The organism is Streptomyces sp. E11-3, assembly GCF_046540415.1.
GTDB lineage: Bacteria > Actinomycetota > Actinomycetes > Streptomycetales > Streptomycetaceae > Streptomyces.
Map to the genome: position 1 here is coordinate 674,459 of NZ_JAZGRL010000003.1, position 54,412 is coordinate 728,870.

Annotated in this window: 59 protein-coding genes, 1 tRNA gene, 1 pseudogene and 1 riboswitch (1 of these 62 only partly in view); of the genes and pseudogenes, 33 read left to right on the top strand and 28 right to left on the bottom strand. The window is 70.3% G+C overall.

Annotation, left to right across the window (positions count from 1 at the left end; genetic code table 11):
• The 8 genes from U9R90_RS32535 to U9R90_RS32570 form a co-directional block, all read left to right on the top strand.
• Positions 1-634 (top strand): hypothetical protein (locus U9R90_RS32535; RefSeq protein ID WP_411060648.1); only part of this gene is annotated, 634 nt, incomplete at its 5' end.
• A gap of 95 nt (positions 635-729) precedes the next feature.
• Positions 730-1,194, top strand: a complete 465-nt coding sequence (locus U9R90_RS32540; RefSeq protein WP_411060649.1) for a VOC family protein — start codon at positions 730-732, stop codon at positions 1,192-1,194.
• A 58-nt stretch (positions 1,195-1,252) separates the two neighbouring features.
• Entirely contained in the window at positions 1,253-1,450 is a 198-nt protein-coding gene (locus tag U9R90_RS32545; RefSeq protein ID WP_411061006.1) for an Arc family DNA-binding protein, read from the top strand.
• Positions 1,451-1,834: a type II toxin-antitoxin system death-on-curing family toxin gene (locus tag U9R90_RS32550; RefSeq protein ID WP_411060651.1), complete on the top strand. Its 384-nt coding sequence runs from the start codon at positions 1,451-1,453 to the stop codon at positions 1,832-1,834.
• Between the two features lie 111 nt (positions 1,835-1,945).
• A complete protein-coding gene (locus tag U9R90_RS32555) occupies positions 1,946-3,748 on the top strand; it encodes a DEAD/DEAH box helicase (protein ID WP_411060653.1) in 1,803 nt (600 codons plus the stop codon).
• A 361-nt stretch (positions 3,749-4,109) separates the two neighbouring features.
• Positions 4,110-4,751 carry an IclR family transcriptional regulator gene (locus tag U9R90_RS32560; protein ID WP_411060655.1) on the top strand — a complete coding sequence of 214 codons (642 nt, stop codon included), beginning with the start codon at positions 4,110-4,112 and terminating at the stop codon, positions 4,749-4,751.
• Between the two features lie 163 nt (positions 4,752-4,914).
• Positions 4,915-5,712: a PDZ domain-containing protein gene (locus U9R90_RS32565; RefSeq protein ID WP_411060656.1), complete on the top strand. Its 798-nt coding sequence runs from the start codon at positions 4,915-4,917 to the stop codon at positions 5,710-5,712.
• 61 nt (positions 5,713-5,773) lie between these two features.
• Positions 5,774-6,397: an RDD family protein gene (locus tag U9R90_RS32570; RefSeq protein ID WP_411060658.1), complete on the top strand. Its 624-nt coding sequence runs from the start codon at positions 5,774-5,776 to the stop codon at positions 6,395-6,397.
• On the opposite strand, the gene U9R90_RS32575 is transcribed toward U9R90_RS32570, so the two are convergent.
• The 3 genes from U9R90_RS32575 to U9R90_RS32585 all read right to left on the bottom strand — a co-directional run bounded on the left by U9R90_RS32575 (position 6,384) and on the right by U9R90_RS32585 (position 7,731).
• Entirely contained in the window at positions 6,384-6,566 is a 183-nt protein-coding gene (locus U9R90_RS32575; protein ID WP_411060659.1) for a hypothetical protein, read from the bottom strand. The genes U9R90_RS32570 and U9R90_RS32575 overlap by 14 nt on opposite strands.
• Complete coding sequence (locus tag U9R90_RS32580) at positions 6,563-7,168, bottom strand: ArsR/SmtB family transcription factor (protein WP_411060660.1); 606 nt, start codon at positions 7,166-7,168, stop codon at positions 6,563-6,565. The genes U9R90_RS32575 and U9R90_RS32580 overlap by 4 nt, the downstream gene beginning before the upstream one ends.
• A gap of 89 nt (positions 7,169-7,257) precedes the next feature.
• Positions 7,258-7,731 carry an Lrp/AsnC family transcriptional regulator gene (locus U9R90_RS32585; RefSeq protein ID WP_411061008.1) on the bottom strand — a complete coding sequence of 158 codons (474 nt, stop codon included), beginning with the start codon at positions 7,729-7,731 and terminating at the stop codon, positions 7,258-7,260.
• Between the two features lie 128 nt (positions 7,732-7,859).
• Between U9R90_RS32585 and hppD the strand changes: the two genes are divergently transcribed.
• Positions 7,860-9,005 carry a 4-hydroxyphenylpyruvate dioxygenase gene (hppD, locus tag U9R90_RS32590; protein ID WP_411060662.1) on the top strand — a complete coding sequence of 382 codons (1,146 nt, stop codon included), beginning with the start codon at positions 7,860-7,862 and terminating at the stop codon, positions 9,003-9,005.
• Between the two features lie 197 nt (positions 9,006-9,202).
• Here hppD and U9R90_RS32595 read toward each other — a convergent pair whose 3' ends face one another.
• Positions 9,203-10,747 carry a tetratricopeptide repeat protein gene (locus tag U9R90_RS32595; RefSeq protein ID WP_411060664.1) on the bottom strand — a complete coding sequence of 515 codons (1,545 nt, stop codon included), beginning with the start codon at positions 10,745-10,747 and terminating at the stop codon, positions 9,203-9,205.
• Positions 10,748-10,856: 109 nt separating this feature from the next.
• On the opposite strand from U9R90_RS32595, the gene U9R90_RS32600 reads away from it, so the two are divergent.
• The gene (locus tag U9R90_RS32600) at positions 10,857-12,254 is read left to right on the top strand and encodes an FAD-binding oxidoreductase (RefSeq protein WP_411060666.1); all 1,398 of its coding nucleotides are present in this window, start codon (positions 10,857-10,859) and stop codon (positions 12,252-12,254) included.
• Between the two features lie 93 nt (positions 12,255-12,347).
• Here U9R90_RS32600 and U9R90_RS32605 read toward each other — a convergent pair whose 3' ends face one another.
• The gene (locus U9R90_RS32605; RefSeq protein WP_411060668.1) at positions 12,348-12,827 is read right to left on the bottom strand and encodes an SsgA family sporulation/cell division regulator; all 480 of its coding nucleotides are present in this window, start codon (positions 12,825-12,827) and stop codon (positions 12,348-12,350) included.
• Between the two features lie 81 nt (positions 12,828-12,908).
• Positions 12,909-13,502: a hypothetical protein gene (locus U9R90_RS32610; protein ID WP_411060670.1), complete on the bottom strand. Its 594-nt coding sequence runs from the start codon at positions 13,500-13,502 to the stop codon at positions 12,909-12,911.
• A gap of 237 nt (positions 13,503-13,739) precedes the next feature.
• Here U9R90_RS32610 and U9R90_RS32615 point away from each other — a divergent pair, with 237 nt between their 5' ends.
• Complete coding sequence (locus tag U9R90_RS32615; RefSeq protein WP_411060671.1) at positions 13,740-15,398, top strand: RDD family protein; 1,659 nt, start codon at positions 13,740-13,742, stop codon at positions 15,396-15,398.
• A 69-nt stretch (positions 15,399-15,467) separates the two neighbouring features.
• Positions 15,468-16,165, top strand: a pseudogene (locus tag U9R90_RS32620) (RDD family protein).
• Between the two features lie 80 nt (positions 16,166-16,245).
• Here U9R90_RS32620 and U9R90_RS32625 read toward each other — a convergent pair.
• Entirely contained in the window at positions 16,246-16,518 is a 273-nt protein-coding gene (locus U9R90_RS32625; protein ID WP_411060673.1) for a hypothetical protein, read from the bottom strand.
• Positions 16,519-16,987: 469 nt separating this feature from the next.
• Between U9R90_RS32625 and U9R90_RS32630 the strand changes: the two genes are divergently transcribed.
• The gene (locus U9R90_RS32630) at positions 16,988-17,302 is read left to right on the top strand and encodes a hypothetical protein (RefSeq protein ID WP_411060675.1); all 315 of its coding nucleotides are present in this window, start codon (positions 16,988-16,990) and stop codon (positions 17,300-17,302) included.
• Positions 17,303-17,362: 60 nt separating this feature from the next.
• Here U9R90_RS32630 and U9R90_RS32635 read toward each other — a convergent pair whose 3' ends face one another.
• The 3 genes from U9R90_RS32635 to U9R90_RS32645 form a co-directional block, all read right to left on the bottom strand.
• The gene (locus U9R90_RS32635; RefSeq protein WP_411060676.1) at positions 17,363-17,950 is read right to left on the bottom strand and encodes a nicotinamidase; all 588 of its coding nucleotides are present in this window, start codon (positions 17,948-17,950) and stop codon (positions 17,363-17,365) included.
• 225 nt (positions 17,951-18,175) lie between these two features.
• Positions 18,176-19,504 carry a nicotinate phosphoribosyltransferase gene (locus tag U9R90_RS32640; RefSeq protein WP_411060678.1) on the bottom strand — a complete coding sequence of 443 codons (1,329 nt, stop codon included), beginning with the start codon at positions 19,502-19,504 and terminating at the stop codon, positions 18,176-18,178.
• A 75-nt stretch (positions 19,505-19,579) separates the two neighbouring features.
• Positions 19,580-20,536: an IS481 family transposase gene (locus U9R90_RS32645; protein WP_411060679.1), complete on the bottom strand. Its 957-nt coding sequence runs from the start codon at positions 20,534-20,536 to the stop codon at positions 19,580-19,582.
• Positions 20,537-20,682: 146 nt separating this feature from the next.
• Between U9R90_RS32645 and clpS the strand changes: the two genes are divergently transcribed.
• The 7 genes from clpS (at position 20,683) to U9R90_RS32680 (ending at position 25,628) form a co-directional block, all read left to right on the top strand.
• Positions 20,683-21,009, top strand: a complete 327-nt coding sequence (gene clpS / locus U9R90_RS32650; RefSeq protein WP_411060681.1) for an ATP-dependent Clp protease adapter ClpS — start codon at positions 20,683-20,685, stop codon at positions 21,007-21,009.
• Positions 21,009-21,593 carry a DUF2017 domain-containing protein gene (locus tag U9R90_RS32655; RefSeq protein WP_411060682.1) on the top strand — a complete coding sequence of 195 codons (585 nt, stop codon included), beginning with the start codon at positions 21,009-21,011 and terminating at the stop codon, positions 21,591-21,593. Before clpS ends, U9R90_RS32655 begins: the two co-directional genes overlap by 1 nt.
• A 385-nt stretch (positions 21,594-21,978) precedes the next feature.
• On the top strand, positions 21,979-23,535 hold the full coding sequence (locus U9R90_RS32660; RefSeq protein WP_411060683.1) for an alanine/glycine:cation symporter family protein: 1,557 nt from the start codon (positions 21,979-21,981) through the stop codon (positions 23,533-23,535).
• A 119-nt stretch (positions 23,536-23,654) separates the two neighbouring features.
• Entirely contained in the window at positions 23,655-24,077 is a 423-nt protein-coding gene (locus tag U9R90_RS32665; RefSeq protein ID WP_411060685.1) for a Mov34/MPN/PAD-1 family protein, read from the top strand.
• Between the two features lie 100 nt (positions 24,078-24,177).
• Complete coding sequence (locus U9R90_RS32670) at positions 24,178-24,279, top strand: putative leader peptide (RefSeq protein WP_411060687.1); 102 nt, start codon at positions 24,178-24,180, stop codon at positions 24,277-24,279.
• A gap of 118 nt (positions 24,280-24,397) precedes the next feature.
• Positions 24,398-24,676, top strand: coding sequence for a MoaD/ThiS family protein (locus U9R90_RS32675; protein WP_411060689.1), 279 nt, complete (start codon positions 24,398-24,400; stop codon positions 24,674-24,676).
• Position 24,677: 1 nt separating this feature from the next.
• The gene (locus tag U9R90_RS32680) at positions 24,678-25,628 is read left to right on the top strand and encodes a PLP-dependent cysteine synthase family protein (RefSeq protein ID WP_411060691.1); all 951 of its coding nucleotides are present in this window, start codon (positions 24,678-24,680) and stop codon (positions 25,626-25,628) included.
• Between the two features lie 73 nt (positions 25,629-25,701).
• Here the strand turns inward: U9R90_RS32680 and U9R90_RS32685 are convergent, their stop codons facing one another.
• The gene (locus U9R90_RS32685; RefSeq protein WP_411060693.1) at positions 25,702-26,184 is read right to left on the bottom strand and encodes a type II toxin-antitoxin system PemK/MazF family toxin; all 483 of its coding nucleotides are present in this window, start codon (positions 26,182-26,184) and stop codon (positions 25,702-25,704) included.
• Positions 26,185-26,382: 198 nt separating this feature from the next.
• On the opposite strand from U9R90_RS32685, the gene U9R90_RS32690 reads away from it, so the two are divergent.
• Positions 26,383-27,135 (top strand): MBL fold metallo-hydrolase, encoded by a 753-nt coding sequence (locus U9R90_RS32690; protein ID WP_411060695.1) that lies wholly within the window; start codon positions 26,383-26,385, stop codon positions 27,133-27,135.
• 119 nt (positions 27,136-27,254) lie between these two features.
• Here the strand turns inward: U9R90_RS32690 and U9R90_RS32695 are convergent, their stop codons facing one another.
• The gene (locus tag U9R90_RS32695; protein WP_411060697.1) at positions 27,255-28,514 is read right to left on the bottom strand and encodes a PTS transporter subunit EIIC; all 1,260 of its coding nucleotides are present in this window, start codon (positions 28,512-28,514) and stop codon (positions 27,255-27,257) included.
• Positions 28,515-28,787: 273 nt separating this feature from the next.
• The gene (locus U9R90_RS32700; protein ID WP_411060699.1) at positions 28,788-30,086 is read right to left on the bottom strand and encodes a PTS transporter subunit EIIC; all 1,299 of its coding nucleotides are present in this window, start codon (positions 30,084-30,086) and stop codon (positions 28,788-28,790) included.
• Between the two features lie 230 nt (positions 30,087-30,316).
• On the opposite strand from U9R90_RS32700, the gene U9R90_RS32705 reads away from it, so the two are divergent.
• Positions 30,317-30,550 (top strand): glucose PTS transporter subunit EIIB, encoded by a 234-nt coding sequence (locus U9R90_RS32705; protein ID WP_411060701.1) that lies wholly within the window; start codon positions 30,317-30,319, stop codon positions 30,548-30,550.
• A gap of 123 nt (positions 30,551-30,673) precedes the next feature.
• Here the strand turns inward: U9R90_RS32705 and U9R90_RS32710 are convergent, their stop codons facing one another.
• Both U9R90_RS32710 and U9R90_RS32715 read right to left on the bottom strand, forming a co-directional pair.
• The gene (locus U9R90_RS32710) at positions 30,674-31,126 is read right to left on the bottom strand and encodes a pyridoxamine 5'-phosphate oxidase family protein (protein ID WP_411060703.1); all 453 of its coding nucleotides are present in this window, start codon (positions 31,124-31,126) and stop codon (positions 30,674-30,676) included.
• Complete coding sequence (locus U9R90_RS32715) at positions 31,123-31,479, bottom strand: VOC family protein (protein WP_411060705.1); 357 nt, start codon at positions 31,477-31,479, stop codon at positions 31,123-31,125. Before U9R90_RS32715 ends, U9R90_RS32710 begins: the two co-directional genes overlap by 4 nt.
• Positions 31,480-31,613: 134 nt before the next feature.
• On the opposite strand from U9R90_RS32715, the gene U9R90_RS32720 reads away from it, so the two are divergent.
• Positions 31,614-34,448, top strand: coding sequence for an ATP-binding protein (locus tag U9R90_RS32720; RefSeq protein ID WP_411060707.1), 2,835 nt, complete (start codon positions 31,614-31,616; stop codon positions 34,446-34,448).
• A gap of 70 nt (positions 34,449-34,518) precedes the next feature.
• On the opposite strand, the gene U9R90_RS32725 is transcribed toward U9R90_RS32720, so the two are convergent.
• Positions 34,519-34,971 (bottom strand): iron chaperone, encoded by a 453-nt coding sequence (locus tag U9R90_RS32725; protein ID WP_411060709.1) that lies wholly within the window; start codon positions 34,969-34,971, stop codon positions 34,519-34,521.
• A 229-nt stretch (positions 34,972-35,200) separates the two neighbouring features.
• On the opposite strand from U9R90_RS32725, the gene rph reads away from it, so the two are divergent.
• The 3 genes from rph to rdgB all read left to right on the top strand — a co-directional run bounded on the left by rph (position 35,201) and on the right by rdgB (position 37,120).
• Positions 35,201-35,935 carry a ribonuclease PH gene (rph, locus tag U9R90_RS32730; RefSeq protein WP_411060711.1) on the top strand — a complete coding sequence of 245 codons (735 nt, stop codon included), beginning with the start codon at positions 35,201-35,203 and terminating at the stop codon, positions 35,933-35,935.
• Between the two features lie 135 nt (positions 35,936-36,070).
• Positions 36,071-36,475: a hypothetical protein gene (locus tag U9R90_RS32735; protein WP_411060713.1), complete on the top strand. Its 405-nt coding sequence runs from the start codon at positions 36,071-36,073 to the stop codon at positions 36,473-36,475.
• A gap of 42 nt (positions 36,476-36,517) precedes the next feature.
• Positions 36,518-37,120: an RdgB/HAM1 family non-canonical purine NTP pyrophosphatase gene (gene rdgB / locus U9R90_RS32740; RefSeq protein WP_411060714.1), complete on the top strand. Its 603-nt coding sequence runs from the start codon at positions 36,518-36,520 to the stop codon at positions 37,118-37,120.
• A 43-nt stretch (positions 37,121-37,163) separates the two neighbouring features.
• Here rdgB and U9R90_RS32745 read toward each other — a convergent pair.
• The 7 genes from U9R90_RS32745 to U9R90_RS32775 form a co-directional block, all read right to left on the bottom strand.
• Positions 37,164-37,241, bottom strand: a tRNA-Leu gene (locus U9R90_RS32745).
• Complete coding sequence (locus U9R90_RS32750) at positions 37,204-38,109, bottom strand: HNH endonuclease (protein WP_411060716.1); 906 nt, start codon at positions 38,107-38,109, stop codon at positions 37,204-37,206. Before U9R90_RS32750 ends, U9R90_RS32745 begins: the two co-directional genes overlap by 38 nt.
• Positions 38,106-38,735 carry an HNH endonuclease gene (locus U9R90_RS32755; protein WP_411060717.1) on the bottom strand — a complete coding sequence of 210 codons (630 nt, stop codon included), beginning with the start codon at positions 38,733-38,735 and terminating at the stop codon, positions 38,106-38,108. Before U9R90_RS32755 ends, U9R90_RS32750 begins: the two co-directional genes overlap by 4 nt.
• A gap of 140 nt (positions 38,736-38,875) precedes the next feature.
• On the bottom strand, positions 38,876-39,559 hold the full coding sequence (locus U9R90_RS32760; RefSeq protein ID WP_411060719.1) for a DUF1707 domain-containing protein: 684 nt from the start codon (positions 39,557-39,559) through the stop codon (positions 38,876-38,878).
• A 5-nt stretch (positions 39,560-39,564) separates the two neighbouring features.
• Entirely contained in the window at positions 39,565-40,533 is a 969-nt protein-coding gene (locus U9R90_RS32765) for an ATP-binding cassette domain-containing protein (protein WP_411061010.1), read from the bottom strand.
• Positions 40,530-41,333, bottom strand: coding sequence for an ABC transporter permease (locus tag U9R90_RS32770; protein WP_411061012.1), 804 nt, complete (start codon positions 41,331-41,333; stop codon positions 40,530-40,532). Before U9R90_RS32770 ends, U9R90_RS32765 begins: the two co-directional genes overlap by 4 nt.
• 106 nt (positions 41,334-41,439) lie before the next feature.
• Positions 41,440-42,240, bottom strand: coding sequence for an ABC transporter permease (locus U9R90_RS32775; RefSeq protein ID WP_411061014.1), 801 nt, complete (start codon positions 42,238-42,240; stop codon positions 41,440-41,442).
• A gap of 213 nt (positions 42,241-42,453) precedes the next feature.
• Between U9R90_RS32775 and U9R90_RS32780 the strand changes: the two genes are divergently transcribed.
• Positions 42,454-44,973, top strand: coding sequence for a transglycosylase domain-containing protein (locus U9R90_RS32780; protein ID WP_411060720.1), 2,520 nt, complete (start codon positions 42,454-42,456; stop codon positions 44,971-44,973).
• Positions 44,974-45,090: 117 nt separating this feature from the next.
• Here the strand turns inward: U9R90_RS32780 and U9R90_RS32785 are convergent, their stop codons facing one another.
• From U9R90_RS32785 to U9R90_RS32795, 3 genes are all read right to left on the bottom strand, one after another.
• Positions 45,091-45,411 (bottom strand): DMT family transporter, encoded by a 321-nt coding sequence (locus U9R90_RS32785; RefSeq protein ID WP_411060722.1) that lies wholly within the window; start codon positions 45,409-45,411, stop codon positions 45,091-45,093.
• A 29-nt stretch (positions 45,412-45,440) separates the two neighbouring features.
• A riboswitch (guanidine-III (ykkC-III) riboswitch) is annotated at positions 45,441-45,509 on the bottom strand.
• A gap of 73 nt (positions 45,510-45,582) precedes the next feature.
• Positions 45,583-45,882, bottom strand: coding sequence for a GroES family chaperonin (locus tag U9R90_RS32790; protein ID WP_156726742.1), 300 nt, complete (start codon positions 45,880-45,882; stop codon positions 45,583-45,585).
• Positions 45,883-45,995: 113 nt separating this feature from the next.
• Entirely contained in the window at positions 45,996-46,316 is a 321-nt protein-coding gene (locus U9R90_RS32795) for a DUF3618 domain-containing protein (protein ID WP_411060724.1), read from the bottom strand.
• Between the two features lie 156 nt (positions 46,317-46,472).
• On the opposite strand from U9R90_RS32795, the gene bcp reads away from it, so the two are divergent.
• On the top strand, positions 46,473-46,940 hold the full coding sequence (gene bcp, locus U9R90_RS32800) for a thioredoxin-dependent thiol peroxidase (RefSeq protein ID WP_411060726.1): 468 nt from the start codon (positions 46,473-46,475) through the stop codon (positions 46,938-46,940).
• A gap of 48 nt (positions 46,941-46,988) precedes the next feature.
• Here bcp and U9R90_RS32805 read toward each other — a convergent pair whose 3' ends face one another.
• Positions 46,989-48,305 carry an SGNH/GDSL hydrolase family protein gene (locus U9R90_RS32805; RefSeq protein ID WP_411060728.1) on the bottom strand — a complete coding sequence of 439 codons (1,317 nt, stop codon included), beginning with the start codon at positions 48,303-48,305 and terminating at the stop codon, positions 46,989-46,991.
• Between the two features lie 358 nt (positions 48,306-48,663).
• Here U9R90_RS32805 and U9R90_RS32810 point away from each other — a divergent pair, with 358 nt between their 5' ends.
• The 5 genes from U9R90_RS32810 (at position 48,664) to U9R90_RS32830 (ending at position 52,765) form a co-directional block, all read left to right on the top strand.
• Positions 48,664-49,926, top strand: coding sequence for a DUF445 domain-containing protein (locus tag U9R90_RS32810; protein ID WP_411060730.1), 1,263 nt, complete (start codon positions 48,664-48,666; stop codon positions 49,924-49,926).
• 72 nt (positions 49,927-49,998) lie between these two features.
• Positions 49,999-50,934: a GlxA family transcriptional regulator gene (locus tag U9R90_RS32815; protein ID WP_411061016.1), complete on the top strand. Its 936-nt coding sequence runs from the start codon at positions 49,999-50,001 to the stop codon at positions 50,932-50,934.
• Between the two features lie 276 nt (positions 50,935-51,210).
• Entirely contained in the window at positions 51,211-51,750 is a 540-nt protein-coding gene (locus U9R90_RS32820; RefSeq protein WP_411060732.1) for a GNAT family N-acetyltransferase, read from the top strand.
• Between the two features lie 77 nt (positions 51,751-51,827).
• Positions 51,828-52,541, top strand: a complete 714-nt coding sequence (locus U9R90_RS32825; RefSeq protein ID WP_411060733.1) for a DUF2975 domain-containing protein — start codon at positions 51,828-51,830, stop codon at positions 52,539-52,541.
• Positions 52,541-52,765 (top strand): helix-turn-helix domain-containing protein, encoded by a 225-nt coding sequence (locus U9R90_RS32830; protein ID WP_411060735.1) that lies wholly within the window; start codon positions 52,541-52,543, stop codon positions 52,763-52,765. The genes U9R90_RS32825 and U9R90_RS32830 overlap by 1 nt, the downstream gene beginning before the upstream one ends.
• A 51-nt stretch (positions 52,766-52,816) precedes the next feature.
• Here the strand turns inward: U9R90_RS32830 and U9R90_RS32835 are convergent, their stop codons facing one another.
• Positions 52,817-54,412, bottom strand: partial view of a YfbK domain-containing protein gene (locus tag U9R90_RS32835; protein WP_411060736.1) — the 3' portion only. Its footprint extends 15 nt past the window's final position; only the last 1,596 of its 1,611 coding nucleotides appear in the window; its start codon lies beyond the right edge, outside the window; it ends in the stop codon at positions 52,817-52,819.

Here is a 54,412-nt window from a genome sequence, read left to right on the forward strand (position 1 = left end):
CTCGCCTTCGGCCCCGCCCGGCACCAAGCGCAGGACCGGCTTCGTGATCGGAGCCGCTGCACTGGCGATGCTGGTCATCGGCGGCGGGGTCTGGTTCACGGTGGGCCCCGGGGACGACGGCAGCGAGTCGCCCGTAGCCCAGGACAGCCAGAGCCCCAGCCCGAGTACGACCCCCAGCCCCAGCCTGAGCGTCCCGGAGACCGACCCGGAGGACGACGACCCGTACGGCGACGACCCCGACGACGAGCCCAGCGACGGCGCGACCGAGGACGACAAGCCCCGCCCCGGCGTCACCGGCACCACCATCGTCGGATTCTGGCGGTCGGAGACCGGCAGCGGCATCCTCGGGCTGCGCGAGAGCCCCGACTCCAAGACCCCGAAGAAGGTCTCGGTGTCCCTGCTCGCGGACGGGCGGTGCAGCGGACTGCGCAAGGTGGTCGAGCCGGGCCGCAGCTACCGCGTCGGGCTGATCTGCGAGAAGGACAAGAAGGAGATCTTCGGCAACCTCGTCTTCACCGGCGGCGACACGCTCACGATCACCTGGGACAAGGGCAAGACCGGCACGGAGACCTTCAGGCGCTTCCTGGACTACCCCGAGCCGAGCGGCAGCCCCGACACCGGCAGCGACGTGTAGCCCCGCGGCCTGCCCCGTCGCCCACCGATGAGTTCCCGGCGTGCGACCGGTCTACCGTACGGACACAGTGGGTGTCCTGGACGAAGGGAACTCCCATGCAGAAGATCACCACGTTCCTGTGGTTCGACGACCAGGCCGAGGAAGCCGCCGAGTTCTACACGTCGGTCTTCGGCGGCGACTCCCAGGTGCTCGACGTGCAGCGCTACGGAGAGGCCGGACCCGGCGAGCCCGGCTCGGTCATGGTCGTCAGCTTCGAGCTGGCCGGACAGAAGTTCGCCGCGCTCAACGGCGGCCCGCAGTTCAAGTTCACCGAGGCCATCTCGCTCTCCGTGGACTGCGAGGACCAGGCCGAGGTCGACACGCTCTGGGCCAAGCTCACCGAGGGCGGCGAGGAAAGCCAGTGCGGCTGGCTCAAGGACAGGTACGGCCTGTCCTGGCAGATCACCCCGAGGATCCTCCCCGAACTCCTGAGCGACCCGGACCCGGCGAAGGCGGAGCGCGCGATGAAGGCGATGCTCGGCATGCAGAAGATCGACGTCCAGGCCCTCAAGGACGCGTAGGGATAGCGTGCGAGTGGTACCACTGTGGCCCCCTTGGTGGTACCGTCGCGGTATGGCTATGAATCTGCGTCTGCGAGACGAACAGCAAGAGGCGCTCAAGCTCCGGGCCGAGGAGGAAGGCCGGAGCATGCACGCCATAGTGCTCCAGGCGATCGACCGGTATCTGGAGCAGGAGGCGGACCGCGAGTCTGTCCGCCGCCTGGGGGCGAAGTACGCGGTGCGTCACGCGGACCTGTTGAGGCGGCTGGGGGAGTAGATGAAGTACCTGACGGTCCAGGAGGTTCTGGACCTGGCCGAGCTCGCCTGCGGGGGGCAGCAGGTCGCCGTGCGCGACCTCGGCCTGCTCAGCTCGGCAGCTCACCGCCCCCAGTCCCAGATGTTCGGCGTCGAGGCCTATGCGGATCTCTTCGAGAAGGCCGCCGCGCTGCTCCAGTCGCTTGCCGTGAACCACCCGTTGGTGGACGGCAACAAGCGGATGGCGTGGATGTGCACCGTCGTGTTCCTCGACCTCAACGGCACCGACATGGTCGAAGTCGATCAGGACGAGTCGTACAAGCTCGTGATCGAGGTGGCCACGGGCAGCCTGGAGGATGTGGAGCAGATCGCCAGGCGCCTGCGCGCGCTGCACAGCGCGATGTGACCTGTGCCGCACCCTCGACGGTTCCGGCCAAGGCCGCCGGGGGTGGCGGCGGCTCACCGGTAAGGTGGCCCGGTTGTCATACGTAGCCGAGCCAGACCCGAACCGGAGACCGTGACTACCACCGCCACCGCCGCCTCGTCCTCCCATCACCTCTCTCCCGCCTTCCCCGGCCGTGCCCCCTGGGGTACAGCCGGCAAGCTGCGTGCCTGGCAGCAGGGCGCTATGGACCGGTACATCCAGGAGCAGCCGCGCGACTTCCTCGCCGTCGCGACACCCGGTGCCGGGAAGACGACCTTCGCGCTGACCCTCGCGTCCTGGCTGCTGCACCACCACGTCGTGCAGCAGGTGACGGTGGTCGCGCCGACCGAGCACCTGAAGAAGCAGTGGGCGGAGGCGGCCGCCCGGATAGGCATCAAGCTGGACCCGGAGTACAGCGCGGGCCCGCTCAGCAAGGAGTACCAGGGCGTCGCCGTCACCTACGCGGGCGTGGGCGTACGGCCGATGCTGCACCGCAACCGCGTCGAGCAGCGCAAGACCCTGGTGATCCTGGACGAGATCCACCACGCCGGCGACTCGAAGTCGTGGGGCGAGGCCTGTCTGGAGGCCTTCGAACCCGCGACCCGGCGACTCGCGCTGACCGGCACGCCGTTCCGCTCCGACACCAACCCCATCCCGTTCGTCGCGTACGAGGAGGGGAACGACGGAATCCGGCGTTCGTCGGCCGACTACACGTACGGATACGGGAACGCGCTCGGCGACGGCGTCGTGCGCCCCGTCATCTTCCTGTCCTACAGCGGACAGATGCGGTGGCGTACCAAGGCCGGTGACGAGATCGCCGCCCGGCTCGGCGAGCCGATGACCAAGGATGCCGTGTCGCAGGCCTGGCGCACCGCCCTGGACCCGCGCGGCGACTGGATGCCCAACGTGCTGCGCGCCGCCGACCAGCGGCTCACCGAGGTACGCAAGGGCATCCCGGACGCGGGCGGCCTGGTCATCGCCTCCGACCAGGACTCGGCACGCGCGTACGCCAAGCTGATCCGCGAGATCACCGGCACCAAGGCCACCCTGGTGCTGTCGGACGACAACGGCGCGTCCAGCCGGATCGACGAGTTCAGCCAGGGCGACGACCGCTGGATGGTCGCGGTCCGGATGGTGTCCGAGGGCGTGGACGTGCCGCGGCTCGCCGTGGGCGTGTACGCCACGACCATCTCGACCCCGCTGTTCTTCGCCCAGGCCGTCGGGCGCTTCGTACGGTCGCGGCGGCGCGGCGAGACCGCGTCGGTCTTCCTGCCGACCATCCCCGACCTGCTCGGCTTCGCAGGCGAGATGGAGGTCGAGCGCGACCACGTACTCGACAAGCCGAAGAAGGACGGGGACGAGGAAGACCCGTACGCCGAGTCCGAGAAGGAGATGGACGAGGCGAACAAGGAGCAGGACGAGGACACCGGCGAGCAGGACACGCTGCCCTTCGAGGCGCTGGAGTCGGAGGCCGTCTTCGACCGGGTGCTCTACGACGGCGCCGAGTTCGGGATGCAGGCGCACCCCGGCAGCGAGGAGGAGCAGGACTACCTCGGCATTCCGGGGCTGCTCGAACCCGACCAGGTGCAGATGCTGCTGCAGAAGCGGCAGGCCCGGCAGATCGCGCACAGCCGCAAGAAGCCGGACGACGAGGCGGATCTGCTCGAACTGCCCGCCGACCGGCGCCCCGTGGTCAGCCACAAGGAACTGCTCGAACTCCGCAAGCAGCTCAACACGATGGTCAGCGCGTACACCCATCAGTCCGGCAAGCCGCACGGCGTGATCCACACCGAGCTGCGCCGGGTGTGCGGCGGACCGCCGAGCGCGGAGGCGACGGCCGGGCAGATCCGGCAGCGGATCGCGAAGGTCCAGGAGTGGGCGACCCGGATGAAGTGACTCCGGTTCGCTGTCCGATTGATTGGCTGATGCCCGCTATGCGAGTCGCATAGCGGGCATCAGGCGTGCGCTCGCACCGGAAGTTCTTATTTTGTGTGCCCGGATTCTGGACGGAGTCTTCCGCTGAGCGGACTGGCTCGCTACTGTCCCGGCAACGCACACGCCCCGTGGCAGCGCCGCCGCGGAGCGCAGCCGGTGCTCAGCGCTGCCGGTCGGCCCACCGCCGCCCGGAGCCCCGCTTTCGCCCGGCGGCCTCTCGACGCGCGTCACCGTGGGACCGGTGACGGGGTATCCCGCCTCAGGCGGGGGACACCCGACCGTGGAGGGGGCCGTCGCGACTCACCACTAAGGAGAGGGCGTCGTGACCGCGGAGACCTCCCAGACGCTCGACCGGGGACTGCGTGTCCTCAAGCTGCTTGCCGACACCGACCACGGGCTGACCGTGACCGAGCTGTCCAACAAGCTCGGTGTGAACCGCACCGTGGTGTACCGCCTGCTCGCCACGCTCGAACAGCACGCCTTCGTACGACGTGATCTGGGCGGCCGCGCCCGGGTCGGGCTCGGCGTGCTGCGGCTCGGCCGCCAGGTGCACCCGCTGGTACGGGAGGCCGCGCTTCCCGCGCTGCGGTCGCTGGCCGAGGACATCGGGGCCACCGCCCACCTCACGCTGGTCGACGGTACGGAGGCGCTGGCCGTCGCGGTCGTCGAACCCACCTGGACCGACTACCACGTGGCGTACCGCACCGGGTTCCGGCACCCGCTGGACCGGGGCGCCGCGGGCCGCGCGATCCTCTCCGCCCGGCAGGGTGTGCTCAACGACCCCGGCTTCACGCTCACCCACGGCGAACTGGAGGCCGGGGCGAGCGGAGCGGCCGCGCCGCTGATCGGGGTGACCGGGATAGAGGGCAGCGTGGGTGTGGTGATGCTCGCGGACTCGGTGCCGGAGCGGGTCGGCGGGCGCGTGGTGGACGCGGCGCGCGAGGTCGCGGACGCGCTGCGGTAGGGAGTGCGAGCCGCTGGGCTCCGCGACCGGGCCTGCGGGTCTGCGGCCTGTGCGAGCCGCTGGGCCCCGCGACCGGGCCCGCGGGGCCTGCTGGGGCTGGGCCTCCGGGCCCTGCTGGACGGCTCGCTCCCGCCGTGGTGAGCCCTGGTTATAGGTTGATCCCGTGCTCTCTCGTCTCTCGCGTCTCTCACGCCCCAAGGCCCTCGCCGTCTGCGCCGTCCCGTTCGTGGCCCTGCTGGCGACCGCGGGGCTCGCGCCGCTGCCGTTCGCCGTGGCGCAGCCCGGTACGACCGCGGACGTACTCGGCGAGAACAGGGGCGACCCGGTGATCACCATCAGCGGTGCGCCCACCCGTGAGACAAGCGGCCAGCTGCGGATGACCACGATCCTCGCGACCGGCCCGGACGCCTCGGTCGACCTCGGCGACGTGCTCGACGGCTGGTTCCGTACCGACCGTGCCGTGATGCCCCGCGAAGCGGTCTACCCGAGTGGCAAGACCACCAAGGAGATCGAGCAGCACAACATCGGGCAGATGGAGGAGTCCCAGGACACGGCGGTCCAGGCGGCCCTCGGCTACCTCGGCGAGCGGGCCGACGGGGTCGAGGTCGAGCTCGAACTCGCCGATGTCGGCGGGCCCAGCGCTGGATTGCTCTTCGCCCTCGGGATCGTCGACAAGCTGGACGGCGACGGCAGCGGCGGCGACCTCACGGGCGGCCGCACCATCGCCGGTACGGGGACCATCACCGAGGACGGCAAGGTCGGCGCGGTGGGCGGGGTCTCGCTGAAGACGCGGGCCGCCAAGCGGGACGGCGCCACGGTCTTCCTCGTACCGAAGGCGGAGTGCTCGGACGCGAAGGGCGAGCTCCCGGACGGGTTGCGGCTGATCCCGGTGACCACGCTGTCGGGGACGGTGGACGCGCTGCGTGCGCTGGAGAAGGGCGAGCGGGTGCCCAGCTGCTGACCGGGCGGACCGGCGCCAACGGATTTGGCGTTACCGGTGATCAGTTGTTTCCATTCGCCGGGTGACCAACGAACACCAGCAGATACCTCCGCAGGGCCCGTACGGCAACCCCTACGCCGCCGCACCGCCACAGCAGCCGGGGTACCCGCAGTCCCCGCCGCCACCGGGGTACCCGCAGTCCCCGCCGCCCGGGTACGGCTACCCGTACCCGAACGCCTACCCGTACCCCCACCAGCCCTTCACCGCAGGCCCGCCACCGCATCTCCTGGCGAATCAGGGCCTGCGCCTGGTAGCCCGCCTGATCGACGTCGTCATCCTGGTGCTGGCCATCTTCATCACCAGCATGACCACCGCGGCCCTGGTGGACGCCACCCAGAGCCACCCCCTGGCCGTCATCCTGGGCGCATCGCTCAGCCTGGGCACCTTCGCCTTCTACGAGCCGGTCCAGAACTGGAAGTGGGGCGGCACCGTCGGCAAGCGCATCTGCAACCTCCGCGTCGCCCGCCTCGCCGACGGCCAGAACCTGTCCTTCGGCCAGGCCGTAGGCCGCGCCTGGATCGTCCTGCCGATGGGCTTCGTCCCCTTCCTCGGCCTGGCCAACATCCTGTGGTGCACCTGGGACAAGCCCAACCAGCAGTGCCTGCACGACAAGGTCGTCTCCAGCGTGGTGGTCACACGGGGCTGACCGCGGCACGCGGCGCAGCCATCCGCAGCCCCAGGCCGACGAGCGCCCATCCGATACGCCGGCGGACGCGGCCGGGGTGGGCGTGCTGGTGAGTCCATGCCTCGCGCTGGAGCTCGGCGGCGCGCTGATGGTGCAGCTGCAGCAGTAAGTACGGGTGCTCGGGAATCACGGTGCGTCCTCTCCGTCCATCGTGCGGGGAAGGGCGTGCAGGTGGTAGCGGACTTGGGCGAGGCCGGGGGTGCCGGGCTCGGGCGCCTGACGGCGGTAGTCGTCGATGAGCCGCAGGAGCTTCTCTTTGAGCTCCAGGGCGAGCTCGGGTGTCAGGCACAGGGTGTAGTCGCTGACGGTGGCTGCGCCGACCCACTCCTTCGGCCAGTCGTTGCGAGCCCGGGCCCCCAGCCAGGTGGACAGCTCCTGGGTGTGGATGGTCGCCACCTCGTGGAGGAAGAGGTCGGCGGCGCCACGGGTCTCCGCGTCGGGCGCGTCCACCAGGGCGGGTTCGAGGTTCGTCATGGCGTGGGCCGCTTTCCACCAGCGCTCCCGGCCCTTGCCACGCTCAGCGTCGTCCTCGACGAACCCATGCGCGGCGAGTTGCCGCAGGTGGTAGCTGGTGGCACCGCTCGACTCGCCCAGCCGCGTCGCGAGTTGGGAGGCGGTGGCCGGTCCGTCGAGACGCAGCGCGGCCAGGAGACGTATCCGCAGCGGATGGGCGAGCCCGCGCAGCGAGCGCGGGTCGAGGGTTCGCATGTCCGGCTTCTCGTGGTCCGCCATACTGCGCAGCGTAAGGACGCAAAGACTTCGTTGCAACGGGTTCGTTGCAACGAAACCTTTGCTACTTCGGAGCCTCGGTGTCCGCCGTCTCAGCCCTCGTCCGCCGACGCCTGCTCCACCAGGGGAATGATCCGCAGCGGCACCGGATTCTCCATGACGATCGCCGTGGACGCCCGCACGATGCCGTCGAAGCCGACCACGCGGTCGATCACCCGTTGGAGATCGGCGTTGGACCTGGCCACCAGGCGGCAGAGCATGTCGCCATGGCCCGTCGTGGTGTGCAGTTCCAGGACCTCGGGGACTCCGCTCAGATGCGCACGGACGTCGGCTCCCTGGCCCTGCTTGATCTCCAGTGTCGCGAAGGCGGTGACCGGGTAGCCGAGTGCGGCCGGGTCGACGTTCGGGCCGAAGCCGCGGATGACGCCGTTCGACTGGAGCCGGTCCAGGCGTGCCTGGACCGTGCCGCGGGCCACGCCCAGGCGGCGCGACGCCTCCAGTACGCCGATCCGGGGCTCGCGTGCCAGCAGTACGAGCAGTCTGCCGTCCAGTGCGTCGATGGACATGGCCTGGATCACACTCCCAGTGGTCATCCTGTACAGATAGCCCGGTCATACTGACCGCTCACTGGTCAGATTGCCCAGCAGATCTGCTAACTATTGCGCACCTTGTGGAAGCGAGGGACGCTGCCGCCATGAGTGAGACCATCCAGGAAACCCCTGACACCGCACGGCAGGCCGACCCCTTCCCGGTCAAGGGAATGGACGCGGTCGTCTTCGCCGTGGGCAACGCCAAACAGGCCGCGCACTACTACTCGACCGCCTTCGGCATGAAGCTCGTCGCGTACTCGGGACCGGAGAACGGCAGCCGCGAGACCGCCAGCTACGTCCTGGAGAACGGCGCCGCCCGGTTCGTCCTCACCTCCGTCATCAAGGCGAGCACCGACTGGGGCCGCTTCGTCGAGGGCCATGTCGGCGCGCACGGCGACGGCGTCATCGACCTCGCCATCGAGGTCCCGGACGCCCGCGCCGCGTACGCCTACGCCGTCGAGCACGGCGCCCGCTCCGTCGCCGAGCCGTACGAGCTCAAGGACGAGCACGGCACCGTCGTACTCGCTGCCATCGCCACCTACGGCGAAGTCCGCCACACGCTGGTGGACCGCAGTGGCTACGACGGCCCCTACCTGCCCGGCTTCGTCGACGCCGAGCCGCTCGTCGAGCCCCCGGCCAAGCGCACCTTCCAGGCCATCGACCACTGTGTCGGCAATGTCGAGCTCGGCAAGATGAACGAGTGGTGCGCCTTCTACAACAAGGTCATGGGCTTCACGAACATGAAGGAGTTCGTGGGCGACGACATCGCGACCGAGTACTCGGCCCTGATGTCCAAGGTCGTGGCCGACGGCACCAAGAAGGTGAAGTTCCCGATCAACGAACCGGCGATCGCGAAGAAGAAGTCGCAGATCGACGAGTACCTGGAGTTCTACGGCGGCCCCGGCGTCCAGCACATGGCCCTCGCCACCAACGACATCGTCTCGACGGTGCGCACGATGCGGGCCGCGGGCGTCCGGTTCCTGGACGTCCCCGACTCGTACTACGACACCCTCGGCGAGTGGGCGGGCGAGACCCGGGTGCCCGTGGAGACGCTGCGCGAGCTGAAGATCCTGGTCGACCGCGACGAGGACGGCTATCTGCTGCAGATCTTCACCAAGCCGGTCCAGGACCGGCCGACCGTCTTCTTCGAGATGATCGAGCGGCACGGCTCGATGGGCTTCGGCAAGGGCAACTTCAAGGCCCTCTTCGAGGCGATCGAGCGCGAGCAGGCCAAGCGCGGCAACCTCTGAGCGATCGGCCCACCGGTGACCGGTCGGTCCACCGGTGACCGGTCGGCCAACCGGTGACCGATCAGTTCGCCGATGACCGATCGGTCCACCTCTGACCGATCGACCCACCGGTCGCTCCGCCTCCGAGTGACCTGCCCCCATACCCCGCAGCCCCCAAGGGACCTGACCCATGGGGGCTGCGGCGTGCCCCGCGCGGATCAGGCCTTCGTGGGCTCGGCCGCGCGCGGGGCGGCCGAGGCCGCGGGCTCGCTCGGGCGCCGCGGAGCCGGCGTCGGCGTGGGCTCGGCGTGCATCTTCGCCGGGCCGCCCGCCGCGGGCTCACCCAGCGCGTCCAGCGCCTCCCGCGCCAGCGGCGCCAGGAGCGGCGAGAAGTACGGGTTGATGCGCAGGGCCGCGGCCAGATGGCGGCGGGCGGAGCCGTACTGCTTGAGCGAGCGCTCGATCTGGCCCCGGTGGTAGAAGAACAGCGCGCTGCGCGGCCCCTTGTCCATCGCCTTCTTCGCGTACTTGACGGCCTTCTTGTCGTCGCCCGCGCGATGCAGCGCCCAGCCCAGCGCATCGGCCACCTCGCGCCCCGGGTGCCGCTTGTACTCGGCGGTGAGCCGCCTGACCGCCGCGTCCGCGTCGCCGTGGTCCGCCTCGAACCGCCCCAGGACCAGCGCCTCGTTGATCCCCACACCGCTGCCCTGCTTGATCCGGCCGCGCAGGATGTCGTACTGGACCCCCGCCGCCGACTCCGTCCCCAGCGACTCCTGCAACTCGCCCAGCTCCAGGAGGTACTCCGGCAGCGGCTGCTTTGCCAGCGCCGACTCATAGCCGGTCAGCGCGGCCGACGTGCGGCCCAGCGCCGCCAGCGCCCGGGACTTGCCCGCGAGCGAGGGATGGTGGTCGCGGTCGGCGCGCAGCGCCGCCCTGAAGTAGCGCAGCGCCTCGGCCGGTTCGCCCCGCTCCCACGCCAGCTCCCCGACCCGGTGCAGCAGCGCCGCCCGCTCGGCCGGGGTCTCGGCGAGCGCGGCCGCGTCCGACGCCTTCACCGCCGCGTCCTCGCGCCACCCCCGGTCCCGGTACACCCGCGCGGCCGACACCATCACCGCGGGCCCGGACCCGAGCTCCCGCAGCCGCTCCAGGGTCTTGGCGACCGCCTTGTGGTCACCGAGCCCCCGATACGTGTCGAGCAGCACCGGATACAGCGTCCAGCGCTTCGGCGCCTGCTTCACCGCGAGCTCGCCCCACTTCCGGGCGGCCCGGTACTCGTGCCGGGCGTTGGCGAGCGCGGCGAGCCCCGCCAGCGCCTCGACATTGCCCTCCGTGGCGGACCGCACGGCCAGCGACCTGCGCAGCGCACGCTCGGCCTTCGGATAGGCCGCGTAGTCCGCCGTCCGCCGCCCCCGCTCGACATAGGCGGAGCCCAGCACCGCCCAGGACTCCTCGTCCCCGGGGTGCTCCCGCAGATGCGCCTTCCGGTCGCCGATCAGCGCCGCCAGATCGGGCAGCGAGGCCGGCGCGCCCGCCCCGGCCGCCGCCATCGCCCGCCCAGTCGGCCCCAACGCGGGCGGCGGACCGTCGTCCTGCAGTACGGGGACCAGTACCAGCACTCCGGCGAGCAGCGCGGTGCCCGCGACCGAGGTCACCAGGGCGCGCTTGACCGTGGGGGAGAGACGGCGCGGCGGAGCCTGCTGTTGCTGTTCGTCCTCCGAGGCTTCGGTGGCTTCGTTCTTGTTCCCCGTGGCTTCGTTCTGCATGGCGCTCACTGTGCGTCAAGCCGTGCGCCGATACGACGAGCACACCGCGACGCGCGACGGGGTTCGCCCACGGGTTCACACCGATGGCCCCGGGTGCCACGCTGGGATCATGGACGCCGCCCCCGACCGTCTCGCCGCCCCTGACCGTCTCACCGACCGGCTGCGCGCCGGGCTCCCCTCCGACGCGGTCCTCACCGACCCGGACATCACCGCCTCGTACGCCCACGACATGGCCAGCTTCTGCGCCGCGGGCCGCCCCGCCGTCGTCGTACTGCCCCGTACGGTCGAACAGGTGCAGCACGTGATGCGCACCGCCACCGAGCTACGCGTCCCGGTCGTCCCGCAGGGGGCGCGTACGGGCCTGTCCGGTGCCGCCAACGCCTCCGACGGCTGCATCGTGCTCTCGCTGCTCAAGATGGACCGCATCCTGGAGATCAGCCCGGTCGACCGGATCGCCGTCGTCGAACCGGGCGTCGTCAACGCCGCGCTCTCCCGCGCGGTCGCCGCCCACGGCCTCTGCTACCCGCCGGACCCCTCCAGCTGGGAGCAGTGCACCATCGGCGGCAACATCGGCACCGCGTCCGGCGGCCTGTGCTGTGTGAAGTACGGCGTCACCGCCGAGTACGTACTCGGACTCGACGTCGTACTCGCCGACGGCCGCCTGCTGACCACCGGCCGCCGTACGGCGAAGGGCGTCGCCGGATACGACCTCACCCGGCTCTTCGTCGGCTCCGAAGGCAGCCTCGGCATCGTGGTCCGCGCGGTGCTCGCCCTGAAGCCCACGCCGCCCGAGCAGCTGGTGCTCGCCGCCGAGTTCGCCTCGGCCTCGGCCGCGTGCGACGCCGTCTGCGCCATCATGGAAGGCGGCCATGTGCCCTCGCTCCTCGAACTCATGGACCGTACGACCATCCAAGCCGTCAACGCCATGGCGCACATGGGACTCCCGGACACCACCGAGGCCCTGCTGCTCGCCGCTTTCGACACCCCCGACCCCGCCGCCGACCTGGCCGCCGTCGGCGCGCTGTGCACGGCCGCCGGCGCCACCGACGTCGTACCGGCCGACGACCACGCCGAGTCCGAACTCCTCCTCAAGGCCCGGCGCCTGTCGCTCACCGCCCTGGAGGCCGTCAAGGGCACCACGATGATCGACGACGTCTGCGTGCCCCGCTCGCAGCTCGGCGCGATGCTCGACGGCACCGCGCGCATCGCCGAGAAGTACGACCTGACCATCGGGCTCTGCGCGCACGCGGGGGACGGCAACACCCACCCCACGGTCTGCTTCGACGCGGCAGACCCCGACGAGTCCCGGCGGGCCCGCGAGTCCTTCGACGCGATCATGGCCCTCGGCCTGGAACTCGGCGGCACGATCACCGGCGAACACGGCGTGGGCGTACTGAAGAAGGAATGGCTGGCCCGCGAGATCGGCCCGGTCGGAGTCGAGTTGCAGCGGGGCATCAAGCAGACCTTCGACCCGCTGCACCTCCTCAACCCGGGCAAGGTGCTCTGACTCAACCCGGGCAAGGTGCTCTGAGAGCCTGTTTCTGAAGCCCCCTCTAGCCCCCTCTCCTTCCGCGTCCGACACCACCGCCGATTCGCTCACTCACTCACCGTCCTTCGACTCGTCCGATGGCCACGGGTCGCGCAGCCACAGCTCGTCACGGCCCCCCGGCGCCGGTGCGAGCAGCTCGGCCAGGCCGTCGTCGATGCCCAGCTGCTCGGACTCAGACCCCGGGGGCACCGCCCGCAGGGTGCGCTCCAGCCAGGCCGACACGGCGGCGGTCGGCGCCTCCAGCAGCGCCTCGCCGTCCGGCGAGCTGAGCGCCATCAGGACGACGCTGCGTCCGTCGAACTTCGTCGGCCAGACCCGGACATCGCCGTGCCCACACGGCCGGAACACGCCCTCCACCAGCAGCTCACGGGCGAAGGTCCAGTTCACCGGCTGCTCGGAGCCGATGTGGAAGGTGATGTGCACGGCGTACGGGTCGTCGGTGCGGTACGTGAGCCGAGCCGGGACGGGGATGCTGCGCTCGGGCGACAGCACCAGCTTCAGTTCCAGCTCGCGTTCCACCACGGTGTGCATCTCGTACGTTTCCTCTCGCTGGACGGTCTCTGTACGGGCCCTTCCGTGGGCCCGTACGAGGTGAGAGCGCCCAGGAGCGGATCACTTACGCGACTTTCCCCGACTTTCCGAAGTTTTTTTCCCGCGCCGCAGAACCGCGGACAGCAGCTCGGTGGTCTTCACCAGCGCGACCAGCGTGGCGATGCCGCCGAACAGCAGCAGGAAGGCGCCCATCAACAGCACGGTGAAGCCGCGCTCGTCCAGGCCGCCCCCGGCGTACGCCTGGTCCGGCTCCGCGTCCCGCAGCAGACCGCCGGAGTCCGCGCGCATCAGCCGGGCCTCGTGGGTGCGGCCCTCCTCGCAGCCGCCGCGTGGCACATGGCCGCGGATGCCGGACAGGCCCGTACCGCCGTCGGCGGGCCGGAAGTCGCCGTAGCAGATCCGCTTGGTACGGCCGTTCGAGCCGCGTATCCGCTCCTCGCGGGTGGCGGTGAAGGTGCCTGCCTCGCCGCGGTCGCCGTTGGCGGCCGCCGCGTGCCGGTAGTTGTGCAGCGGAATGTCGATGAACAGCTGGATGCAGAGGAGCGAGAGCAGCACGCTGACCAGCCAGCCGCGCAGGGCCTTCGCCGAGATCCGGCCGCTGTCCTGTTCCTGTTCCTGTCCTATCGGTGGCAGCCGGCGTCGCCGCTTCTCCATGTCGTCCCCCGAAGCCTTCCGTACCGCTCATGAACAAAGCCCCGAGATCGTACAGAGGGCGGCTCCGGGGGCTCGCATGTGTCGCTCGTACGCGGGGTATATCGCGGTCTCGCTGCTCCGTTCGCGGCCGTCTTCGTTACTGTCCTCCTTGGACCGTGGGAGATCCGGCGCTGTGGCCCGTCCAGGTCGGCTGCCGCGGTCGGGTCAACTGTGCTGTTCACGATCGGAGTTGGGGACATGGTGGCGCCTCCCGCTGGCAACGGCGACAACGGAGCCCGGCAAGGCTATTACCCCGACCCCTCCATTCCTGGCTATGTCCGGTACTGGAACGGGGTCTCCTGGGTGCCTGGGACCAGCCGCCCCGCTCCGGCCGGGGGCGAGCCGATGCCGCTGCCGCCCGGGGTGGAGGAATCCGCCGCCGTCCCTGAGCGGACGGCCGCCCCGGTGGAGGAGACCGGGCCGGTCTTCTTCGACGAGGAGGAGCCGCAGGCGGCGCCGCGGGACGAGGCGGCGTCGCAGGACGAGGCGGCTTCCGGCGTACGGGAGGCGGCTTCCGGCGTACGGGATGACGGCGCCCGGCCGGAGCCCGCCACGGCCTGGCAGGCCGACGCGTCGCGCCAGGGCGGCTTCGGCGGCGAGCAGGACCGCCGCGTCGCCTGGGGCACACCGACCGGGCGGGACCCCCGACTGGCGCACGCCGCCACGCCGCCGGCCTCCGACGTACCCCGCGGTTCGCAGCCCACGGTCCCGGAACAGGCCACCGCCACGGCCACGCCGGAGCCCACGCGCCCGGCCGACCAGGCGCCGCCCGTCGCCGGCGGCACGATGGCCATCCGCCTGGCAGGGGCGGCCGGCGCGGGCCCGCAGTCCGCGCCGGGCGCGCGGACTCCGGCCGGGCCGGGTACGGCGGCCTCGACGCGCGGCGGCTCGGGGACGCCCGAGGCGCCCGCCGCAGCGCGGGCGGCCTCGTCCGGCGTGACAGGCGCCGCTGATGCCGCGGCCCAGTCGGCACCGGGCGCACAGGGCGCACCGGGCGCACAGGGCGCCGCAGGCTCGACCGCGGCTGCGGGCTACGGCTATCCACAGGCGGGTGCCGCTGGCGCGGTGGCCGGGCAGGTTCCGGCTCAGGGCGGCGCGGGCTCGCCCGCCGCCCAAGGGGCGGCCCCCGGGGCACCCGTGGCGCAGAGCGGGGCAGCAGCCGCCCCGCAGCCCGCGCAGGCAGCCGCCGCCCCGCACGGCGCGGCCCCGCAGCGGTCCGGCGCCCCCGTCAGCTCCGGCGCGGGCGGCGGCGCGGCCTCCTGGGCCCAGCAGGTGCATCAGCTCGCGCAGAGCCCAGGCGGTGACGAGGAACCCGTACTGCCGTGGAAGCCGGTCACCGAGGACCCGTTCCTGGCGGCCGCGCGGGCCCAGGCCTCGGCCCGGCCGGCCCGCCTGGGCCGCCGGTTCGCGGCGCGGCTGATCGACACGCTGGTCCTTGCCGCCGTCACCGGCGCCGCCGCCGTACCCCTGGCGACCAGGGCGTACGACCACGTCAACGGCAAGATCGACGAGGCGAAGCTGTCCGGCGAGACCGTCACCGTATGGCTGATCGACGGCACGACCGCCAGCTACCTCGGCATCGTGCTGGGCGTCCTGCTGGTCTTCGGAGTGCTCTACGAGGCCCTGCCGACCGCGAAGTGGGGCCGTACCCTCGGCAAGAAGCTCTGCAAGATCGAGGTGCGGGACATCGAGGAGCACGCGGCCCCGTCGTTCGGCGCCGCGCTGCGCCGCTGGCTGGTGTACAGCGTGCCGGGCATCCTGGTCATCGGCATCGTCGGTGTGGCCTGGTGTCTGTTCGACCGCCCCTGGCGGCAGTGCTGGCACGACAAGGCGGCCCGCACCTTCGTCGCGGGGTAGCCGTCGCACGATCCCCCGTCCGGCCCCCCGCCACGTGCGGGCCCCTTACGTTCGGGGTCGACTCGGGCCATGAGTACCGAACCGCCGCCCCCGGGACCGGGACAGCCACCGGAAGACGACCCGTTCAAGAAGCAGCCGCCGTCCGGCAGTGGCGGCGGCTCTCCGTACGACTCGCCCTACGGCGGCGGCACCCCGCCCCCACCTGGCGGCGGTGACTTCGGCGCCCCGCACCTGGCGGCGGTGACTTCGGCGCCCCGCCACCCCCGCCCCCCTACGGCGGCGACCCCTACGGCGGCAGCTACGGCGCGCGTGACCCGCTGGCCGGGATGCCCCCGCTCGCCGACAGCGGCAAGCGTGTCCTGGCGCGCATCATCGACATGCTGATCGTCGGCCTGGTGACGGCCCTGCTGCTGTGGGCCTTCGGCTGGAACTCCGTCGACCTGGACGACGTCAACGCCGGTTCGTCCTTCGGCCGGTCCCTGCTGACGGCGATCCTCTATATGGCGTACGACGTCTTCACGACGGCCAAGACGGGCCAGACGCTGGGCAAGCAACTCATGAAACTGCGGGTGGCGAACCTCGACAACGGCTCCACGCCCACCATGCAGACAGCGGTGGTACGCGCTGCCGTACTGTGGCTGCCGTTCGCCTTCTGCTGCTACATCCTGTGGACGGCCATCTGCGGCGGCTGGAGCTTCTTCGACAAGCCGTACAAGCAGGGCCTGCACGACAAGGCGGCGAAGACGGTCGTGGTCAGCACCGGCTGACTCTCAGGCGGCGGCAGTACCCCCGGTGGGGGCCGCGGCAGTACCCCCGGGGGGCCCGTGCGAGCCCGGGCCCACCGGTCTCACTTGCGTAAGGAGTGCTCGGCCACCCGAGGCTCCGCCCCGGTATGCAGACGCTGCATCGGCACGCGCGCCGCCGTCGCCGCGCGTCGCGAGGGCGAAGGCCTGGGCGCCGGCACCAGTATCGCCACCAGCAGCCCGAGCCCCATCGAGGCGCAGACTATGGCGGTGATTCCGATGCCCGTCTGTGCGTTCGAGAGCAGCAGCAGGGCGAGGGTGGCGGAGATGACGGTGGCAAATCCGTAGCAGAACTGTGCGGCAGTCGGACGAGGCATGGCGTTATCCGGTCCTCGGGGGGCAGGGACAGAACGGGATCGCAGGGGGGTGTCGTGCGGTCGTACGGTCGTGCAGTCGTCCACCTGGGCGTCAAGTGGATGTGCTTCTGGTTCTCTCCCGCTGGATTCCCGAGCGAGCGAGAAGTAAGCGTGACCTAACACACAGTGCCGATGCATGGGGGGCGCACGGGCTCATTCGGCCGTCCGGCAGGCGAGATGAACGCGCCCGTCCGGGGGCGGCGCCCCCTCGCCCGGCTCGTTGACACCACCGGCTCAGATCAAGATCGCCAAGCGGTCGCGTGGGGGCGCGTGCGCTCCCGTGCTCCCACGCCCCCCGGTGACGCCCCTCGCATCACCGCAGGTCACAGCGTGATCGATCGAGACCCTCTGGCGGGTCGCGGCCGATCGTGTTTAGGTGCGTCCTGTGACTTGCTTATTGACGCGACGTCTCACGGGGGAGTGATACGCAATGGCAGGAGGAGGCTTCAGCAAGCTCCCGAACGGCAGCGTGGTGGTTGCCCTGATGCTGCCCAGTCCCAGAGCGGGCGGCGGCCGGGTCCGGGTGCTGGTGCACGCGGCGAACCGCGCCAGGGCACTGACCCGGCTGCGGAACCTGGGGCTCCGCGCGGTCTATCTACGGGGCAACACGGAGCCGCCGACTCCGGATGAGGTCACGGCGGTGCTGCACCATCCGGACGGGCTGATATGGCGGACGGCACCGGACGACGCCGACGAACTGTGGCACCCGATCCGGGCGCTGCTGCAGCCGGCACGGCCTGTATAGCGGGTCGGTCGGACCAATGGCTGTGGCGGGTCGGTCGGACCACCGGCTGTAGCGAGCCCGTCAGACCACCGGCTTGCCCGACAGCTCCACACCCGCCTCGCGAAGCTCCTTCAACGTCCGCTCGGTACTCTCCTCGGCCACCCCGGCCGTCAGATCGAGCAGCACCTGGGTACGGAAGCCCTCGCGAGCCGCGTCCAGAGCCGTGGCCCGTACGCAGTAGTCCGTGGCGATGCCGACCACATCGACCTCGGTCACCGCGTGCGAGCGCAGCCAGTCCGCCAGCGGTACGCCGTTCTCGTCGACGCCCTCGAAGCCGCTGTAGGCCGCCGTGTAGGCACCCTTGTCGAAGACCGCGTCGATCGCGCCCGAGGCCACGGCCGGAGCGAAGTTCGGGTGGAAGCCGACCCCCTCCGTACCGGCCACGCAGTGCGCGGGCCAGCTGTGCTGGAAGTCAGGGTGGTCCGAGAAGTGGTCGCCGGGGGCCACATGGTGGTCGCGGGTGGCCACCACGTGCTGGTAGCCGACGCCGGCGGTCTGCCCGACCAGCTCCGTGATCGCGGCGGCCACATCGGAGCCGCCCTGGACCGCGAGGCTGCCACCCTCGCAGAAGTCGTTCTGCACATCTACGACGATCAGTGCGCGGCGCATGGTGGTGTCCTTCGGCTGAGGAGTTCGACGGGGACGGGAACTCGGCTAAGAGCGCCGAGCAGGGAAACCGAGTGCGCCCCGGGAGTGGGTGTACGGCTGTGCGGGTGTGCGGAGTGACGTGAGTCCGCTGCCGTTGCCTTCCCGCTCGTCCGGCGTTCATGCGCACCGGTCAGGTGTGCGTGGTCCGGTGTACGCGGTCCTGCGTAGCCGCTCCGGTGGATCGGGTCATACGTACTCCGTAGGGATGACGGCCTCCCCGCGGGACAGCTGGGTCGCGGACAGCGGTAGCCGGTCCAGAGCCGCCTGGTGCCGCTCGCGGACCACGTCCAGCGGCTCGCGGCCCCGGACGCGGCCACCGGAGACCAGCTCGACCGCCAGCTCCCGCCCGGCCAGCTCCGCGGGCAGCGGTCCGGTGCCGACCACCTCGGCCTCGGCGAACCCGTCCTGGTCGAGCCGCCGCGCGGCCCACTTCCGGCCGCCCTTGGACGTCTTGCCGCCCAGCGACTTCTTCGCCACCGGCTCCAGCTCCGCGCCCGGATCGGCGGACTTGGCGCGCGCCACCAGCTTGTAGACCATCGAGCAGGTGGGGTGTCCGGAGCCGGTCACCAGCTGGGTGCCCACGCCGTACGCGTCGACCGGCGCCGCCGCCAGCGAGGCGATGGCGTACTCGTCCAGGTCGGAGGTCACGATGATCTTCGTGTTGGCCGCGCCGAGCTCGTCCAGCTGCTGACGCACCCGGTGGGCCACGAGCAGCAGGTCCCCGGAGTCGATACGGACCGCCCCGAGCTCGGGCCCGGCGACCTCGACGGCCATCCGTACCGCGTCGGCGACGTCGTAGGTGTCGACCAGGAGGGTGGTGCCGTGGCCCAGCGAGTCGACCTGCGCGGTGAACGCGTCGCGCTCGCTGTCGTGCAGCAGGGTGAAGGCGTGCGCCGACGTGCCGACCGTCGGGATGTCGTAGCGGAAGCCCGCGGCCAGGTCCGACGTGGTGGTGAAGCCGCCGACATAGGCCGCGCGGGAGGCGGCGACCGCGGCCAGCTCGTGGGTGCGCCGGGCGCCCATCTCGATCAGCGGGCGGCCGCCCGCCGCCGACGCCATCCGGGACGCGGCCGCGGCGATCGCCGAGTCGTGGTTGAGGATGGACAGGACCACCGTCTCCAGGAGCACGCACTCGGCGAAGGTGCCCTCGACCCGCAGGATCGGGGAGCCGGGGAAGTAGACCTCGCCCTCCGGGTAGCCCCAGATGTCGCCGCTGAAGCGGTAGTCGGCGAGCCACTTCAGGGTCGGCTCGTCGACCACCGAGCGCTCGCGCAGGAAGGCGAGGATGCCCGGGTCGAAGCGGAAGTTCTCCACCGCGTCCAGGACCCGGCCGGTCCCGGCGACCACGCCGTACCTGCGCCCCTCGGGCAGCCGGCGGGTGAACACCTCGAAGACCGAGCGCCGCTCGGCGGTGCCGGCCCGTAGGGCCGCCTGCAGCATCGTCAGCTCGTAGTGGTCGGTGAAGAGTGCCGTCGAGGGAACATCGACCGGCAGTCGGAGGTCCGCAGCGTTCATATGACGGATCGTACTCCCCATCTCGTCACTCTGACGATTTCAGGGGGGTGTTTGGGCTTGTCCGCCGGACAGGCCCTAGCTGTATTGACCCGCAGGGTTGTTGACGCGGCTGATGGGTGGGTGTCCGTTGAGTGCGGTGTGGCAGCGGTGGTGGTTGTAGGTGTGGAGGAAGTCTGTCAGGGCTTCGGTCCGCTCGCTGTTGCTGGTGTAGGGGCGCAGGTAGGCCCATTCGTCGAGCAGGGTGCGGTTGAAGCGTTCGACCTTGCCGTTGGTCTGGGGTCGGTAGGCGCGGGTGAGTTTCCCGGTCGCGCCGAGGTCGGCCAGGACGTTCTTCCAGGCCAGGCCCTTGCGGTAGGCCCAGGCGTTGTCGGTCAGGACCCGTTCGATGCGGGGGATGCCGTGGGAGTGGAAGAACGCGGCGGCGCGGGTGAGGAAGCCCGCGCAGGTCGCGACCTTCTCGTCGGAGTGGATCTCGCTGTAGGCGAGGCGAGTGTGGTCGTCGACGGCGGAGTGGACGTAGTCGAAGCCCATGTTGTTGCGGGTGGCGCGGCCGGCCTGGCGGCCCAGGGTCTTGTGGCCGCCGCCGTCAGGGATCCGGCCGAGCTTCTTCACGTCCACATGCACGAGTTCGCCGGGGCGGTCGCGTTCGTAGCGGCGGATGACGACGCCGGTGGGGCGGTCAAGCCAGGACAGGCGGTTCAGCCGGTGGCGGGTCAGGATCCGGTGCACGGTGGAGGCGGGCAGGCCCAGGATGGGACCGATCCGGGCGGGTCCCAGCTTGCGTGTCCGCCGCAGATCGCAGACCCGCTCCTCGATGTCGGCTGCTGTCCGGCGAGGGGTCGTGCGCGGCCTGCTGGAGCGGTCGGCCAGGCCCGCGTCGCCCTCAGTCTTCCAGCGACGGACCCATTTGTGGGCCGTGACCCTCGATATGCCCATCTCGGCTGCCACATGCGCGACCGGACGGCCGGAACGGACCCGTTCGACCAGCAGCCGCCTGCCGTGCACGGTCAGCCGGGCATTACGGTGGGACACGAAGACCTCCGTGTGCGGTGTAGTCCTAGACACCTCCACCACACCGGAGGTCTTCGCCATGATCAAGACCCGCGAGTGTCAACAACGCTCATGATCAATACACCTAGCGGGGGGCGTTTGTGCGGGAGGCCCCGCCAGGTGGCAGCATGGGACAGGTGAGTGTGGCTCCAGATGTGTCCCCGGTAGAGACCCAGCGTCCCCAGTCGGCAGCGGAAGAGTCCGCGGTGACCGAGCCCGACGTTCCCTGGGTGACGATCGTGCACAACGACCCGGTGAACCTGATGAGCTACGTGACGTACGTGTTCCAGGCCTACTTCGGCTATTCCAAGGACAAGGCGAACCGCCTGATGCTCGACGTCCACCACAAGGGCCGCGCGGTGGTCTCCAGCGGCACCCGCGAGGAGATGGAGCGCGATGTGCAGGCCATGCACGGCTACGGCCTGTGGGCGACGATGAGTCAGGACCGCAACTGATGGCCGGGCAGTTCGAGCCGATTCCCGGCGGTGGCGCCGCCGTGGCCCTGGACGAGGTCGAGATCTCGATCCTGCGCTCGCTGGCCGTGCAGCTCCTGGAGCTGATCGGCCCCGGGCCCGGTGGCGAGGAGTCCGACGACCCGCTCGCGGAGCTGTTCGCCGAGGGGCCGAGCGAGCCGCCGTCCGACCCCGTACTGCAGCGCCTCTTCCCGGACGCCTACGGCGACCCCGAGGCCGTACCGGACGACCAGCTCAAGGAGTACTCCGCCGAGTTCCGCCGCTTCACCGAGAACGACCTGCGGGCCCGCAAGCGCGAGGACGCGCTCGGGATCGTACGGTCCCTCGACGCGCTCAGCGCGGGGGGAGACGGCGGGGCCGTGCTGAAGCTGTCCGCGGACGAGTCGCGACAGTGGCTCGGCGGGCTGAACGACCTGCGGCTCGCGATCGCCGGACGGCTGGAAGTGATCGCCGACGAGGACACCGAGCTGCTCTACCGGCTGCCGGACGACGACCCGCGCAAGCCGATGGTCATGGCCTATCTATGGCTGGGCGGCCTACAGGAAAGCCTCATCGAAACCCTGTGACCCTTACCTACTGACTAGTCAGTATTTTTCCGGCGGGATCGTTCGCTCAGCGGACGCTCAAATCCGGATAACGATCGCGTCACACGCGAACCGCTTCTTCCCAGGTGGGCCGGATTCACTTGTTCCGCGTGTGACATGCACCACATGGCGTACAGGTAAACGCGTGGTAAGAACTGTCAACTCCATTTCGGCACCACCCCCCGCCGCTCTGGAGAACTGGCCCACTTGCCAGCAACGCACGACACGTACGACCCAAGGCAGTACCGGTCCGAGTCCGCGGACCGGCGCCCCACGTCGCCGATCGGACAACGGCGTTCGCTCCAAGCCCGTCCCCCTCGCCTGTCGTCACCCCAAAACGGCAGTCTTGCCTGACCGAGGTAGCCAGATGTCTCTCGACTCCATCGCTGAAAACGTCGACGAAGCCGTAAACGGCTTGTTCAAGCCCGTAGCCAGTTGGCTCGGGGACGTCGTCTTCTATTCCGTCCCCGTGTTCGGCACGCAGTTCCCCTTGATCGTCGGCTGGCTGGTCGTCGCGGGCGCCTTCTTCTCGGCGTACTTCGGCCTGGCCCAGGTGCGGCATCTGAAGACCGCGGTACGCATCGTCCGCGGCAAGTACGAGCAGAAAGACGCCCCCGGTGAGGTCAACCACTTCCAGGCGCTGACCTCCGCGGTCTCCGGCACCGTCGGCCTCGGCAACATCGCCGGTGTCGCGATCGCCATCGCGATCGGTGGTCCTGGCGCCACGTTCTGGATGATCCTCTGCGGTCTCCTCGGCATGGCCACCAAGTTCGTCGAGTGCACCCTCGGCGTGAAGTACCGCGAGATCGACGCCGACGGCAAGGTCACCGGCGGACCGATGCTCTACCTGCGCAAGGGCCTCGCCGAGATCGGCAAGCCCGCGCTGGGCAAGGTCCTCGCGGTCCTCTCCGCGGCCATGATCCTCTTCTTCACCTTCTTCGGCGGCAACCTCTTCCAGGTCAACCAGTCCCTGGAGCAGCTGACGACGGTCACCGGCAAGGAAGACAGCTTCTTCGCCACCTCCGGCGGCGCCATCTTCTACGGCCTGCTGATCGCCGCGGCCGTCGCACTGGTGCTCATCGGCGGTATGCGCTCGGTCGGCCAGGTCACCAGCCGCCTGGTGCCCTCCATGGCGATCCTCTACATCGTCGCCTGCATCCTGGTCATCTCGTTCAACGTCACCGCGATCCCGAGCGCCATCGGTGAGATCTTCTCCGGTGCCTTCGCTCCCAAGGGTGTCGCCGGTGGTCTGATCGGTGCCCTGATCGTCGGCTTCCAGCGTGCGGCGTTCTCCAACGAGGCCGGTATCGGCTCCGCCCCGATCGCGCACTCCGCGGTGAAGACCAAGCGTCCCGCCACCGAGGGCCTGGTCGCGATGATCGAGCCCTTCATCGACACCGTCGTGATCTGCACCATGACCGCCCTGACGATCATCATCGCCGGTGGCCCGAAGTACCTCGAGGCGCGTGACCTGGTCGCCAGCGGCAAGGGCGACGAGGTCGGCGGTACCTCGCAGGGCATCTCCATCACCTCGGACGCCTTCGAGACCGCGCTGCCGTGGTTCCCGTACATCCTCACCTTCGCGGTGATCCTGTTCGCCTTCTCCACGATCATCACGTGGGGCTACTACGGCGAGCGCTGCTGGACCTACCTCTTCGGCAAGAGCAAGGCCTCGGCCATCACCTACCGGATCTCCTTCTCGGCGATCATCGTCCTCGGCGCCCTGCTCTCGCTCGGCACCCTGGTCGACCTCTCCGACGCGGTCCTGTTCCTGGCGGCCCTGTTCAACATCGTCGGCCTGTACTTCCTGGCGCCGATCGTGAAGAAGGAGCTGGCCAAGGTCCTCAACTTCACCCGCCGTCGGGACGCGGGCGAGACCGAGGAGCAGATCGAGGCCTCCGAGCTGGAGTCCGCCAAGGTCTGACCCGGAGCTCGCTCCACCTGCTCCACCTGCTTTATCTGCTCCACCTGCTCTATCTCGGCATGCGGGCCATCTCGTACCACACTTCGGTACGCGGTGGCCCGCATGTTTATTCTGGCGGCATGCTCACCATCACCCAGGCCCTGCATGACCAGATCGTCGCCCACGCGCGCGAGGACCACCCCGACGAGGCGTGCGGCGTCGTCGCGGGCCCCGAGGGCACCGACCGACCCGAGCGCTTCATCCCGATGCTGAACGCCGCCCGCTCGCCCACGTTCTACGAGTTCGACTCCGGCGACCTGCTCAAGCTCTACCGCGAGCTGGACGACCGGGACGAGGAGCCCGTGATCGTCTACCACTCGCACACGGCGACCGAGGCCTACCCGTCGCGTACGGACATCTCCTACGCCAACGAGCCGGGCGCCCACTACGTCCTGGTCTCCACCGCCGACGCCGACGGCGCCGGACCCTTCCAGTTCCGCTCGTTCCGCATTGTCGACGGCGAGGTCACCGAGGAGGACGTCAAGATCGTCGAGGCGTACTGAAACCCGCCGTGCGCTGGGTCATCCCACAGTGCGGTCAGAAATCATCCAGCATGTGATATCCCACTCCTTTAGGTGGGGAGGGAATCGATACGATGACCCCATGGTTCTGAACGACGTGAGCGACAAGACGCCGGGCATGCTGCTCGTGGCGCGGCTGCACGTCGACCTGTGCAGGCTTTCCAGCGCCATCTGTTCCCGCTGACCCCTGCCCGCCGAAGGCCCCTGGCCGCGGCGTGCCACTCCGTGCACCACCGGGTTTCGCCGCGCACTGCCGCGCGCCCACCGACCTTCTTCCCACCGGACGACAGGAGTCCAGCCCCATGGCCATCGAGGTCCGCATCCCGACCATCCTCCGCACCTACACCGACGGCGCCAAGGCCGTCGAGGGCAGCGGCGACACGCTCGCCCAGCTCTTCGCCGACCTTGAGACCCGGCACACGGGCATCCACGAGCGCATCGTGGACGGCGGCAAGCTGCGCCGCTTCGTGAACGTGTACCTGAACGACGAGGACGTCCGGTTCCTGGACGGGATCACCACCGAGCTCAGCGACGGCGACAACGTCACGATCCTCCCCGCCGTCGCCGGTGGCATGGCCTGATATGCGGTACGACTCCCCGCTGGCCGCGGTCGGCAACACCCCTCTGGTGCGGCTGCCGCGGCTGTCGCCGTCCGACGACGTGCGCATCTGGGCGAAGCTCGAGGACCGCAACCCGACCGGCTCGGTCAAGGACCGCCCCGCGCTCCACATGATCGAGCAGGCCGAGAAGGACGGCAGGCTGGCGCCCGGCTGCACCATCCTCGAACCGACCAGCGGCAACACCGGCATCTCACTCGCGATGGCGGCCCGGCTCAAGGGCTACCGCATCGTCTGCGTCATGCCCGAGAACACCTCGTCCGAGCGGCGCGAACTGCTCACCATGTGGGGCGCGGAGATCATCTCCAGCCCGGCGGCGGGCGGCTCCAACACCGCCGTACGCGTCGCCAAGGAGCTGTCGGCCGAGCACCCCGACTGGGTGATGCTCTACCAGTACGGCAACCCGGACAACGCGGGCGCGCACTACGCCACCACCGGCCCTGAGATCCTCGCCGACCTGCCCTCGATCACCCACTTCGTCGCCGGGCTCGGCACCACCGGGACCCTGATGGGCGTGGGCCGCTACCTGCGCGAACACCGGCCCGACATCAAGATCGTCGCCGCCGAGCCGCGCTACGACGACCTGGTCTACGGCCTGCGCAACCTCGACGAGGGCTTCGTCCCCGAGCTGTACGACGCGTCGGTGCTCACCACGCGCTTCTCGGTCGGCTCGGTCGACGCGGTCACCCGTACCAGGGAACTCCTCCAGCAGGAGGGGATCTTCGCGGGCGTCTCCACGGGCGCGGCGCTGCACGCGGCGATCGGCGTCGGCAAGAAGGCGGTCAAGGCGGGCGAGTCCGCGGACATCGCGTTCCTGGTCGCCGACGGCGGCTGGAAGTACCTGTCGACCGGCATCTACACGGCCGAGACGACGGAGGACGCGGTGGCCGCGCTCCACGGCCAGCTCTGGGCGTAACCCTCCTCCCGGCTTGGGACGCTGCCTGACAGGCTCCAGGAGAGCCCGTCAGGCAGCTTCGTCGTTTCGGCACTCACCGGGCCAGATGCCGCACCTGGTCCCACAACGCCGGGTCGACCACCCCGACCCGGCGCCGGAACTCCCACAGCGGAACCTCGCGCAACTCGTCCGTCTCCAGGAAGCTGGGACGGCCGTGCGCGTCACCCACCGAGCCGGGCGGCAGCGGGATCACCCCGGCCCGCTCGTCGTGGTACCGGCTGGTGATCTTCGCGATCTGCGCCTTCCGGCCGCGCACCGACAACACCAGGCACGGCCGGTCCTTCGACCCGCGCTTGTCCTCGTACGGCACATCCGCCCACCAGATCTCCGCGGGCCGCGGCCGCCGCTTGGGGATGCGCCGGGTCCCGCGCGGCCGCGCGGGAGGCCGCGTACGGCCGCCAGGGCGGCCCACGCCATCCTCGGGGCGCCGTCGGGCCCGCGCCCACCCGTCCGCGACCGCGACGACCAGTGCGAGGGCCACCACGGCGGCCAGTGCCAGCCACCAGGACGTGTCCATGCCCCAGACGCTACCGGCGCCGACACCCCACGGCGCGCCGAGGGCGCATCCGGCCTCCGGTCCATCCGAACCGGTGACAGCACAGGTGAGTTCGCCCACAACGGCGCCTCATGGAGGACCGACCAGCCCTTTTGCGCCTTACGCTCAACGCACTGCACGACCCCCGTCGCCCTGCCCGTCCACGGAGGTTCCAGCTCCATGAAGCTCACCGTCGTCGGCTGCTCGGGGTCGTTTCCGTCCGCGGACTCGGCCTGCTCGAGCTACCTCGTCGAGGCCGACGGCTTCCGGCTGCTACTCGACATGGGCAACGGTGCCCTGGGCGAGCTGCAGCGCCACTGCGGTCTGTACGACCTCGACGCGATCTTCCTCAGCCATCTGCACGCCGACCACTGCATCGACATGTGCGGGTACTTCGTGGCGCGCTACTACCGCCATGAGGGCGGCCGGTGCGACGCCATCCCGGTCTACGGCCCCGAAGGCACCGAGCAGCGGCTGACCACGGCGTACGCCGACACGCCCTCGTCGTCCTCGATGAGCGAGGTCTTCGACTTCCACACGCTGAAGTCGGGCTCCTTCGAGATCGGCCCGTTCTCGGTGCGTACGGAGAAGGTGTGCCACCCGGTGGAGGCGTACGCCATCCGCATCGAGCACGGCGACACGTCCCTCACGTACTCCGGCGACACCGGAGTCTGCGCGGCCCTGGACGACCTCGCCGTCGGCACCGACCTGTACCTCTGCGAGGCCTCCTTCACGCACGGCAAGGAGGACATCCCGGACCTGCACCTCAACGGCCGCGAGGCGGGCCAGAGCGCCCAGACCGCGGGCGCCGGGCGTCTGGTCCTCACCCACATCCCGCCGTGGACCGACCCGAGCGTCAACCTCACCGACGCGCGGGCGGTGTACGACGGGCCGGTGGAGCTGGCCCGCCCCGGCGCGGTCTACGAGTTCTGAGCACGGCGAAGCCCCCGCCTTCCGTCCATCCGGAAGGCGGGGGCTTCGCCGTGCAGCGGGTCGAGCCGGTCGAGCCGGTAGGCCCGTAGAGCCGGTCGAGCCGGGAGGGCCCGTACGGCCTACTTCGCCTCGGCCTTCTCCATTTCGGCGAGCTCCTCGTCGGACTCGCGGCCCGGCGTCGGGAGGTTGAACTTGATGATCGCGAACCGGAAGGCCAGGTAGTAGACCACTCCGAAGCACAGGCCGATCGGGATGATCATCCAGGGCTTGGTGGCGAGGTTCCAGTTCAGCACGTAGTCGATGGCGCCCGCCGAGAAGGTGAACCCGGCGTGCACACCGAGCGCCCAGGTGATCGCCATCGACAGGGCGGTGAGGATCGCGTGGATCACGTACAGCGCCGGGGCGATGAACATGAAGGCGAACTCGATCGGCTCGGTCACACCGGTGACGAAGGAGGTCAGCGCCAGCGACATCATCATGCCCATCACGACCTTGCGGCGCTCGGGGCGGGCGCAGTGCGCGATGGCGAGGGCGGCGGCCGGCAGGCCGAACATCATGATCGGGAAGAAGCCGGTCATGAAGAGTCCGGCCTCCGGGTCACCGGCGAAGAACCGGTTCAGGTCGCCGTGCACGACCTCGCCCGCGGCGTTGGTGAAGTCACCGATCTGGAACCAGGAGACGGTGTTCACGAACTGGTGCATGCCGACGGGGATCAGCGCGCGGTTGATCAGACCGAAGAGACCGGCACCACCGGCACCGAGGCCGGTCATCCACTCGCCGAAGCTGGAGATGCCGTCACCGATGGGCTCCCAGACCAGGCCGAAGAAGACGCCCATGAGGGTGCCGACGAAGGCCATGATGATCGGGACGAGACGGCGGCCGTTGAAGAAGCCGAGCCAGTCGACCAGCTTGGTGCGGTGGAACTTCTGCCACAGCCAGGCCGCCAGCAGACCCATGATGATGCCGCCGAGGACACCGGGGTTGTTGTACGTCGCGGGGGTGTCCTCGCCCGCCTTGACCACGGCCTCGGTCACCGGGAACGCCTTCAGCACGTTGCTGTAGACGAGGAAGCCGACCAGGGCGGCCAGCGCGGTGGAACCGTCGGACTTCTTGGCGAAGCCGATCGCGACACCGATACAGAACAGCAGGGGCAGGTTCGCGAAGACCGCGTCACCCGCGGTGGCGAAGACGGACGCGACCTTGTCCCAGCCGAGCCCGTCGGGGCCGAACACATCGTCCTGGCCGAGACGCAGCAGAATTCCGGCTGCGGGCAGCACGGCGATCGGCAGCTGCAGGCTGCGTCCTACCTTCTGCAGGCCCTGGAACAGGCCGGAGCCCCGCTTCTTAGCGGGGGCCGCCGGAGCGGTGGCCGTAGTCATCAACTTCCTCCATCGGGCATGACGCCGCCAGGGACAGGGGAAAGGGGGACGGCAGCGTCGCTCAGGGGACGCGGCCTACGGCCGCGTGGTCTACACCAGTGAGTGGTGTAGACCTGTTGTAGCACGGTGAAGGGGGGATAAGGAACCCGTGGTTCCCATGTGGTGGGGCACGCCCGGACACGCACAGCCAAAAGCCCCCGAACCGGATGGGTTCAGGGGCCTTTCGGCACCGTGTTTTCGAGGCACATAGGGCGCAAAGGATGCCTCAGGGTACTACTTCAGATTCTCTCGTTCCATTTCGGTCTCGACGTCCTCCGGCTCCCGGCCGGGCGTCGGGATGTCGAACTTCGTGATCGCGAAGCGGAAGAGCACGTAGTAGACCACCGCGAAGCACAGGCCGATCGGAATGATCAGCCAGGGCTTGGTCGCAAGACCCCAGTTGATCACGTAGTCGATCAGACCGGCCGAGAAGCTGAAGCCGTCGTGCACCCCGAGCGCCCAGGTCACCGCCATCGAGACGCCGGTCAGCAGGGCGTGCGCGACGTAGAGCGCCGGTGCGATGAAGAGGAACGAGTACTCGATCGGCTCGGTGATGCCGGTGACGAAGGAAGTCAGGGCGACCGAGAGCATCATGCCGCCCACCTCCTTGCGGCGGTGCGGCTTCGCGCAGTGAGTGATGGCCAGCGCCGCCGCGGGCAGCGCGAACATCATGATCGGGAAGAAGCCCGAGGTGAACAGGCCCGCGTCCGGGTCGCCCGCCAGGAACATGCTGATGTCGCCGTGGACGGTGGTCCCGTCCTCCTTGGTGTAGCTGCCGAACTGGAACCACAGTGGCACGTTCAGGAACTGGTGCAGACCGATCACCAGCAGTGCCCGGTTGGCGATACCGAAGATGCCCGAACCCCAAGCGCCCAGGCCCACCAGCCAGTCGCTGAAGCTCTCCAGGCCGTCGCCGACCGGCGGCCAGATCCACAGGCACAGCGCGGCGAAGGCGATCGCCACGAACGACATGATGATCGGGACGAGGCGGCGGCCGTTGAAGAAGCCGAGCCAGTCGACCAGCTTGACGCGGTGGTACCGCTGCCAGAACCAGGCGGCCAGCAGCCCCATCACGATGCCGCCGAAGACGCCCGGATTCTGGTACGTGAACGCCGCCACGGTTCCGTCCGCCGCCTGGCAGCCGGTGGCCACCGCCTCCGCCCCGCCCTCGCAGGACTTCGGGAACTGCCGCAGCACGTTGTAGTAGACGAGGAAGCCCGCCGTGGCGGCCAGCGCCGTGGAACCGTCGGCCTTCTTCGCCATGCCGATCGCGACACCGATACAGAACAGCAGCGGCAGGCCGATGTTGGCGTCCAGAAGTGCGCCGCCGGCGCCGGCCATCACCTTGGCGATATCCGTCCAGCCGAGACCGTCCGCGCCGAAGACGTCCGGCTGGCCGAGCCGGTTGAGGATGCCGGCCGCGGGCAGGACGGCGATGGGCAGCTGAAGGCTGCGGCCCATCTTCTGTAGTCCCTGGAACAGGCCGCTCCACCACTTCGCTGGTGGTCGCGCCGCCGCCCTGCTCGAACTCATCGACGTCCTCCCGGAACAGGCCAGGTCTGGCAGGCGTTGCATACTGGTGTAGACCAGTTGCGGTACGGTGCGGGAGCCCGGCCCGAGGCAGGATTCCGTGATCGTTATCTTTCGGTACCGGGTGGTCGCTCGCCCGCGAAGTTGCGCCAACCGTGGGCTAACGTGACAAAGCAGACCTATCGGTGGGCCGAACAGCGCTCGTGGAACCGTGGAATCACAGGGAGAAGGACATGGCCAGTAAGGCTGAGAAGATCGTCGCCGGGCTCGGCGGCCTCGACAACATCGAAGAGGTCGAGGGCTGCATCACCCGCCTGCGCACCGAGGTCGTGAACCCCGACCTCGTCGACGAGGCCGCGCTCAAGGCCGCCGGAGCCCACGGCGTCGTCAAGATGGGCACGGCCATCCAGGTCGTCATCGGCACCGACGCGGACCCCATCGCCGCGGACATCGAAGACATGATGTGACCGACACCCTCGCGTGACTGGCATGCACGCGGCGCCCCGTCCCCTGGAAGGCCCTGGAAGGCTTCTCAGGCGGCGGGGCGTTCGCATGTCAGGGGAGGCATAGAGGTATACCGGCGGCGGGCGTCAGACCAACCAACGGCCGCCGCGCATCAGTTCGCGGTCGCGCAGTTCGTTCTCCTCGCGCCAGGCCTGGATGCGGCGCGGCGTGATGCGGAACCAGCGGTAGGGCGTATCCAGCGTGCGCGGGTCGAAGCCGGTGCGTGCGGCGAACCGGTCACCCCGCTGCTGCGGCAGCGCGTCGATCTTGAGGACCTCGACCTCGCCCTCGATCATGGCGACGTCGCGGGTGGGACCCAGCGCCAGCCGGGCGGTCCGGGTGTCGGCCAGGTTCCGGCCGGTCGGGCTGCCCGCGGAGGTGGCCAGCAGCAGCGCCTCGCCGTCCCAGTCGAAGGACAGGGGCACCAGGTGCGGTGCGCCGTCCGGCGAGGCACTGGCCACCCATACGTCGACGTCGTGCGTCAGCCGGTGCTCGGTGTCCCGGCGGCGCTGGCCGCGGGAGCGGCGCTCGGCGCTCACTGGTCCTGCTGCAGGCCGAGGAGGTTGCCGTCGGGGTCGACGAGGGTGGCCACCAGGCGGCCACCGCCGACATCGTGCACGGGCTCCTTCACCGTGGCGCCCGCAGCGGTCACCTCGGCCACCGTCGCCTCGATGTCCGGCACGTGCCAGTAGGCCAGCGACGAGGTCAGGCCCTGCGGCCCACCGCCGGGCAACAGCCCGATGTGCTGGCCCGCGGCCTCGAAGCCGACGTAGTAGGGCTCGTCGGTCTGCGGCGGGACGCCGAGCAGGGCGGCGTACACCGCCTTGGCCGTCGCCAGGTCGGACACGGGATGCAGCACGGTCTTGACTCCCTGGGTGGCGGAACTGGTCATGGTCACTCCTGTGGTCGTGGGCCGGTCGTCCCGGTGCGTCTGGCCGGGGCTGCTTGCTGCGGTCACAGCCTCTCTCCACCGGGGTGCGGTCCACCTCCGTGCTGACCACGGAAACCGCCACGGATAATGAGTCGGTGACCAGTTCAGGGATCTCGGCCCGCGAAGGCGAAGTCCTCGCGCTGCTCGGGGAGCACCTCAGCAACGCGGAGATCGCCGCGCGACTGTTCATCTCGGTCCGCACGGTCGAATCGCATGTCTCGTCGCTGTTGCGCAAGTTGGACATGCCGGACCGGCGGGCGCTGTCCCGGCACTCGGCCGAACTCACCCGCGCCCGGCAGCCGCACCCGGCACCCGCTCTCCCGGCACCGTTGACGGCGTTCGTCGGCCGGGTGCGGGAGCGCGGGGAGTTGGCCGATGCGGTGAAGGCGCACCGGCAGGTGACCGCGGTCGGGCCGGGCGGGGTGGGAAAGACACGGCTCGCGCTGGCGGTTGCGGCGGAGATGGCCGATGACTTCGCTGACGGGGTGTGGTTCGTCGACCTGGTCCCGGTCACCGATCCGGCGCGGGTAGGGGCCGCGGTCGCCGCGGCCGTGGGTGTGGGCGAGCAACCCGGTCGCGGCGTCGACGAGGCGGTGGTGGCCGCGCTGGCGGACCGTGAGGCGCTGCTGGTGCTGGACAACTGCGAGCAAGTAGGCGACGGGGTGGCGCCGTTCGTGGAGCGACTGCTGCTGGCCTGCCCGCGGTTGCGGGTACTCGCGACGAGCCGGGCCCGGCTCATGGTGCCGTTCGAGTGGGTCTTCCTGGTCCCGCCGCTGTCGCGGGTGGGCGGCGGCGATTCCGATGCGGTGGCCTTGTTCATCGAGCGGGCGGCGGCGGTCGGCCGGTCGCCGGACGCGGCGGTACGCCACGAGGTCGCGGCCCTGTGCGAACGGCTCGACGGCATGGCGCTGGCGATCGAACTCGCGGCGGCGCGGTGGTCCACGCTCGGCCTCGACGGCCTCGCGGCCGGCGTCTCCGACCAGTTGCGGATCCTGACCGGCGGCCCTCGCGCCGACGGCAGGCACCGGTCAGTACGGGCCGTGCTGGACTGGAGCCACGACCTGCTCCAGCCGCAGGACCGGGCGCTGCTGCGGCGGGTGTCGGTGTTCGTCGTGCCGTTCACCGCGGAGGCGGCGGCCGAGGTGGCCGGGATCGCCCCTTCCCCAAGCTCCCAACTCCGTTCGAGCGGGGGAGAACCCCTTGCTCCGGCCGCGGTTGCCGACGGGCTCGGCAGGCTTGCCGAACAGAGCCTGCTCGTCCTGACGCAGTCCTCGGCCGGCACCCGGTATCAGGCGCTGGAGACCATCCGCCAGTACGGGATGGAGCGCCTCGCCGACGCCGGTGAGCTGACCGATGTCCGATCCCGCCATGTGGATTGGTGCCTGGCCGGCGCGACCGCCCTGACGGAAGCCGACGGCGCGGACTCGCGTGCCCGGTTCGACGCGGTGGCGGAGGACCTCCGGGCCGCACTCGCCTGGGTCGCCGACCAGCCCGAGCAGCGGGTACCCGCCTACCGCCTCGCCCTGTCCCTGGCCCAACTGACCTTCACCCGCAACCTGCTGGGCGAGGCCCAGCAGCGGTTCGAGCAGGCGGCCGCGCTCGCCGGCGACGCTGACGCTGCCGCCGCGCTGCGGGAGGCCGCCGGGGTGGCCGGGTGCCGCAAGCTCGGCGAGGACATGTTCCGCCTGCACCGCGCCGCCGCACAGGCCGCCCGGCGAGCCGGCGACACCGCTGGTGCAGGCCGCGACCTGGCGGCCGCCGCCACCGTCGCGTACCGCTTCTCCAGTACGTTCACCCAGATCCCCGCCGTAGACGAGGTGACCGCCGTGCTCGCGGAAGCGCGAGAGCTGTCCCGCGACGGCGATCCGGCCGCCGAGGCAGCGGTCGCCCTGGCCGAGGCGGCGGTGCTCGCGGACGCCTACGGCGCGGTCCAGGGAGACGCGGACAACACCGCGCAGGAGACGGTCGCCTGCGCCGAACGGGCCGTCGAACTCGCCCGGCGCGCGGACGACCCGGTGGCCGAGTCCGCCGCCCTCGACGCGCTCTCCGGCGCCAGGAGCTGGGCCGGTGACCCCTTCGGTGCCGCGGCCGCCGCCCGGCGCCGGATCGACATCCTGGCTCCGGTACCGCGCACCCCCGCCAGCACGCACGAGCGGATGGACGCCCTCGCCATGGCCGCCGGAAACGCCCTCGGCGTGGGGGAGTTGCCGCAGGCCCGCCGGTGGAGCAGGCAGCTCGCCGACCATCCGCTCCTCGCTGAGGCGGGCCACCATGCCACGTCCTGGCTCCTGGTCGCGGAGGCGTTCGCCGGTCAGGCCGACAACGTACTCACGGGCAGCGCGAGATTCCTCGACGCGTGGGAGCAGAGCGATCGGCAGCGGTCGTTCGTACTCGGCCCGGCCGCCGCGTCGGTCGCGATGATCCACGGCCTGCGCGGCGACCACGACGCCCGGGCGAGCTGGCTCGCGATCGCCGATCAGGCGGGCCCCGTCCTGGACCACCGCCATGGCCACGGTGCCGTCTTCGACGCCATGGTCCTGCTCCATCACGGGGACGCGGACGCGGCCCTGGAGCGGCTGGCGCCGGAGCCGGAACAGGTGTGGAAGTGGGTCTGCTGGGTCTGGCTGCACTGGTACGTGGCGCTCCGGGCGGAGGCGTCGGTGCTCGCCGGGCACCCGGACGCCCGCAAGCGGGTCGACGCCGCCCGGAGCGTGGTCGCCGGCAACCCGGTCGCCACCGCCCAGCTCGACCGGGCGGAGGCGCTGCTGGACGGCGACCTGACGCGACAGCTCGCCGCCGCGGAGGCATTCGACGCGGCGGGCTGCCGCTACCAGTCGGCGCGCACGCTGCTGCTCGCCGGGAACGGCCACGCCGCCGACGGCACGGCGGCACTCGCCGACCTCGGACTCACGCCTGTGGCCGCCGGGTAGCCGGGTGGCCGGGTGGCCGCGGCACAAGGCGCCCACCTGGGGCACCCGCCCCGTTCACCGGGAACGCGCCTCAGCTCACCGCCTGCTTCACGAGCGCGGCGATCCGCGCTGCCACCTCGGGCGTCACCTCGGTCAGGGCGAAACCGGCCGCCCACATCGTGCCCTCGTCCAGCTTCGCCAGGTCGCTGAACCCGAGCGTCGCGTAGCGCGCCTTGAACTTCTCCGCGCTCTGGAAGAAACAGACGACCTTGCCGTCCAGCGCGTACGCGGGCATCCCGTACCAGAGCTTCGGCGCGAGGACCGGGGCGCCGGCCGTGATGACGGCATGGACGCGCTCGGCCATCACACGGTCCGAGTCCCGCATCTCGGCGATCTTCGCGAGTACGTCCTGTTCCGCCTGCGCCGCCTTGTCCGCACGCGAGCTGCGGCGCGCGGCCTTCTTCATCTCCTGTGCGTGGTCCTTCATCGCGGCCCGCTCATCGGCCGTGAATCCCTCGTACGTGCTGCTGTCGACGCCGGTCATAGCCACCCCTGTAGTCGTCGTGTAGTCGTCGTGACGATCGGCTGACGCGTCTTGCCCCGTCTTGTCCTGTCGGGCCTGATCGCCATGGTCGTATCCTCTGCCGGCCAAGGCGCGGGCCGTATCCGTGCTGACCACGGAAACCACCACGGATACGGCGTCGAGAAAGCGTCAAGACGTGTGGCTCCACCGGGGAGACCAGGCCCTCGGCGCGGGCGATAGGCTCGACGCCATGTCTCGTATCGACGGCCGTACCCCCGAACAACTCCGCCCCGTCCGCCTTGAGCGCGGATGGAGCAAGCACGCCGAGGGCTCCGTCCTCGTCTCCTTCGGCGACACCAAGGTCTTCTGCACCGCCTCGGTCACCGAAGGCGTACCGCGCTGGCGCAAGGGCAGCGGCGAAGGCTGGGTCACCGCCGAGTACTCCATGCTGCCCCGCTCCACCAACACCCGGGGCGACCGCGAATCCGTACGCGGCAAGATCGGCGGCCGTACGCACGAGATCTCCCGCCTCATCGGCCGCTCACTCCGCGCCGTCATCGACTACAAGGCACTCGGCGAGAACACCATCGTCCTGGACTGCGACGTCCTCCAGGCCGACGGCGGCACCCGCACCGCCGCCATCACCGGCGCCTATGTCGCCCTCGCCGACGCCGTCACCTGGGCCCAGCGCAAGAAGATCATCAAGCACAACCGCCAGCCGCTGACCGGCACCGTCTCCGCCGTCAGCGTCGGCATCTTCGACGGCGTACCGCTGCTCGACCTCTGCTACGAGGAAGACGTACGCGCCGACACCGACATGAACGTCGTCTGCACCGGCGACGGCCGCTTCGTCGAAGTCCAGGGCACCGCCGAGGCCGAGCCCTTCGCCCGCGACGAACTCAACGCCCTCCTGGACCTCGCCGTCACCGGCTGCGACGAACTCGCCGCACTCCAGCGCAAGGCCCTCGAAACCCCCCTGGCCTGAGAGCCGGTCTCCAAGACAGGCTCTGAGCCCGCTCCGCACACCGAGGCAACCAACCGCCCCCGTCAGGCGTTCTTACCCATACGGGCGTACGGGCCGAACCGTACGCCCGTCCGTAAACAGGGGAGGGACCAACCCATGGCCTCGCGCCGCATTCGCCACCGTCGTCGCAGCACCGCCATAGTCGCCGTCTGTGCCGCGCTCAGCGCGACACTCGCCGTCGGCTGCAGCACCGTCGAAAAGGCGATCGACTGCGCGCGGACCGCCGACGTGATCGCGGAAAGCGCCGCCGACCTCCAGCAGACCGTCGAAGACGCCGCGCAGGGCCGGTCCGCGGACACCGACAAGGCACTCGACGACATCGACAAGAACATCACCGAGATCAACGAGAAGACGGACGACGCCGACGTCGGCAAGGCCCTCGACTCACTCGGCGAGGCCGTGGGCAACGTCCGCACCGCGATCAAGGACGGCGACCCGACGCCCGACATCAGCCCGGTGACGGACGCCACCGGCGAGCTGACCAAGGCCTGCAAGCCCTGACGGCCTGCAAGCCCTGACGGCCCTGACGGGATAATCAGCCGCATGACCCGCCTCATCCTCGCCACCCGCAACACCCACAAGGTCACCGAGCTCCGCGCCATCCTCGCCGCGGCCGGACTCGACCACGACCTGGTGGGCGCCGACACCTACCCCGACATCCCCGACGTCAAGGAAACCGGCGTCACCTTCGCCGAGAACGCGCTCCTCAAGGCCCACGCCCTCGCCCAGGCCACCGGCCACCCCGCCATCGCCGACGACTCCGGCCTCTGCGTCGACGTCCTGGGCGGCGCGCCCGGCATCTTCTCGGCCCGCTGGGCAGGCACCCACGGCGACGACCGCGCCAACCTCGACCTCCTCCTGGCCCAACTGGCCGACATCGACGACACCCACCGAGGCGCCCACTTCGCCTGCGCCGCGGCCCTGGCCCTCCCCGACGGCACGGAGCGGGTGGTCGAAGGCCGCCTCAGGGGCGTCCTGCGCCACGCCCCTTCCGGCACCGGAGGCTTCGGCTACGACCCGATCCTCCAGCCGGAGGGGGAGACCCGCACCTGCGCGGAGATGACCCCCGAGGAGAAGAACGCGATCAGTCATCGGGGGGAGGCGTTTCGGGCGCTGGTTCCTGTGGTGGGGGAGCTGTTGGGGTGAGGTACGACGAAGGGCACGGCCCCTGTCGGGGGCCGTACCCTCGTGGTGGGCCCGGTGGGACTCGAACCCACGACATACCGGATCTAAACCGGCATCCTCTTGCCAGCTGGGATACGGGCCCGTGGCGCCGTCCACTGTATCGCGCCCGGCAACGGGTCTTTGTGACGAGATCGCTTACCGAAGGTCCTCGTCTGGCTGTGGCAGGACGGGCACAGGTAACGCAGGTTCTCGCGGCGGTTGTCCAGTCGGTCGCCGTTGATGTGGTCGATCTCCAAGACGAGGCGCTTGTCCTGCCAGATGTCGCCGACACCGCATTCGGTACAGATGTGCGGGACGTGCAGATCGTCGAGTGCGCGGCGTAGGGTGGCGGTCTTTGCGCGGGCAGCGCCGGATTCCAGCCGCACGAGTATCTCGGCTGCAGACTTGCGGTACGGGGAACGGACGCCGCGCCTGTGTCCCTGGCCGGTGAAGTGCTCGGTGGAGATGGCATGTGCCTGCACGCTGCGCTTGACGCGTGCGCGTCCTGCGCTGTTGTCGGTCAGGTCTAGGAGCCTCAGAACCCCGGCCAGGCTAACCGAGGCGCTGACGGCGGCGGCCAGTTCGACTCTCGGGACGATTCTCGAACTGCTTCCGCCTCTGCGGGTGAAGTGTGACGTGTCGATGCCGAACCTATCGAGCTTCTTCCGGATGTGCCCGTAGGGGCCCTCGCGCGGATCAAGGCCCATGTACTCCAGCACCTGCCGGATGCTGTGGGAGTGAGCGGCGGCGTCTTCAAGAAGCTCCTTTGAGTACACGCGGTGCTCGCGCTGTGGCAGCGGCTCGTCGCGGAAGTGCGAGGTGTCGATTCCGTAGTGCTGGAGTCGCTTCCTCAGGTAGTTGCGCGGTCGACTGCTCAGGGGCAAGTCCAGCCTGCGCATCAGCTCCACCATGCTCTCGGATGCAGCGGCAGCTCGGACGAGTAGGTCGCGTGTGCACTTCGGACTGCTCATGCAGCGGACCTCCGCTTTCGGCCGCGGTAGGTATCTGTCACCGCATGGCAGTTCGGGCACAGGAGCTGTAGGTTCTCCGGCCTGTTGTCCCACCACTCGCCGTTGATGTGGTCGACTTCCAGACGCAGCGGCCTTTGGTTCCACACGGTGCCGGTTTTGCAGACGGCGCAGGTTTCGGGCACTCCGACCTTGAGCAGTTCTCGCCGCAGGCGGTCGCCTGGGACTCTGCCGTCCTCTGGCGCGCGTAGCGCGAGCGGGGTACCGAGCGAGCCTTTCGGGCGACCTCGACGAGTGGATTGAAAGTGCGAGGTGTCGATGCCCATCGCGGCGATACGCCGACCGATGTGGGCCTGATTGCCGCCTACCTGGCTGATACCAAGGCGCCGGACGACCTCCGCGACGCTGGTCGAGAGGGCGACGGCCTCGCGGAGCTTGGCCTCTGTGTGGCGGGCCCACCTCGTGGGGAAGTGCGACGTGTCCACACCCGCATCCGTCATCTTGCGGCGGAGGTAGCGTCTACTCCCGGCTGTCGGCGTGCCGCCGCACCACCGGACCGCCTCGTCCCAGCTGTTCGTCTCGCGCGCCGCTGCCTCCAGCAGCTCGCGCGTGTACCTGACTGCCGCCATCGTCGCCTCCGTTCCGGCCATCCGTTCGTGGCCTCGTACGGAGTAACGAACCGATTGTCGGACCGTCACGTCCGAAATGCGGAACGGCCTGCACTACTTACGTGGTGCAGGCCGTTCCGCATTTCGGCAAGGAGTGGAGCTCAGTCCAGTTCCTTGCCGTCGTTGTTCCGCTTCTCGAGTCTCGCCTGGCGGCGCTCCTCCCTGGCCGCCTGCCGCCGTGCCCTGGTCTCCTTGCGGGTGACCCCGACCCCGCCCCAGAAGGCGAAGCCCGTGACCACCACGCGCGGGGCGCCCGGCTCGCCGGGGACGCCGTCCTCGCGGGAGTCGAAGCCGCCCATGAGGCCGAAGCCACGGACGACGACCTCGACTCCCGGCGGGACGATCACGTTGACGCCGCCCATGATGGCGATGCAGTTGATGACCGTCTCGCGCTCGGCGAAGTTCGCCTCGCGGAGGTCGATCTCGCCGCCGCCCCAGAAGGCGAAGGCCGTGAAGCGCCGGGGCGCGGTCCACACGCCCTTGCGCTGGAAGCCCGCCATGATGGCGACCGCGCCGTTGGAGGTGGGTTCGCCGCCCAAGCGTGCCGCCCAACTGCCGGACGCGGCAGGGGCGATGGGCGAGGGCGCGGGCCCGGTCGTCGCCGGGAGGTCTCGGGTGAGGGGTTCAAGCTCGCCGTAGGTGCGGGCCTTGTACGCCGCGTCGAGGCGTTCCTCGAACTCCTCCATGTCGAGGCGCCCTTCGGCGACGGCTTCCCTCAGTCGCTCGGCGACGCGCTCGCGGTCGGTGTCCGAGGCCCGGAGCTCGGGCAGGTCGTCGTCCGTCATACGCGTCACCCTAGCGCGGCCCGGTCCGCGTACATCTTGGCGATGACGGCCTCGATGTCGGGTTCCCGGATCGAGAGGTCCACGAGCGGGTACGCCGAGGCGATGGCCGTGACGAGAGGGGCCGCCGACGCCGCCGCGGGGAAGGCGAGCCACTGCCGGGGCCCCTCGGCCTTCACCACCCGCGCGCCGTCCACCTCGATGGGCGGCAACTCGCGCTCCAGGTCGACCACGAGGGTGCGCTCGCTCTCGCCGACCTCGTGCAGGCCGGTGAGCTCGCCGTCGTACATGAGGCGTCCGTGGTCGATGACCATGACGCGCTTGCACAACTGCTCGATGTCCTGGAGGTCGTGGGTGGTCAGGAGGACCGTCGTGCCCGCTTCGGCGTTCAGGTCGCGGAGGAATCCGCGGACCTTCGCCTTGCTGACCACGTCCAGGCCGATCGTCGGCTCGTCGAGATAGAGCACGGCGGGATCGTGCAGCAGCGCCGCTGCGATGTCGCCGCGCATCCGCTGGCCGAGCGACAGTTGCCGTACGGGGACGGGCAACAGCTCTGCCAGGTCGAGGAGTTCGACGCAGCGGTCGAGGTTCGCGCGGAAGCGGGAGTCGGGGATGCGGTACATGCGGCGCATCAGTTGGTACGAGTCGATGAGCGGCAGGTCCCACCACAGGGTGGTGCGCTGGCCGAAGACGACGCCGATCCGGTGGGCCAGGCGGGTGCGTTCGCGCGTGGGGTCGATGCCCGCGACGCGCAGGGTGCCGCCGCTGGGGGTGAGGATGCCGGTCAGCATCTTGATGGTGGTGGACTTCCCGGCGCCGTTCGGGCCGATGTAGCCGACCATCTCGCCGCGCGGGACGGTGAAGGAGATGCCGTCCACGGCGCGGACCTGGTGGCGTTCGCGCCGCAGCAGTCCCGTCTTGCGCCGGACGTCGAAAACCTTCTCGACCTGGGTGAGTTCGATGAAGATGCGACTCAGCTCCCTGTGCTTCGGTAGGAACGCAGCCCCGCCCGCCAGGCGAGTCCGGCGAGCGCACCGCACCCGACGGCCACCAGCGGCGGCAGGAAGGCGAGCCACTGGGGCAGGCCCAGCGGGTTCTCGCGGTCCAGTACGTACAGGGCGGGCAGCCAGTTGACGAAGGCCAGTGGCAGGACGAAGGTGACGCCGCGCACCAGGTCCTTGGCGAAGATCGACGGCGGGTACTGGAGGAGGGTGTTGCCGCCGTAGGTGAAGGCGTTCTGTACTTCGGACGCGTCCTGCGCCACGAACTGGAAGGCCGCCCCGGCCACGTACAGCGCCCCGAAGATCGCCGCGCCGCTGATAACCGTCATCGGCACCAGCAGCACCTTGAGCGGGGTCCAGTGGACGTCGACGACCAGCAGGGCGTAGCCGAGTACCAGCATCCCCTGCGCGAGTCGACCGATCCTGCGCAGCGCGAACCGGTCGGCGGCGACCTGGACCAGTACGGGTACCGGCCGCACCAGGAGGGTGTCCAGAGTGCCGTCCCGTACGCGCCTCCCGAGCCGTTGCACGGAGCCCATCAGCAGCTCGGTCAGGCCGAAGGCGGTGCCCGCCGTGCCGTACAGGAACGCGATCTCGCCGAGCGAGTAGCCGCCGAGCGCGTCCACGTGCGAGAACATCATCAGGATGGCGACGAAGTCGAAGGCGGTGGCCGCGAAGGACCCGAAGACGGTCATGGCGAAGGACGCGCGGTAGGTGAGGGTGGAGCGCACCCACATGGAGACGATGATTCCGTAGGCACGCAGTCCTTCGGCGATACGTGGTCCAAGACCGTCGGCGGTACGCGGTCCAAGCCCTTCGCCGGTACGTGGGCCATGACCGTTGGCCGTACGTGACTCCAGCCCGTCGGCGGTACGCAGTTCGTCAGCCACCCTGCACCACGACCCTCCTGGTGGCCGCCGACTGGAGCAGCCGCCCGGCCCCGAGCAACACCAGCGCCCAGCCGCCCTGGAACGCGTACGCCCCCACCAGGCCCCAGCCGGTGTGCTTGCCGAGATAGACGTCGGCGGGCACCTGGAGCAGGGAGGACCAGGGCAGGGCGCGGGCGATATCGCCGAGCAGACCGGGGAAGACGTTGAGCGGCAGCAGCATTCCGGTGAAGAACATCCCCGAGAGCGTCGCGATCTGCGCGGCGCCCGCGCCATCGAGCAGCCAGAACGCGGAGAGCGCCACCAGATAGCGCACCGCGAAGCTGACCACGAACCCCAGCGCCACCGCGAGCAGGAACGCGAGCCAGGTCAGCGGCGATCCGGGCAGCGCGATGTCGAAGACGAGCGCGCCGATCGCCATCGGGACGACGCCGCGCCCGAGCAGCTGGAACAGGGCCCGGCCGACGTCACCCGCCAGCCACCAGAACTGGAGGTCGACGGGGCGGTAGAGGTCGATCGCGATATCGCCGGTACGGATGCGGGCGATCAGCTCGTCCTCGAAGCCGCCGCCGAACATCGCGCAGGCGGCGAGGAGAGCCTGGCCGAGCCAGACGTAGGCGAGGGCCTGGGACTGGTCATAGCCGCCGAGCTGCGGACGTGCGCTCCACAGGGCGATGTAGGTGTAGGCCATCACGAAGCCGAAGACGGTGTTGGTGAAGACTCCCGCGACGGTGGCCATCCGGTACGTGGCATAGCGCCGGAAGCCTCCGGCCGCGACGGCCGCGTACAGCCGCACCATAGGTTGTGCCCCCCTCCTGGCCAAAGGGCACGACCCTAGTGGTGCGGGCTGGGGTGCCGCCAAGGGTTTTTCACCCGTCCGGCGGGGCGCGGGTTGGCTGAAGGGGTGCGCCACGCCCGGAGTTCGGAACGCGGGATGCGTCAGTGACGTTGTCCAATGGGCACGTAACACCGCGATGGGCTATGTACACCGCGAATCGGGAGTTCCGGGATGAGCGACGAGCCGCAGCAGCCGGGAGCCGGGCACCAGGGGTGGGCGCCCCGGGAGCCCGACGACGCCTCGGCTCCCGTGGAGCCCGGGACACCGGACAGGGCCGAGTCCGAGTCCGAGACCGAGTCCGATCTCGACTCCAACGCCAACGCCAACTCCAAGCCCAAGGGCAAGGCCAAGCGTCCCAAGCGCACCGGCTGGCGGCGGCTGATCCCCACCTGGCGGATGGTCCTCAGTACGTTCCTGCTGCTCGTCGTGCTGATCGGCGGTGCCCTGGTGGCCGGTTACCTGCTGGTGGACATCCCGCCCGCCAACCCCACGGCCACCGCGCAGAGCAACGTCTACCTGTACGAGGACGGCTCGCAGCTCGTCCGCGACGGCGAGGTCAACCGTGAGAACGTCCCGCTCAGCCAGGTTCCCAAGACCGTGCAGCGGGCTGTGCTCGCCGCCGAGGACCGGGACTTCTACTCCGAGTCGGCCGTCGACCCCAAGGCGATGCTCCGCGCCGCCTGGAACACCGTCACCGGCAAGGGCAGGCAGTCGGGTTCCACGATCACCCAGCAGTTCGTCAAGAACTACTACCTGGACCAGGAGCAGACCGTCTCCCGCAAGATGAAGGAGTTCTTCATCGCGATCAAGCTGGACCGGCAGGTCAGCAAGAGCGACATCCTTTCGGGCTACCTGAACACCAGTTACTTCGGCCGCAACTCGTACGGCGTCCAGGCCGCGGCCCAGGCGTACTTCGGCAAGGACGCCCTGGATCTGTCGACCGCCGAGGGCGCCTACCTGGCGACGCTGCTGAACTCCCCGAACGCGTACGACGTGGCCGCCCACCCGGAGAACAAGGGCCGGGCGCTGGCCCGCTGGAACTACGTACTGGACGGCATGGTCAAGGAGGACTGGCTCAGCGAGTCCGACCGTGCGGCGATGTCGTTCCCGGAGCTCAAGGAGGCCAAGGCACCGTCGGGGATGTCGGGGCAGCGCGGCTATCTGGTGAAGGCGGTCGAGGACTACCTGATCAGCAACAAGGTGATCGACGAGGACACCCTGAAGAAGGGCGGCTACCGCATCACCACGACGATCGACAAGAAGCTGCAGGACGACTTCGTCGCGGCCGTCGACGAGCAGCTGATGTCGAAGGTCGACAAGGACGCCCGCGAGATCGACCGGAACGTGCGCGCGGGCGGCGCCGCCATCGACCCGGCCACCGGCAAGGTCGTCGCGATGTACGGCGGCATCGACTACACCAAGCAGTACGTGAACAACGCCACCCGCCGTGACTACCAGGTGGGTTCCATCTTCAAGCCGCTGGTCTTCACCGCGGGCGTGGAGAACGGCTCCACCACGCAGGACGGCCGCCCGATCACCCCGAACACGTACTACGACGGCACCAACAAGCGTCCCGTGCAGGGCTGGGACGGCGGTACGTACGCCCCGGAGAACGAGGACGACGTCAGCTACGGCGACATCACGGTCCGCACGGCCACCGACAAGTCCGTCAACTCGGTCTACGCGCAGATGGCCGTGGACGTCGGTTCCGACAAGGTCAAGCGGACGGCGATCGACCTGGGCGTCCCGGAGAGCACCCCCGACCTGACCGCGTCGCCGTCCATCGCGCTCGGCACGGCGACCGCCAGCGTCCTGGACATGGCATCCGCGTACGCGACGCTCGCCAACCATGGCGAGCGCGGCAGCTACGCCCTGGTGGAGAAGATCACCAAGGACGGCCGGGCCCTCGCGCTCCCGGAGCGTTCCCCCAAACGGGTCGTCAGCCGGGAGGCCGCGGACACCACCACCTCGGTGCTGCAAAGCGTCGTCGAGGGCGGTACGGGCACGGCGGCGCAGGCCGCGGGCCGCCCGGCGGCGGGCAAGACCGGCACCGCGGAGGAGGACAAGGCGGCCTGGTTCGCCGGGTACACGCCGGATCTGGCGACGGTGGTCGCGGTCATGGGCCAGGACCCGGACACGGCCGTGCAGACGCCGCTGTACGGGGCACTGGGCGAGCCGCGGATCAACGGCGGGGCCTATCCGGCGCGGATCTGGGCCCAGTTCACCGCGGCGGCGCTGGAGGGAAAGCCGGTGCAGGACTTCGACCTGGAGCTGGATCCGGGCGCGGTCGAGCCGCCGCCCGTCGACGTCCCCGAGCCGGAGCCGGAGCCGGGCGACCAGACGGAGGGCCAGACCCAGGGCCAGGACGAGGGGCAGACCCAAGGCCAGGACCAGGGCCAGACGCAAGGCCAGACCGAGGGCCAGGACCAGGGACAGAACCAAGGCCAGACCGAGGGCCAGGACCAGGGGCAGACGCAAGGCCAGACCGAGGGCCAAACCCAAGGCCAGACGCAGGGCCAGACGGATGGCGGTACGACCGATGGAGGTACGACCGACGGCGGTACTACCGAGGGAGGCACGGACAGCGGCGCCACCCAGGGCGGCGGCACCGAAGGTGGACCCTCCAGTACCGGGTCGGTCGGCGGCCTGATCGGCGACACCACCGGCGACGACGACGCCCGCGCGCGGTAACGCGGCGCGCGGACGGCAGCCCAGCGCCCAGCTCACCAGCGCCCAGCTCACCAGCGCTGCTTGCCCGCGCCCAGCTCTCACCAGCTTCCCGGCGCCGGGTGACTCAGAAACAGGCTCTCAGTGCCCCGAGGTCGCCTTCAGCCCCACCACAGCCACCAGCAGCAGACAGATGAAGAAGATCCGCGCCGCGGTGACCGGCTCACCCAGCACCACCATGCCGAGCACCGCCGCCCCGGCCGCGCCGATACCGACCCACACGCCGTACGCGGTACCGATCGGCAGCGTCTTCGCGGCGTACGACAGCAGGACCATGCTCGCGACGATCCCCGCGCCGGTGAGCACGCTGGGCACCAGACGCGTGAACCCGTCGGTGTACTTCATTCCGATCGACCAGCCGACCTCAAGCAGTCCAGCGACCGCGAGCAGAATCCAGGCCATGACGACACCTCCGAACATCGGACTTCAGGGGTGCGTCGTCTTTGCGAATCCCGGTACGGCGCGTCTCGTCGGGCTCATCCAAGGTAGCAAAACGTCATACAAAAGGCCTGGTGACTCCAGTCACCAGGCCTTTTCGGGGCGGTCCGCCGCCTGCCGGGACAACCCCGCTGCCTACAGGTACAACCCCGTCGAGTCCTCGGAGCCTTCGAACCGGTCAGCCGCGACCGCGTGCAGGTCGCGCTCCCGCATCAGCAGATACGACACGCCCCGCACCTCGACCTCGGCCCGGTCCTCCGGGTCGTACAGCACCCGGTCGCCGGGCTCGACCGTACGGACGTTCTGACCGACCGCGACCGCTTCCGCCCACGCCAGCCGCCTGCCGACGGCCGCGGTCGCCGGGATCACGATGCCGCCGGTCGAGCGCCGCTCGCCCTCCGCATCGGACTTGACCAGCACCCGGTCGTGCAGCATCCGGATGGGCAGCTTGTCGTGGTGGCTGCTGTGTTCGTGCCTGCCTGGCTGATGACTGTTGGCGCTCACGGCACCGAACTTACCTGCCCCGGCCGCCCTCGTCCGCCGCCGGGTCAGCCCCTTCTGCGGCGAGCGGACATCGCGAGCAGTCCCACGACCCCGACCACCACAAGGGCCACCGGCACGACCCGCTCCATCCGCGGCGCCCCGTCCCCGTCCACGAACTGTGCCTTCACATCGGTGACGGCACGGTTGACGCCGACGTAGGCGCGCCCCAGGGTGTGGTCGACGCTCCCCACGAAGCGTGCCTTCGCATCGCCGACGATGGTCTTCGGGTGTACCCGCACGCCGATCTCGTCGAGCGTCTCGGCCAGCTGCTCGCGCCGGCGCTTGATGTCCGCCTCGATCTCGGTGGGAGTCCTGGCATCCGACACCGCGCTGCCTCCGTGTCGTCGTGTCCGTCGGTGGGTCCGTCGGCTGTGTGGACAGGTCGTCTGTGTGGACAGTCTGTCAGTTCCCTGGGCGCCGCACCGCACAGCACCCCCGTTACGCTCATGTCCGTACGGCCCATTCCGAGCGAGGAGACCCCGATGAGCGAGCGCCTGCAGCCCGGCGACACCGCCCCCGCCTTCACCCTGCCCGACGCGGACGGCAAGGACGTCTCCCTCGCGGACCACAAGGGCCGCAAGGTCATCGTCTACTTCTACCCGGCCGCGCTGACTCCCGGCTGCACCAAGCAGGCCTGCGACTTCACGGACAACCTCGACATACTGGCGAGCGCGGGCTACGACGTGATCGGTGTATCCCCGGACAAGCCGGAGAAGCTCGCGAAGTTCCGCGAGAAGGAGGACCTGAAGGTCACGCTGGTCGGCGACCCGTCGAAGGAGACGCTTGAGGCGTACGGCGCCTTCGGCGAGAAGAAGCTGTACGGCAAGGTCGTCACCGGGGTGATCCGCTCCACGGTCGTCGTGGACGAGCAGGGCAAGGTCGAGCACGCCTTCTACAACGTGAAGGCCACCGGGCATGTCGCGAAGATCATCAAGGATCTGGGTATCTGATCTGGGTATCTGAGCCGGATCACGAGCGGTACGGGGGCGGGACCCGGCTCACAGCTCGGCCGGTGCCGTCCCCCTGAGCTGGGCCGGGTCGAAGGCCTGGCCCATCTTGCGGTAGCCCGCGTCGCTGGGATGCAGGTGGTCGCCGGAGTCGTACTCGGCGCGCAGCTTGCGCGGGTCGTAGCGGTCGCGCAGGGCGTGGTCGAAGTCGACGTACGCGTCGAAGACCCGTCCCGCGCGGATCTCGGCGTTGACCGCCGTCCGTACGGCCTCCAGGCGCGGGCTGTAGCTGCGGTGGCCGCCGAACGGCATCAGGGTCGCGCCGACGACGCGCAGACCGCGCGCGTGGGCCTGACGGGTCAGCTCGCGCAGGCCGGCGGTGATCTCGGTGGGGTCGGTCTGGCGCGGGTTGCGCAGGATGTCGTTGACGCCCAGGACGATGACCACGGCCTTGACGCCGCTGCGGCGCAGCACGTCGCGCTCGAAGCGGGACAGCCCGCTGGGGTTGTCGGCGGGGCGTCCGGGCCCGTCGGACAGGATGCGGTTTCCGCTGATGCCCTGGTTGAGGACGGTGTAGCGGGGCGCGCCCCGCTCTTCGCGCAGCCGGGCGGCGAGTACGTCGGTCCAGCGGGCGTTGGCGCCCACGGTGGAGGTGACCCCGTCGGTGAGCGAGTCCCCGATGACCACGACCGCGCCCTTGGCGTCCTGGCTCAGGACGTCGACGGCGGTCAGATAGCGCCAGTACGGGCTCTGCTCGATGTAGCTGCCGCCGCGTGCGTCCGCGACGCGGTCGCCGGGCGCCAGGTACGAGATCTGCCGGGCGTGCGGGTGGTACGTGACCGGGCCTGACGGGGTCGGCGAGTAGGTGCTGACCAGCAGGTCGGAGTCGGCCGGTACCCGGACGCGCACCTCGTCGCTGAGCACCTGGCGCCCCGGCTGGATCACCACGGAGTGGTTGCCGCCGAAGGTGAGGCGGCGCAGCGTGCCGCGGGCCGCGGCCGGGCTGTCGGGGGCGGCGGCCACGGCGATGGAGGCGTGGGTGAGGGTGAGCGGCTGCTGTCCGTAGAGGTTGGAGAAGGTGACGCGGGCGCTGGTGCCGCCGAAGCTGGTGTGCACGACGTTGCGGATCGACTTGCCCGCGTAGCCCGCCGCGCTGTTCGGTTCGGCTCCGGCGGGGGACGCGGACCAGGTCCCGACCCAGGTACCTGCCGATGCGGGGGCCGCGCTGCCCTGTGGGGTGCGCGGGCCCGAGCGCAGCGTCTCGCGGGAGCCGTCGTCGCCCGCGAAGCCGACGTATATGGCTGCGGAGATCAGCACCACAATGGCCGCCAGCGCGGCAAGCAGGCCATAACCATGGCGCCGGGTCATGCGGGTGTGTCTCCTCGGGCAGGGGGAGCCCGAGGCTCCAGTTGGACGATCCCATTTTGCGGCATGCCACCGTATGCCGCTGGAGGTCGCGCACCACGCCCGCCCCCTCCAACAGACGCCGGGAACTCATGGTTCGTTCCAGGAGTAGCTCAGGTAGGGACAATGCGTACGGGACTCGTGCGTGCGGGACTCATACGTACGGGACTCCCGCGTACGGGACTACGGGCGGTGGCCGCCGGTGTCACGGTGCGGCGCTGGCGGACGGGTGGAGTAGATGGAACGCGCGAGAACAGCAGCGGCAAAAGAGGCGGACGCGTCGGCGAAGTCGCCGACGTCATCGAAGGCATACCCGGGGCCCATGCACGCGGACACCCCCGCGGACGCGGAGAAGCGGCGCGGGGTGCGCCGGATGAAGGCCACCGCGACGGGACTGCTGCTCCTGGTCGCGGTGGTGTTCGTGCTCGCCAAGTGGGCGCAGAGCGCGGGCGCGGGCGGCTGGACGGGCTATGTCGCCGCGGCCGCCGAGGCCGGGATGGTCGGCGCGCTGGCCGACTGGTTCGCGGTCACCGCGCTCTTCAAGCGCCCGATGGGCCTGCCCATCCCGCACACCGCGATCATCCCGACCAAGAAGGACCAGCTCGGCGCGTCGCTCGGGGACTTCGTCGGGGAGAACTTCCTCTCCCAGAACGTCGTACGTGAGCGGCTGCGCTCGGTCGGCATCGCCGGGCGGCTCGGCGGCTGGCTGGCCCAGCCGGAGCACGCCGACCGGGTGACGGCCGAGCTGTCGACGGCCCTGCGCGGCGCCCTCACCGTGCTGCGCGACTCCGATGTCCAGGCGGTGGTCGGCGAGGCCATCACCCGACGGGCCGACGCCGTCGAGATCGCGCCGGGCATCGGCAAGACGCTGGAGAAGATCGTCGCGGACGGCGGTCACCGGCGCGCGGTGGACCTGATCTGCGCACGCGCGCACGACTGGCTGGTCGAGCACGGCGACCAGGTGATGGACGCGGTGCAGGGCGGCGCCCCCGGCTGGACCCCGCGGTTCGTGGACAAGAAGGTCGGCGACCGGGTCTACAAGGAACTGGTGCGCTTTGTCACCGAGATGCGCGACATGCCCAAGCACCCGGCGCGCGGCGCCCTGGACCGCTTCCTCGCCGACTTCGCCGCCGATCTGCAGTCCGACACCGAGACCCGGACGCGCGTGGAGCGCCTCAAGTCCGAGGTGCTGGCCCGCGGCGAGGTGCAGGAGGTCATCGCCTCCTCCTGGGCGTCCGTACGGCAGATGCTGGTGGCCGCGTCGGAGGACGAGCGCAGCGAACTACGGCTGCGGGTGCGGACCGGGCTGATGTCGCTGGGCGCGCGGCTCGCGTCGGACGAGCGGCTGCGGTCGAAGGCCGAGGGCTGGGTGGAGGACGCGGCGGCGTATGTCGTGACGACCTACCGCGCCGAGATCACCTCGCTGATCACGGACACGGTGGCGGGCTGGGACGCCCAGCACACCTCGCGCAAGATCGAGGCGCATATCGGCCGCGACCTGCAGTTCATCCGGATCAACGGCACGGTGGTCGGGGCTCTGGCAGGGCTGGTGATCTATACGGTGGCGACGGCGTTGGGGGCGTAGGACACTGCCTCCGTGCCACGTTCCGAACCCGTACACCGCGTCGCCGTCCTGGTCCGCCATGGCGTGCTGCCCATGGAACTCGGCCTGGTCCACCAGCTGTTCGGCGAGGCCAGGTCCGTACGCGGCGAGCGGCTGTACGAGGTGACCACCTGCGCGCTGGCCCCCGGCCTGATCCGTACGGACGCCGACTTCCCGGTGTACGCGGCGCACGGCCCCGAGGCGCTGGCCGATGCGGACACTGTCCTGATCCCGGCCTCGCACGAGGAGGACGAGCTCTACGGTGAGAGTGGTGGCGGCCTGCCTTACGAGCTCGCCGCTGCCCTGGGGCAGGTCAGGGAATCGGCCCGGATCGCCTCCATCTGCACCGGCGCCTTCGTCCTCGCCGAGCTCGGCCTGCTCGACGGCCTGCGCGCCACCACCCACTGGCTCTCCACGGACTTCTTCGCGCGCCGCTACCCGGCGGTCAGGGTCGACCCGGACGTGCTGTACGTGGACGAGGACCGTGTCCTCACGTCGGCGGGCGAGGCCGCGGGCATCGACCTGTGCCTGCACATGATCCGCCGCGACTTCGGCGCCGCGATCGCCGCGGACGTGGCCCGCCGCACGGTGGTGCCCCCGCACCGGGACGGCGGCCAGGCGCAGTACATCCCGCGCCCGGTCGCCGAACCCGAGATCTCCTCGACGGGCGCGGCCCGGGCCTGGGCGCTAGACCGCCTCGGGGAACCGCTGACGCTGCGCGAACTGGCGGCGCGCGAGTCGATGAGCGTACGCACCTTCAGCCGCCGCTTCCGCGAGGAGGTCGGGCTCACGCCGATGCAGTGGCTGGCCCGGCAACGTATCGAGCGGGCCCGGCAGTTGCTGGAGGAGACCGACCGTACGGTGGAGCGGGTCGCGCAGGAGGCGGGCTTCGGCACGGCCGTGTCGCTGCGGCAGCACTTCCACGCGTCGCTGGGGGTGACCCCGCGGGTGTACCGGGCCACGTTCCGGGGGCCTTCGGCACCGGCGTAGCGGCTTGCCCGATGCCGCGACACGCCCGGGGCGGGAAGCCGGAATCGGAGGGTGCGCACCGTTGGCCGCCCCGCGCATGTCCCAAGCTCATCTCGACTTTGCGCCAAGCCAGTTGAAGATCACGGAAGAAAACTCCGATCCCGCCCGCACCCGTTCACATCACCAATACGGCGAAGTTTCGGGCACAGTGTTGGGCGCAGTCGGGCGCAGTCGGGCGCTGTCGGGCGCTGTCAGGCGCTGTCAGGCGCAGAACTACCGGAACAAGGAGCGGTACAGGTGATCTGTTACGGGCCCTCCGTCCTCGACCTCGCAGAAGACCTGGTGGACACCTACGCGGAGGTCTTCTCGGCCCCACCGTGGAACGAGGGTGAAGAAAGCATTCAGCGGTTCCACTACCGCCTCTGCGCCAGCGCCAGGCACCCGGGTTTCCGCGCGGCCCTGGCCCAGTCGGGATCGGGCATCGACGGCTTCGCCACGGCCTGGCTCACCCCGGACCCCCTCCCGGCCACCCGCAACCACGCCAAGGTCGCGGCCCAGCTCGGCCCGCGACGCGTGAGCGAGCTGCTGTCCGGCGCGCTGGAACTGGACGAGCTGGCGGTACGCCGCCGCGCCCGCCCGCAGGGCGTGGGCCGCACTCTCCTGACCGAGCTCGCCGGTGACGCCCCGGACGGGCGGGCCTGGGTGCTGATGGCCCGCAGGGCCGAGGAGGCGGTGGCCAGTTACCGCCGCCTGGGCTGGCGCGAGGTGGAGCCGCTGCCGGACGCGTCGAACGAGGCGCTGGTGTTTCTGGCGCCGGGGCATCCGGCGGTGGCCTGAGGCTCGCTTGACAGCAGGCATATCGCTTATCGATAGTATCGATAAGCGATATGTTGGACTGGTGTCAGGGGGAAGTCATGAGGGCCACGGAACTCAAGGGACGCAAGGGACGCAAGGGAGCCACCGGACTCACCGGACTCACGGGAGTCACGGGAGCCATGGGTGCGACGTCGTGGTGGAGTCGGCACGACAGTCGACTCCTTGAGCTTCTCCTGGGCCTGGCCACGCTACTGGCCGGTGTCTTCGGGGTCCTGCTCCCAGCCCTCGGGGTCACCGGCCTCATGGACCCGGTGGACACCCGCGAGGTCGAGATGGAGACCGCCACGCAGGTGCCGGACGCCGTGACGGACTCCCTGGCGAACTCCGCGCAGGGCGGCGGGATCACGCTCACCGGCACCCACCAGGCCGACCTGGTCTTCGCCGACCCGGACCTGGGCCAGCGCCTGCTGCTCGCGCTGCCCCAGGTCGTCAGCAGCCTGCTGCTCGTCCTGATCCTGGTGCTGCTGTTCCAGATCGCCCGCACTCTGCGCGGCGGCGACGTCTTCGTCTCGCGGAACATCGGACGGCTGAGCCTCATAGGAGTCACCGTGATGGTGCTGGCGATCCTCGACCCGCTGGTACTGGCGATCACGACGCAGGCGCTGGTGAGCGGCACGCTGGCAGCGGAGCAGGTCCCGTTCTCGTTCACCCTGACCGGCGAGTTCGTCCTGCTCGCCTTCCTCATCCTCGCCCTGAGCGAGGCCTTCCGGCGCGGCGCGAAGCTGCGCGCCGACACGGAGGGCCTCGTCTGATGCCGCCCGAGGACGAGCACCGGGTCCAGGTCCACCTGGACCGGCTGCTCGCGGAACGCGGGATGACCCTGGCCCAGCTCGCGGCCAGGGTCGGGGTGACCGTCGTCAACCTCTCGGTCCTGAAGAACGACCGGGCGAAGGCGATCCGCTTCAGCACCCTCACCGCGATCTGCCGCGAGCTGAACTGCCAGCCCGGCGACCTGCTCAGCGTCCGCGAGGACTAGGCTCCGGGTCTGCGGCCCTCGGCCCCCGGCCCCCCAGCCCTCGCGCCGCCCTTAGTCGCGAAGGTCGCGTGCCTGGCGTACGGAGTCGGCCAGTTGACGCACTTCCCGGTCATCATCCGACGCGTCCGCCAGACCGTCGGCACGCTTCGCCAGCTCGCTCAGCGACATGGCGCCGGGCAGTGCGCCGTCCGACCGGCCAGGCCCCTCGTCGTACACGGACGGGCCAGGCCCCTCGTCGTACGCGGAGTCGTCGCTCCGGGGCCGGTAGTCGCCGCCGCCTCCCGTCCGCAGCGCGTCCGCGAAGTACGCGCCCAGCGCGCTGACTTGGAACCGCCGGTCAGCGCCACCCCACAACTTTCCTTCCAGGGCCCCGGCCTCGATCCGCGCCGACTCCTCGTGCGGGGCCCGGGTGCGGGGGTCGAGCCAGCGTACGGTCGCGGTGGCGACATGGCCGCCGCCCTTGGCCTTGCCCTTGAGGCGTACCGCGTACAGGGCGGTCACCGTATGTCCGGGCCCGACCTCGCCGCCGTCCACGCGGTCGTCGCGGAAGTCCTCGTCGGCGACCCGGCGGTTGTCGTAGCCGATGAGCCGGAACTCCTCGACGGTCTCCGGGTCGAAGGCGACCTGCGCCTTGGCGTCGCGGGCGCGCAACTCGACGTGCGTGGGCAGTTGCTCGACGAACACCTTGCGGGCGGACTCGTCGCCCGCGACGTAAGCGGTGTGCCCGTCACCCTTGTTGGTGAGGCGCTCCATCAGCGCATCACCGTACTGGCTGCCGACACCCACCCCGAAGAGCGTGATCCCGTACCGCTTGCGGGCCTCGCCGATCCGCTCCAGGATCGCGTCGGCGTCGGTCTCACCGGTGTTGGCGAGCGCGTCGGAGAGCATCACGACCCGGTTGGTCGCACCGGGCCTGCGGCCGTCGACGGCCTCCCGGTAGCCGGTGCGGACGCCCGCGTCCAGGTTGGTGGAGCCGCCTGCCTCGAGCTCGTCGATGGCCCGGTGGACCCGGTCCCGGCCGGAGCCGATGCGGGTCATCGGCAGTACGGTCGTGGCCTCGTCGTTGAAGGTGACCAGGGAGACCGAGTCGTCCGGGCGCAGCTGGTCCGTCATCAGCCTCAGCGACCGTCGGACCAGGTCGATGCAGCCCGGCTGGGACATCGAACCGGAGACATCGATCACGAAGGTGAGGGCGGCGGGTGGGCGCGCGCTGTCCTTCGGCGCGGCCTTGGTGGCGAGCCCGACGCGCAGCAGCGACCAGTCGCCACCGCCGTCATCACCGCTGTTCAGCCGTGCACCGTCCACCGAGACCGAGATGCCGTTGGCCTTGGGGCGCGGATAGTCCTGGCGGAAGCTGTTGACGAACTCCTCGGGCCGTACGGTCGACGGGTCCGGCAGCTGCCCCTGACTCAACGAGCGGCGCGCGTAGTTGTACGAGGCGGTGTCCACGTCCAGCGCGAAGGTGGAGAGGTGCCGGGGATTGCGGGTGTAATCCCGCTGGTCGCCGTCCTGTTGGGACTCCGGGGCGGGAGCGCCGCCGGTCGGCTGGGCGGGGGCGGGCTGCGGCCCGGCGTCGGAGCCCCTGCTCTTGCCATGGTCCGTGGCGCCGCCGCCCCCGGAGCAGCCGGTGAGCAGCACCGCCCCGGC

Coding starts and splice junctions, on each gene's coding strand:
- U9R90_RS32540 (WP_411060649.1), top strand. CDS start 730: ATGCAGAAGATCACCACGTTCCTGTGGTTCGACGACCAGGCCGAGGAA.
- U9R90_RS32545 (WP_411061006.1), top strand. CDS start 1,253: ATGAATCTGCGTCTGCGAGACGAACAGCAAGAGGCGCTCAAGCTCCGG.
- U9R90_RS32550 (WP_411060651.1), top strand. CDS start 1,451: ATGAAGTACCTGACGGTCCAGGAGGTTCTGGACCTGGCCGAGCTCGCC.
- U9R90_RS32580 (WP_411060660.1), bottom strand. CDS start 7,168: ATGGCGGACCACGAGAAGCCGGACATGCGAACCCTCGACCCGCGCTCG.
- U9R90_RS32585 (WP_411061008.1), bottom strand. CDS start 7,731: ATGTCCATCGACGCACTGGACGGCAGACTGCTCGTACTGCTGGCACGC.
- hppD (WP_411060662.1), top strand. CDS start 7,860: ATGAGTGAGACCATCCAGGAAACCCCTGACACCGCACGGCAGGCCGAC.
- U9R90_RS32595 (WP_411060664.1), bottom strand. CDS start 10,747: ATGCAGAACGAAGCCACGGGGAACAAGAACGAAGCCACCGAAGCCTCG.
- U9R90_RS32600 (WP_411060666.1), top strand. CDS start 10,857: ATGGACGCCGCCCCCGACCGTCTCGCCGCCCCTGACCGTCTCACCGAC.
- U9R90_RS32605 (WP_411060668.1), bottom strand. CDS start 12,827: ATGCACACCGTGGTGGAACGCGAGCTGGAACTGAAGCTGGTGCTGTCG.
- U9R90_RS32610 (WP_411060670.1), bottom strand. CDS start 13,502: ATGGAGAAGCGGCGACGCCGGCTGCCACCGATAGGACAGGAACAGGAA.
- U9R90_RS32615 (WP_411060671.1), top strand. CDS start 13,740: ATGGTGGCGCCTCCCGCTGGCAACGGCGACAACGGAGCCCGGCAAGGC.
- U9R90_RS32625 (WP_411060673.1), bottom strand. CDS start 16,518: ATGCCTCGTCCGACTGCCGCACAGTTCTGCTACGGATTTGCCACCGTC.
- U9R90_RS32630 (WP_411060675.1), top strand. CDS start 16,988: ATGGCAGGAGGAGGCTTCAGCAAGCTCCCGAACGGCAGCGTGGTGGTT.
- U9R90_RS32635 (WP_411060676.1), bottom strand. CDS start 17,950: ATGCGCCGCGCACTGATCGTCGTAGATGTGCAGAACGACTTCTGCGAG.
- U9R90_RS32640 (WP_411060678.1), bottom strand. CDS start 19,504: ATGAACGCTGCGGACCTCCGACTGCCGGTCGATGTTCCCTCGACGGCA.
- clpS (WP_411060681.1), top strand. CDS start 20,683: ATGGGACAGGTGAGTGTGGCTCCAGATGTGTCCCCGGTAGAGACCCAG.
- U9R90_RS32655 (WP_411060682.1), top strand. CDS start 21,009: ATGGCCGGGCAGTTCGAGCCGATTCCCGGCGGTGGCGCCGCCGTGGCC.
- U9R90_RS32660 (WP_411060683.1), top strand. CDS start 21,979: ATGTCTCTCGACTCCATCGCTGAAAACGTCGACGAAGCCGTAAACGGC.
- U9R90_RS32665 (WP_411060685.1), top strand. CDS start 23,655: ATGCTCACCATCACCCAGGCCCTGCATGACCAGATCGTCGCCCACGCG.
- U9R90_RS32670 (WP_411060687.1), top strand. CDS start 24,178: ATGGTTCTGAACGACGTGAGCGACAAGACGCCGGGCATGCTGCTCGTG.
- U9R90_RS32675 (WP_411060689.1), top strand. CDS start 24,398: ATGGCCATCGAGGTCCGCATCCCGACCATCCTCCGCACCTACACCGAC.
- U9R90_RS32680 (WP_411060691.1), top strand. CDS start 24,678: ATGCGGTACGACTCCCCGCTGGCCGCGGTCGGCAACACCCCTCTGGTG.
- U9R90_RS32685 (WP_411060693.1), bottom strand. CDS start 26,184: ATGGACACGTCCTGGTGGCTGGCACTGGCCGCCGTGGTGGCCCTCGCA.
- U9R90_RS32690 (WP_411060695.1), top strand. CDS start 26,383: ATGAAGCTCACCGTCGTCGGCTGCTCGGGGTCGTTTCCGTCCGCGGAC.
- U9R90_RS32695 (WP_411060697.1), bottom strand. CDS start 28,514: ATGACTACGGCCACCGCTCCGGCGGCCCCCGCTAAGAAGCGGGGCTCC.
- U9R90_RS32700 (WP_411060699.1), bottom strand. CDS start 30,086: ATGAGTTCGAGCAGGGCGGCGGCGCGACCACCAGCGAAGTGGTGGAGC.
- U9R90_RS32705 (WP_411060701.1), top strand. CDS start 30,317: ATGGCCAGTAAGGCTGAGAAGATCGTCGCCGGGCTCGGCGGCCTCGAC.
- U9R90_RS32715 (WP_411060705.1), bottom strand. CDS start 31,479: ATGACCAGTTCCGCCACCCAGGGAGTCAAGACCGTGCTGCATCCCGTG.
- U9R90_RS32725 (WP_411060709.1), bottom strand. CDS start 34,971: ATGACCGGCGTCGACAGCAGCACGTACGAGGGATTCACGGCCGATGAG.
- rph (WP_411060711.1), top strand. CDS start 35,201: ATGTCTCGTATCGACGGCCGTACCCCCGAACAACTCCGCCCCGTCCGC.
- U9R90_RS32735 (WP_411060713.1), top strand. CDS start 36,071: ATGGCCTCGCGCCGCATTCGCCACCGTCGTCGCAGCACCGCCATAGTC.
- rdgB (WP_411060714.1), top strand. CDS start 36,518: ATGACCCGCCTCATCCTCGCCACCCGCAACACCCACAAGGTCACCGAG.
- U9R90_RS32750 (WP_411060716.1), bottom strand. CDS start 38,109: ATGAGCAGTCCGAAGTGCACACGCGACCTACTCGTCCGAGCTGCCGCT.
- U9R90_RS32755 (WP_411060717.1), bottom strand. CDS start 38,735: ATGGCGGCAGTCAGGTACACGCGCGAGCTGCTGGAGGCAGCGGCGCGC.
- U9R90_RS32760 (WP_411060719.1), bottom strand. CDS start 39,559: ATGACGGACGACGACCTGCCCGAGCTCCGGGCCTCGGACACCGACCGC.
- U9R90_RS32780 (WP_411060720.1), top strand. CDS start 42,454: ATGAGCGACGAGCCGCAGCAGCCGGGAGCCGGGCACCAGGGGTGGGCG.
- U9R90_RS32785 (WP_411060722.1), bottom strand. CDS start 45,411: ATGGCCTGGATTCTGCTCGCGGTCGCTGGACTGCTTGAGGTCGGCTGG.
- U9R90_RS32790 (WP_156726742.1), bottom strand. CDS start 45,882: ATGCTGCACGACCGGGTGCTGGTCAAGTCCGATGCGGAGGGCGAGCGG.
- bcp (WP_411060726.1), top strand. CDS start 46,473: ATGAGCGAGCGCCTGCAGCCCGGCGACACCGCCCCCGCCTTCACCCTG.
- U9R90_RS32805 (WP_411060728.1), bottom strand. CDS start 48,305: ATGACCCGGCGCCATGGTTATGGCCTGCTTGCCGCGCTGGCGGCCATT.
- U9R90_RS32810 (WP_411060730.1), top strand. CDS start 48,664: ATGCACGCGGACACCCCCGCGGACGCGGAGAAGCGGCGCGGGGTGCGC.
- U9R90_RS32815 (WP_411061016.1), top strand. CDS start 49,999: ATGGAACTCGGCCTGGTCCACCAGCTGTTCGGCGAGGCCAGGTCCGTA.
- U9R90_RS32825 (WP_411060733.1), top strand. CDS start 51,828: ATGAGGGCCACGGAACTCAAGGGACGCAAGGGACGCAAGGGAGCCACC.
- U9R90_RS32830 (WP_411060735.1), top strand. CDS start 52,541: ATGCCGCCCGAGGACGAGCACCGGGTCCAGGTCCACCTGGACCGGCTG.